This window comes from Streptomyces sp. NPDC056486, assembly GCF_042795295.1.
GTDB lineage: Bacteria > Actinomycetota > Actinomycetes > Streptomycetales > Streptomycetaceae > Streptomyces.
Map to the genome: position 1 here is coordinate 57,672 of NZ_JBHTSF010000005.1, position 57,671 is coordinate 115,342.

The following is a 57,671-nucleotide window of genomic DNA, read 5'->3' on the forward strand; positions in this document are numbered from 1 at the left end:
ACCGAGGCGAAACGCTCGTCCGCGGCCAGCGCGCCGAGGATCTCGGTGAACGGCAGATACGGCAGTCCCACGTCGCCCAGGTCGACACAGTGTCCGGTGAACACGGCCATCCCGGCCGCTGCGGCTCGTCCGGCGACCTCATCCAGCGCCCGAGTCTTGCCGACCCCGGCGTCACCGGCGATCAGCACCGCGCGGGCCTCACCGGCGCGGGCACGCTCCAGCACCGCGGCGAGGCGGTCGAGTTCGTCTTCCCGGCCGATGAGTTGGCTGGTGAACTGGGTGTGGGACACGTTCCACATCCTGGCACATGAGTTCGGGACGCCCTCGACGACGGATTAGGCTGCGCCCGGACTTGGTGATCACGGGTGCGCCGCTGGAGGCGGCAGGCGCCGACGACGGAAGAAGGAGGCGGCGTCGGATGGCCGGAGACGATCCGCGCTGGGATGTTCTGCGCTGGAGCGAATACCGCAGCATGCCGTGGAAGAACGGCGGCGGTACGACCCGCGAGGTCGCGTCGGGCGCCGTACAGGCGTCCCTGCCCACGACACCCTCGAAAGAACCCGCGGACGGCTTCGACTGGCGGGTGAGTGTCGCGGACGTGGACGCGGGAGGCTCCTTCTCCCCCTTTCCCGGGATCGACCGCGTGATCACTCCGGTCGAGGGCGAAGGCATGGTGCTGACCGTGAACGGAACCCCGCAGCCGGTCGGGCCGCTCAGCCCCTTCGCCTTCTCCGGCGACGCGGCGACGGACTGCAGGCTTGAAGCGGGCCCGGTGCGCAACATGAACGTGATGACCCGCAGGGGCCGGGCGACGGCGCACGTGCGGATCATCAGCGTCGGCGCCACCCGGGAGGCGGAGATGGCGTCGGAGATCGCGTGCGCCGCGGGCGAGACCCTGCTCGTCATGGCCGCCACCGAGGGGATCACGGTCGGCGGACCGGACGGACGGGAGACCGTACTCGGCCGTCTGGACTGCGTACGTCACGAAGGCCCGGGGGCGCTGACTCTACGGGGCGACGGCACCGTGGCCGGGATCAGGATCGCCGCGGCGTTCTGAGCAGCGTTCTGACGGCGGGAGCGTTCCGGTAGGCCCCGCAAGCCGCTCGGGCGGCCCGCAGGGCTTGTTATTACCGATGGCCGCAACGCCACGCTTCCGTTGGATGGGTGTACCGCGGTTGTGCCTCCCCCGGGGACGGCGGATTCTGTAGGGGACGAACGGGGCTGATGTGGCGCCATGACTGCATGGAACGCGGAGCAAAGTACTGACTTTCGTGGCCCCCTCGACGTCACCAGGGCGGCCACGGCGGTCGTCGACGCCCAGGACACGGTCATCGGGTGGAGCCCCGCGGCGCAGCGGCTCCTCGGCTACCAGCCGCAGGAGATCGTCGGTCGGCCCGTGACCACGTTCCTGTCACCCGGCCCGACGCACTCTGTTCTCCCTCTTTCCCTTCCTCCCCGGTTCCAGGGGAACGAGATCCGCGTCGCCCGGCACCGGGACGGGAGTGAGCTGCTCGTCGCCACCGCGGCCTGTCCCCTGCCCGGCGCCGGTACGGCGACGCGTGTCCTTGTCGCGACGGAGCTGCAGGATCTCCGGCTGTGGGAATCCCGGCTTGCCCTGTTGCACGGGCTGGCCACCCAGTCCCCCCTCGGCCTGGCCATTTACGACACCGAACTGCGTCTGACCTGGTGCAACGCGGCGTACGAACGGGAGATCGGACGGCCTTTCGCCGAGTTCCGTGGCTATCGGGCAGATCAGCTGTACTCCGAGGGAAAGTTCGTGACCAAGGGGCATCCGCCCACGCTCGACGCGGTCATGCACCACGTACTGGATACCGGAGAGCCATTCCTGGACCTGCATTTCCAGGGACGGCCGCCCAGCGACCCGGAAACGGACCACATCTGGTCCTGCGCCTACTACCGGCTCCAGGACGCCGACGGACACGTGTTCGGAGTGTGCGAGGACGCATTCGACATCTCCGACCGCTACAAGGCCCAGCGGCGCCTTGCCCTGCTCGTCGAAGCAGGCCGCGGAATCGGAAACACCCTCGATGTGATGGTCACGGCCAAGAAGATCACCGAGGTGGCAGTACCGGAGTTCGCCGCCACAGTGACGGTCGACCTTGCGGGGGCGGTACTGGAAGGCGGGGTGCCTGCCACCAGCGGCTCGGCGGCGATGTCTCTGGTACGGGTCGCCCGCTGCTCGGCCGAGGGAGACGACGAGCAGGAGGGACACGAGGAGGACTACGAGGAGAACGACGAGGGAACGCCGGGGCAGCGGCCTTCTCCCCCGCCTCTCGGGAACCACCCACCGGTGGAGTACCCGTCCGGTTCGCCGCAGGATCGAAGCCTCTCATCGGGCGGGCTCGTGCTCGACGACAAGGCCCTGGTCGTGCCGCTGCGGGCCGGGAACAGCACCCTGGGAATCGTCACCTTCATTCGCGGCACCGGTTCGGCCGCCTTCGACAGCGGCGAGGTGGCACTGGCCGACGAGTTGGTCGCCCGTACGGCTGTGTCCATCGACAACGCCCGCCGCTTCACCCGTGAGCGCACCGCGTCGCTGGCCCTCCAGCGCCAGCTCCTCCCGCAACACGTGCCGGAGCAGTCCGCGGTCGACCTGGCCCACCGCTACCTGCCCACGGACGACGTGACAGGGGTCGGCGGCGACTGGTTCGACGTCATCCCCCTTTCCGGGACCCGGGTCGGACTCGTCGTCGGGGACGTGGTCGGCCACGGCCTGCAGGCAGCCGCCACCATGGGGCGGCTGCGTACGACGGTGCGCGCGTTCGCCCAGATGGACATGGATCCCGTCGAACTGCTTTCGCGGGTCGACGATCTGGTGGCGCAGTCGGCGGAGGAGCAACGGGGCGAGCTCGGACCGCCCGACGGCGCCTATGCCGATGTGACCACCGGTGCGACCCTTCTCTACGCGGTCTACGACCCGGTCTCGCGGCGCTGTGTCATGGCCAGGGCCGGGCACCTGCCGCCCGCCGTCGTCGATCCGGACGGCGCTCTCTCCTTCCCCGACCTGCCGGCAGGACCGCCCCTGGGTCTGGGCGGTCTGCCGTTCGAGTCGATGGAGATCGAGCTGCCGGTGGGCAGTCTGCTCGCCCTCTTCACCGACGGCCTGGTCGAGGCCCGCGACCGCGACATCGACCACGGCCTCGACACCCTGGGACGTGTACTCAGCGACCGGCACGCCTCGCTCGAAGAGCTGTGCGACCGGGCCGTGGCGGAACTCCTGCCGGGCGGCTCGACCGCCGACGACACCGCCCTGCTGCTCGTCCGTACCCGCGAACTCGACCCGTCGCAGGTCACCGAATGGGAGCTGCCCGCAGAACCGGTCGCAGCGGGCCGTGCCCGCGACCTGGCCACCCAGCAGCTGCACCAATGGGGCCTCGACGAGCTGGCGTTCGCGACCGAGCTCGTCGTCAGCGAGCTGGTGACCAACGCGGTCAGGTACGCCGAAGGACCGATCCAGGTACGCCTGATCCGTGACCGCACGCTCCTGTGCGAGGTGGCGGACACGGGCCACACCTCACCGCACCTGCGCCACAGCGGCGAGGACGACGAGGGCGGGCGCGGCCTGTTCATCGTCGCGCAGCTCGTCCAGCGGTGGGGAACGCGCTACACCCGCTCCGGCAAGACCATCTGGACCGAGCAGGCCTTTCCCGCGACGGGTTGAGACGGCCGGCTCGTACCCTGGCCGGACGGCCCGGGCCGTCTGAGGGGCTTCCCCAGTCGGATGGGAAGCTGGCCCTCGCGTTCCTGAGGAAAGGCCGGCCCGAACAACCATGAACAGCAGTACTCTCAGCGCCCTGGAGCGTGTCGCCGGTCACCGTCAGCGCTTCGATGCTGCCTTCGAGAAATACTTCGCCGAACTGGCCACTGACCTGGGCAGCGCGCAGCTGGGACGTTTCGCGCCCCGCTGTCTTGAACTCCTCGCCGAGTTGTCGCTGCGCGGTGGGAAACGCATACGGATCGCCCTGATCCACGAGGCGGCAGGACTCGTCGGCGGGGGCGGGGCGGCTGGGCTCGCAGAAGCCGCGCTGAGTCTTGAGCTGCTCCACAGCCACGCGCTCATCCTCGACGACATCATGGACGACTCGCCGCTGCGCCGCGGTGGCCCCTCGACGTACTACGCCTGTCGCCAGGACCTCCCGGACAACCCGCAGGCCGCGCTGGGACTGGCCATGATGACAGGTGATCTCGCCGGTTTCCTGGCCCTGCGCGTCCTGGTGCGGGCCGACCTGCCCGCCGACCGCAGACAGGCCATGCTCGACGTCCAGCTCGGCGTGACGACCGACACCGTCATCGGCCAGGTCCTCGACCTGGAGCGCGACGTGAACCCCACAGCCGATGACGTGACGCTGGAGACGGTGTGCGAGTACAAGACCTCGCGCTACACCATCCTGGCCCCCATGCGTCTGGGTCTGCTGGCCGCGGGGCAGGACCTGGCCCCGCACGAGGAGAGCCTGCGCCGCTACGCCCGGCTCGCGGGCCTCAGCGGCCAGATACGCGATGACTACCTCGACCTCTTCGGCGACCCCGCCCGCACCGGCAAACCCCGGGGCGCCGATCTGCGGGCCGGGCGTCACACCTACCTGACCCGCGACCTCCTCGCCGCCACCGGCGAAGACGAACACGCCACGGTCAAAGCCGCCCTGGGCAACCCCCACTGCACACCGCAGACCATCGACCGCATCCGCGACATCGCCCACCGCCACCACGTCCACACCCGCCTGCAGGCGACCATCGACCACTACGCCCACGCGGCCACGGCCGAAGCCACCTCCTGGCACCGCCACTGGAACGAAGAAGCCGTCACTCTCTTCGAGCAACTCCCGCTCTGGAACACCCGCCGAACCCGTTGACCCCCGTCCCGGTCCGCGGAGCGACGCAGCGGCGGCCATCAGGGCGTCTACGAGATGCGGGAGACCGTTAACGCGATCTTCCATCAGGGACGGACCGGCTGCCAGTGGGCCTATCTCCCGCACGATCTTCCCCAGAAGAGTGCGACGTACTACTACTTCGCCGCCTGGCGGGACGACGGGGCCGACCAGATCATCCATGAACTTTTGCGCTGCCAGGTCCGTGAGCGGGCCTGCCGATTGGAGGACCCGACGTTGGTGGTGCTGGACACCCAGAGTGTCCACGTGGCAGCCAGGGTCCCCGCCGCCACGACCGGCCGGGATCCGGCGGTCGTCGTCCTCGCCGCGAACACGCACGACAACACCGCGGGCATGATCCTGCTTGACCATGTCGCCGAGCACGCCGACGACACCGTTCGCAAGGCGCTGGTTGACCAGGGCTTCAAGAACCAGGTGGTCCTGCACGGCGCCAACCTCGGCATCGACGTCGAGATTGTCGAACGCAACCCTCAGGACAAGGGGTTCGTGCCGCAGCCGAAGCGGTGGAGGGTCGAGCAGACCTACGGGATCTTGATACTGCACCGGCGTCTGGTCCGCGACTACGAGCACCGCCCTTCGTCGTCCGCCTCCCGCGTCTATTGGTCGATGTCCCACGTCATCATCCGCCGCCTCACCGGCGCGAACGCTCCCACCTGGCGCGAACCGCAGGCGGTGACCGCATGAACATCCAGCCCCTGCTCGACGCGCTGGACCTCCAGGAGGACGCCGCCCGGGCCCAGGCCAACGACCTCCGCACACAGATCGGCGAACTGCAGCCCCGGCTGCGGGAGGCCGAGTCGCACGAGCCAAGTTGAAACGCCTGGTCAAACTCGGCATCCTCACCGAGGTCGACGCTGGCAGCTTCGCCAGGAAGCAGTAACCGGCCGAGCCCCGATTGGCTTCGTTCACGTCAAACAGCAGCCGTACAGCCGCCTGTGCTCGTAAGAATGGCGGTCGTGCGGGTGGTGGGGATCAGGGGGCCTTGTCAGCCGGCCGATGGGGTGAGGCTGGTGCGGTCGAACGGGCCACCGTGCGCGGCGGCGTACGCGATGGCGTCGTTGACCGCATCGAGGCCGAACGACCGGACTCGTTCGGGGGCGAGATCCAGAGTGCCCGAGGCGAGGAGCCGGATGATGCCGACATTGGCTGTGCGCGGGTACATCCACTGCCCGCGCACGGTGATCGAGTTGCGCATGATCCATGGGTACGGGAGTGCGAGGTCGTCGCCACCGAGCATGCCGACGCCGCCCATGAGGACGATGCGGCCGTACTCGCGCACGGTCATGGCCGCCGCGCGCGACGCCGAGCTGGGTGCGCTCGGCGGGAGCAAGTCGATCACCATGTCGATCGGGCCGTCGGCCCCCGCGGACATCGCCGCGCGGTCGGTGGCCTCGTCTCCCGTCAGCGGGACCGGGCGCAGACGCGGACCGAACCGGTCGGCGAGGAGGTCGAGGGCGGCCTTGTTGCGGCCCGGGGCGACCACGCGGCCCGCTCCCATCGCGAGCGCGACCGCGACCGCGCTGCTGCCGAGGTTGCCGGTGGCCCCGCTGACGAGCAGCGTCTCGCCGGCTGCGAGCCCGCCTGCCAGCAGCCCGCCGTAGGAGATGGTGTGCACGGTGAGTGCGGCCCAGCGGGCCGGATCGTCCCCGGCCGCGGCGGGCAGCGGAAAGACGTTCTCCGTCGGGACCCGCATGAGCTCGGCGAACGCACCGTCGTGCCAGTACCGGGCGAGCCGCGCGCCGCCCTCGCCGCGCGAGCTCCAGCCCTGGAGCGTGATGTCGGGCGTCAGGGCGTCGTCCCGCGAGCGCACCGTCGAGTCGCACCACACCACATCACCGACGCGCAGCCGGGTGGTGTCCGGACCGACGTGGACGATCCGCCCCACGCCGCCGACACCGGGCACGACAGGCGGGACAAGGGGGTAGTTCCGCTCGCCGCTGAAGACTTCGCCCGCGTAGGGCCCCACATTGGCGGCGAGAACCTCGACCACCACCTCGCCGCCCCCGGCCTCGGGGTCGGGCACCTCCCGCACCGTGAGCGGGGCGCCGAACCGCGTCAGAACTGCTGCTCGCACGTGATGACCTCCATGTTCGTCCGTGTTCGTCCGTGCTCGTGAGATCGACACTACGAGCTGGGTGAGCATGCCGGAAGCGACGATCTGGCATCCGTGGTATGCGTAGGTCGCATGGACATCTCCAGCACGGGACTGCGGGTCCTGCGGCAGATCGCCGAGTCCGGCAGCTTCACCGCGGCAGCCGAGCGACTCGGCTACACGCAGTCGGCCGTCTCACGCCAGGCCGCCGCCCTCGAACGCAGCACCGGCACCACCCTCTTCGAACGCCGCCCGGACGGGGTACGGCTCACTCCTTCCGGTCTGACCCTGCTGCGGCACGCCCACACGGTCCTGGCCTCGCTCGCAGCAGCCGAGCGTGAGCTCGCCGGCACCGTCCCGCGGACCGAACTGGTGCGGCTCGGGGCAGTCCCGAGCGCGGGCGCGGCGATCCTGCCCGCCGCACTCGCACACCTCGCGGTGGCCGACCCGCAGACCACGGTCACCACCCGCGAGAGCACCACGCCCACCCTGATCCGGGCGCTGCGCGCCGGCTCGCTCGACCTCGCCGTGCTGACGTCCCGCCCACCCCACCGGCCCTTCGACGGCGACTCACCGCGCCTGCACGTCGAGACCGTCGCGGACACCGAACTGGTCGTGGCAGCGCCCTCGACCGGAGAGTTCGCCGGACGCACCACGGTGCACGTCGACGAGCTGGTCGACGCCGCGTGGATCGCCACCCCGTCATCGAGCTCCGAGCCGCTGCTCGGCGTCTGGCCCGGCCTGCCCGGACGGCCCCGCGTCATCCACTCCACGCGCGACTGGCTGACGAAGCTCCAGCTGGTCGCCGGCGGCTTCGGCGTGACGACGGTGCCGTCCCGGCTCTCACCGGTGCTGCCGCCCGGGGTGAGCCTGCTGCGCGTCGACGGCGCACCCCCCGAGATCCGCAGGGTGCTCGTGGCACGCCTCTCCGGCCACCCCGCCCCGGCGATCACGACCGTCACCCGAGCGATCACTTCGGCCGCCTGAACCGCCGCCAAGGCCGCGCACGATCGCGTGTACCCCTTTCCCCTCACATAACGGCCTCGGCAGCCAGCCTTCCGCCGAGGCAAGCGGACTCGTTGCCGGTGGACAACGTGGCACTGGTCGGGGTTTCGTTTTCGATCTCCCACCAAAAGCTCTCGAACCACCCTCTTAGAAGCTCTTAGAACCTTCTTACGCGCACCCCGGATGCTCTCCCCGTGACTTACGTGAAGAGCAACAGCCGTCAGACACAGGCACAGAAGGCCCGGCACGGTGACTTCGCGGGCGCGCGTCGAAGGCGCCGCGTCCGTACCTACGGCATCGCTGTGGCCGTCGTACTGACCGCCACCACGGCGTCGGCCGGCTACCTGGCCATGGCCGAGCCTCCGGCAGACGCGGGTACGCCCGACAGGCCGCCCCAGGTGCACGGAAGCTCGGTCGACTTCAGCGTGCGTGGCGGCGCCGCGCGCGTGGACACCGCATCGCTGCGCGTCACGGGGCACACCGACGACGGGTCCTCACTCCCGGTGTCCGGCGCGCCGGGACAGCGGCTCGGCAAGCCGGGCAAGGTGACCGTGGACGGCGGCAGGGCCCGCTGGTCGTACCCCGACAAGAAGCTCACCGTCACGGCGGAGAGCGATCACGGTCGGCTGCGCATGACGGTGCACTCCGATGCCGACCAGAACCTGTCCTGGCCAAGGACCGCGCCGAGCGGCGGGTCCGCCCTTCAGATCCCGCGCGGCGAGGGGCTGCGCGTCCCGGTCGACGACACCTTCTGGAACTCGGGCGAGGCCGGTCTCAAGGACTCGGAGGCCGAGCTCTCCGGCGGCCTCACCCTTCCGGCCTGGGGCTACACCCAGGGCAGGCACGGCGTCAGCTACATCGTGCCGGAGGAGGTCGGCACGTCCCTCGGCTTCGCCTCGAAGGACGGCCGGATCGGCTCCACGGCGCGGCACGAGTTCTCGCAGCGCGAGCAGACCCGCGACTACACGGTGCACTTCTCCCTCACGGGCGCCTCCCCTGTCTCCTCCGCCACCGACTACCGTGCCTACCTCGACGAACGCGGCAAGCTGCGCTCCTTGAAGCAGAAGATCCGGGAGAACCCCGAGGTCGAGCGGCTGCTCGGGGCCGCGCACGCCTATGCCTGGGGCGACGCACGTACCGCGAAGGGCGTGAACGAGCTGCACAAGCTCGGCGTCTCCCGGCTCTGGCTCGGTTACGACGCCGACGAGCAGCCGATGGACAAGCAGGCCGTGCGGGCCGCGAAACGACACGGCTACCTGGTCGGCCCGTACGACTCCTACGCCAACGGCCAGCCCCCCGAGAGTGCCGACAACCCCTCCTCGAAGTGGCCCGGCACGGTGTACCCGGACTTCTGCGTACGGAACTGGAAGGGGGAGATCAAGGAGGGCTTCGGCGGCCGGGGCTGCTACCTCAGCTCTCAGGCGTTCCAGCAGGCCGAGCGCGGCAAGCATTACCTGGATGACCGGGCGAAGAAGATCACGGCCAACGGCGCCGACAGCTATTTCCTGGATGTCGACGCGGCGGGTGAGCTGTTCACCGACAGCAGCAAGGGCCACCGCATGAACAAGAAGCAGGACCGCGCCAACCGCCTGGAGCGCATGCGGAAGCTCGCCTCCGGGGACAAGTTCGTCCTCGGCTCCGAGTCCGCCGGGGCCTGGGCCGCCCCCGTGCTCGCCTTCAACCACGGCGGGCAGACGCCGGTCGCGGACGGCTTGTGGAAGCTGGAGAAGGACAAGGAGAAGTGGGGCGGCTACGCACCACAGGGCGAACCGGCGGTCTTCTTCAAGCAGGTCAAGCTGCCGTCCGCGCTGGCGAAAGCGATGTACGACCCGCGCTACCGCGTCCCCTTGTACGAAACCGCACTGCACGGTTCCGTCATCAACACCGACCGCTGGGAGATGCCGTACAACAAGCTCCCTGACCAGAAGACCGACCGGGCGTTGATGTCCGCCCTCTACAACACCCCGCTCAACTTCACGCTCGGGAAGAAGAACCTGAAGTCCACGGGCAAGGAGATGGCGGCGCTCCAGCGCTATTTCGCGCCCCTGCACAAGGCCGTCGGCACCGAACGGATGACCGGCTTCCAGCGGCTCACCGGTGACGGGACGGTACAGCGCACGGAGTTCGGCGACGGAAAGCTGACCGTGACCACCAACTTCGGTAAGGAGAAGTACGGTTCGCTGCCGGGCGGCTGTGTGGATGCCAAGCTCGACGACGAGCCGAAGTCCCGGCGCCTCTGCCCCGCAAGGCTGTCCTGAGCGTTCCGTGGGCGGCGGCTCGGGGGCACTGGACGGTCACTTGTGGGCAACTGGGGGAAAACCCCCAGGCCAGACGGAGGAAATCCGCGTTCCGGCATGCCCTGGCGGAGACCTAACGTGAGGTGTCCGACCCCACCAGGTCTGCGACGGGGCGGCAGAACGGCAGGAGACATGATGACCGAGGCCCGAGGGCTCACCCGGCGAGGTACGCCAGGGGCGCGTGCCCTCGTGCGGGCAGTGGGGCGCGCCCCGCTCGCCCGGCGGGCCTGGGCCGAGGCCGCGTACTGCTTGATCGGGTTCCCGCTGGGCCTCGCGGGCGGGGTGCTGCTCGCGGTGGCGCTCGCCCTGGGGGCGGGGTTCACGGTGACGGTGGTCCTTGTCGTGGTCGGGGCACTCCTGCTCATCGCGGGGCTCCAGTTGGCCCGGGCGCTTGGAGCCGTCCACCGTCGCCTTGCCGAGCTGCTTCTGGGGGATCGGACACCGGCGCCGCCGCCGCTGCGTCCGAGCGGCCGGTTGGTCAGCCGCCTCGATGCCCGGCTGTGGGACGAGACCGGCTGGCGGTCGGCCGCCTATGTCCTGGCGAAACTGCCGGTTGGCTGCCTGGGGGCGTACGCCGTTCTCTGGTGGCTCTCGGGTCTTGTCAATCTCACCGCGCCCCTGCGGTGGGCGGTGTTCGGGCAGCACCCCGAGCCGGGTTCCGCCGAGGGCATGCCGGTGCTTACGCCGATCCCCTTCGGCGGCCTGGAAGCGGACACGTTTGCCGGCACGTTCCTCGCGGTCGCCATCGGTGTCGGCACCCTGCTGTGCGCGCCCTGGGTGACCCACCTCGCGACCGAGGTCGACCTCTGGCTGATCGGCGCACTCCTCGGGCCCGGCCAACTGGCCGATCGAGTGCGTGACTTGGAGGAGACCCGGGCACTCGCAGTGGATGACTCGGTGGCGCTGCTCCGGCGCGTCGAGCGCGATCTGCACGACGGGGCGCAGGTCCGTCTCGTCGCGGTGGCGATGAGCCTCGACATGATCAGACAGCGGCTCAACGAGAGCGAGAGCGAAGGCAAGGGCGAGAACAGCACCGGCGGCGGCAGCGGGGGTGGGGGTGAGCCACTGGATGTCGCCCGGCTCCGTCAACTCGTCGACGGCGCACACTACAACGCCACCGAGGCCCTCACCGAACTGCGCGATCTGGCCCGCGGCATCCATCCCCCGGTCCTGGACGACGGCCTGCCGGACGCGCTCGCCACGCTCACCGCACGCAGCAGCATCCCTGTCGACCTGGTGACGGACATACCCGAGCGCCCGACCCCGGCGATCGAGACCATCGCGTACTTCTGCGCCGCCGAACTGCTCACGAACGTCATCAAGCACAGCGGGGCCGGGCAGGCCGCCATCACGGTGGCCCAGCTGGACGACCGGCTTATCCTCCAGGTCGGCGACGACGGGCAGGGCGGTGCGGACGCCGACGCGGGCAGCGGCCTGGCGGGGCTCATTCAACGCGTACGTACGGTCGATGGGCGGATGAATGTCGAGAGTCCCGACGGCGGTCCGACGGCGGTCACCGTCGAGCTGCCGCTGCACGCGTGAGAGCATGCCGCCATGCGCGTCGTGATCGCCGAGGATGCCGCGGTACTGCGGGAGTTGCTGGGCCAGATGCTCGCGGAGCGCGGGCATGAGATCTGTGCGTCCGTGAGCGACGCGGACACCTTGCGTGCCGCGGTCGCCGAGCACCGTCCGGACGTCACGGTGACCGACATCCGGATGCCTCCGACGCACACGGACGAAGGGCTGCGCGCGGCCATCGACATCCGTCGTGACCATCCGGGCACGGGAGTGCTGCTCTTCTCGCAGTACGTGGAGACGAAGTACGCCACGCGCCTGCTCGCCGCGGGTTCGGCGGGTGTCGGCTATCTGCTCAAGGACCGCGTCGCGAACATCGCGGAGTTCACCGACGCCCTGGAGCGGGTGGCCGCGGGCGGTACCGCGCTCGACCCCGAGGTCGTCACGCAGCTGGCCGGGGCCGGTCGTCGCGCGGAGGAGCTCGCGCCCCTCACCGAGCGTGAGCGTCAGGTTCTGTCGCTGATGGCCGAAGGGCGTTCCAACGCGGCGATCGCGCAGAGCCTCGTCGTCTCCGCGGGCACCGTCGAGAAGCACGTGGCCGCCGTCTTCGACAAGCTCGGACTGCCCGCGTCGCATGACCACAACCGTCGTGTTCTGGCTGTTGTCCGGTACTTGCGGGGGTGATCGGGACCGTGTTGCCGGAACGCGCGGTTCCGAAGGACATAGGCATATGCCAGAAGCACCACCGCGTCGTGTGTTGCCAAATCCCTTACGGGCCACCCCCGGCTGTGCGAAAGTCATTACCGGTCCATCCCGCCCGTTTGGTCGCACCGCATACTCAACGGAGCACCTCATGCCGTCCCATGTCTTCGCGGACCGCCCTTCCGCCCAGCCGCCCGAGCGCGGCTCGGTCGAAGCGCTCATCGCGCAGACACGCCGACTGCGCGGTGAGGTCGACGCCGTGCGCCGTGACGCCGGGTCCGACCGCGGCGACCAGGGGCGCTGGCAGCGCGCCCTGTGTGACCTGGCGGTCCACCAGCTCAACGACCTGGACGACCACCTCGCCCAGTTGCGGGACGGACCCACGCAGCCGGACATGGCGGCGCCCACCGCTCCTGCCGTACCCGCACCGCTGGAACCGCAGCACGGCTCACTGCTCAGCCGGGTCGGCAGCGCGGAGTGGAACCTCCTGAACGACGAGGCGAGTTGGTCGGGCGAGCTGTACCACATCCTCGGGCGGGACTCGGGGGCTCCCCCGCTCTCCCTCGACGAGCTGCCTTCCCTGGTGCACGTCGACGACCAGCCGATGCTGACGGCCATGGTCACGGACTGCCTGATCGACGGTAAGCCGATCGACGGCGAGTTCCGTATCGTGCGCCCGGACAGCGGCGTACGACAGGTGCACATGATGGGCGAGCCCGTGCTCGCCGCTGACGGCAGTACCGCCTCGATGTGGGCGGTGTTGCGGGACGTCAGCGAACTGCGCCGCAGCCAGCGGGTGGTGCGCGAGACCCGTGACTCGTTGCAGCGCCAGCGGCACATCGCGCAGACGGAGCACCGGCTCGCGGTCGAACTGCAGGAGGCTGTGCTGCCGCCGTGGCGCGGCTCCCTGCGGTTCCCGCACGGCGGACCCGGGGCCCTCGATCTCGCCGCGCACTACCTCCCGTCCTCGACGAGTTCACTGATCGGCGGCGACTGGTACGACGCGATGGAGCTGCCCGACGGCCAGTTCCTCCTCAGCGTCGGCGACCTCACGGGGCACGGCGTGACCGTCACGTCGGGCATGGCGATGCTGCTCGGTGCGGTGCGCGGCATGGCGGTGGCCGGAGTGGCTCCTGGCCAACTGATGGGCTGGCTCAACCAGTTACTGGACACCAGCACGCAACCAGCCCTCGGTAGCGCCGTCTGCTGCCAGTACACCCCCGCCACCCGCACCCTCACCTGGGCGCAGGCGGGACACCCCGCCCCACTGCTGTTCCGCGACGGGACGGGGCGCGCGCTGACGCCACCGGGCGGAGTGATCCTCGGAGCGACCTCCGGAGCCACCTACGAGCAGGCCGAAGTGCAACTCGAGCCCGGCGACCTGCTGTTGCTGCACACCGATGGACTGGTTCCCCGGCGCGCCAGGGACGCGGCCACGAGCCGACTGCTCGCGCTGGCACCACGCTTCACGGGCACACGGGGTGCGCAGGACTGCGTGCGGTTGGTCGTCGAAGAGTTCGGCGTGGCCCCGCGCGAGGACGACGCCTGCCTGCTGATCGCTCGGATCAACTGAGCCTGAGCGACTAGCCGATCAAAGAGACACGGCCTAGGCCTGTACCCGGCTGCCACCTCCGGTCTTGGCCGCCGCCTTGGGCAGGGCCATCTTGATCTCCTCGCGCAGGTCCTGGATCTTCGGATAGCCCGAGTACTGAGCCGTCAGGCGGTACATCTCTCGCAGCCGGTCCCAGGTGCGGTGCGAGGAGTTCGACCCCATCGAGACCAACGCCAACCGGGCGTACCGATCGGCCTGTTCAGGATCGTCGGCGATGAAGCAGGCCGATGCCAGCGAGATGTAGTCGAAGATCTGCGAGCGGTCGCGGCCCTTGGACCGCAGGTCGATCGCCTCCCTCGCGTGACGCTGGGCGGTGTTGGCGGCGGACGCGTCGTGATCGGCGAGGGTGCGGTAGGCCAGGGCCTGCATGCCGTGCATGTCCGCCTCGTCGAACATCTGCATCCAACTGGGCGGTTCCACATCCCCCTTGTCGGAGACGAACAGGTCCTCCGCGATGCCGAGCGTGCGGCGCATCGCCTGCCCCTTGCCCATCGACGCCTGTGCCCAGGCCTCGATGGTGTAGAGCATGGCCTGCGTGCGCGGCAGCATCTCCTCGCCCGAGCCCGACTGGGCGAGCTTCATCAGGTCGAGCGCGTCGTCGGGCCGCCCCAGATGCACCATCTGGCGTGCCGCCCGGGACAGGGCCTCGCCGGCGCGTGGCCGGTCGCCTCCTTCGCGGGCCGCGTGCGTGGCGATCACGAAGTACTTCTGTGCCGTGGGCTCCAGGCCGACGTCGTGCGACATCCAGCCCGCGAGGACGGCGAGATTGGCAGCGACGCCCCACAGGCGGCGCTGGAGATGGTCGGGGTGTCGGTAGGCGAGCATGCCGCCCACTTCGTTGAGCTGTCCCACCACAGCCTTGCGCTGCAGCCCGCCACCGCGGGACGCGTCCCAGGCCCGGAACACCTCGACGGAGGTTTCCAGTTCCTCGATCTCCTGCGACCCGATGGGGGCGGCCTCATAGCGGTCGAACCCAGCGGGGTCGGCGTGCAGGGGATGGTCGGTTCGGGGAGCGTCGGCAACGAGGGCAGGATCGGTGTGCAGCCAGTCGTGCATGGCGCTGCTGAGTGCGGAGCCGGCGGCGAGCGCGGCACCCGCGCCCACCAAGCCGCGTCGGTTGAGCATGAGGTCCATTCCCGTGAATTCGGTGAGGACCGCGGCTGTCCGTTCGGGCGCCCACGGCACGCCGTCGGGGTGCTCCACACTCCCGTCGCCACGCCGTTTCCCCACGCGCCCGTGCCGGACCAGACCAAGATCCTCAATGGTCACGACACGGCCGAGACGCTCGGTGAACAGAGCCGCCAAAACTCGGGGCACGGGATCGCGGGGGATTTCTCCCATATCGATCCAACGTCGGACCCGCGAGGTATCGGTGGCCAGCTGCGGGTGGCCCATGGCCGCCGCCTGCCGGTTCACCAGTCTAGCGAGTTCCCCCTTGGACCAGCCTGCCAGGCCGAAATGGTCCGACAGTCGGGTGTTGGGTTGTCCGTTCACGTCAAGCCCCCAGGTTCTCGGCTGAGTTGACAGTAACCCTCTGTCAGTTGCTGGGCGACTATTCGCCAGGGTTCGCCAGGGTGCGCCACATGGTGTGCCATGGGACGGCGGGTGTCAGGTAGGAATGCGCCACCCCGACCCGGCCCACCGCGGGACATTCCCCAGGGTGCTCCCGGAGAAGCCGGGGCGGGAGGCGCCGCAATTCGCAGGCACACGAAGGGATCTGTATCGCCCATGTACACAGCATCGTCCTCCGTGTCCGCCCCGCCCCGGCCGCTGCACAGCCGACAGCCCGGCAGCGGCCCGTATCTGGAGCCCGCGCGCCCCGCGGCCGGGTCGCTCGGCGCCGGCCGAACGCGACGCGTTCCGGGGCCCGGCACGCAACCGCTCAGCGGGAGACTCGACTTGTCAGGCCCCCAAGGGGCGCAACTGCGCACCGCGATCGCCTCGGTGCACCGCATCTGTCCGGAGTTCAATCCGGTCCAGGTGCTCCGCCGCAGCGGACGGACGGTCCTCCTCGTGGGAACGACAGGACGCAGCACCGCGATCGCCAAATGTTTACTCGACCACTCGCCGGTGTGGACCGAGCGGATCCAGCACGAGATAGCGGCTTACCGCTCGTTCGTCCGGCACCGTCCTCCGGTCAGGGCCCCGCGGCTGATCGCCGCGGACCCCGAGGACTGCACGCTGGTGATCGAGCGCATGCAGGGACGCGTCGCCGCGCTGTCCCGCCATCCCGTCGAGCCGCCGCCCCGTGCGGACGTGCGCCTTGCGCTCAACGCGATCCGCCACCTCAACCGGTGGCGTCCGCCGCAGGAGCTGTTCGGCAGGCCCATGGACTACGGCAAGCGGATCTCCCGCTTCCATGAGCTGGGTCTGCTCACCGACCGGGACATGGGCGACCTGCAGAAGCTTCTGCACGGCATCGCGCACTCGGCAGGGCAGCACGGCACCTGGCAGTTCTGTCACGGCGACGCGCTGCTCTCGAACATCCTGCTTTCTCCCGCGGGCCCGGTGTTCGTGGACTGGGAGCACGCGGGCTGGTATCTGCCGGGCTATGACCTGGCGACGCTGTGGTCGGTGCTCGGTGACGCACCGGTGGCACGGCGCGAGATCAGCCAGCTGGCGCAGGAGCAGGGACCGGCGGCGCGTGACGCGTTCCTGGTCAATCTGATGCTGGTGCTCACGCGAGAGATCCGTACGTACGAGATGGCCGTGCAGCGAACGATGCACGATTCGGCCCCGATGGCACCGGGTCCGGCCCACCCCGGTGCCGCGCCGTCCGGCGAGGAACAGCGGCTGCTGCTGAGGCGGCTGCACGACGACTGCCAGCTGGCCCGTCGGGCCGTGCGCGCGGCGGTCGGCACTCGCTGACGGGGGATGAAGGTCCGCGGTGCGCTTATGGACAGCGGCGCACTGCGGACCTTCACTTGCCCCCGGCGACTTCCAGGTGACTATGACGTGGTGAACTGCACCGCGTCTACGTCAAAGGAATTGTCCTGCGTCGACTTGAAGACCAGATACAGCTTGTGGGTGCCTGCCAGGGCTTCGACCGGCACGTCCGGCGTGGCCTGGTAAGTGTCCCAGCCTCCGGTGTTGGGGACGGGTGTCGTGGCGAGCAGCTTGCCGTCGGGGGCGCCCGCGCGCAGTTCGATGGAGCCGACGCCGTAGGGCGAGGACAGCTTGTAGCTGACCTTGCTGACGCCTTCGACACTCATCGGGCTGTACGCGATCCAGTCGCCGTTGCTGATGTCGCCGATGCGCTTGCCGTTCTCGGCGCCCTCCTGGGAGACGATGCGGGTCCCTGACTGGTCGTCGTGGTACTCGGCCTGCTTGTGCTTGGGGTGCATGACGGAGCGGCCGTAGCCGGTGAGGGCGCTGACGCCGTCACCGCCCTTGTCGGTGTACTTCGCGTTGAGGACGTAGGTGAGGTCGGCGCCCTCGGGGTGGCCGCCCAGGTCACCGGTGTCCACGGTCCCTTCGCAGCCGGGGATGTCGGTGGTGGGGTGCTCATGGTCGTCGTGGCCGAGGGCCGGGTTGACGGTGACCTTGGAGCAGTCGATCGTGCCGTCCTCGGGGTCGGTGACCGTGACCTTGTAAGGGATCTTGTCGCCGAACTCGATCAGCTTGCCGTCGACCGGCGTCTCGATCTTCACCTTGGGCGCCGTGTTGCCCGCCGTGACGGGCACGTTGGCGTAGCCGGACTTGCCGGTGGAGTCGGTGATCTTCAGCTGGGCGTTGAAGTCTCCCTTGGTCTCGTACGTGTGGGAGGGGTTGGCCTCGGTCGAGTCGTAGGTGCCGTTGCCGTCGAAGTCCCAGGCGAAAGTGAGCGGATCGCCGTCCGGGTCCTTGCTGCCCTCGCTGGAGAAGTCGACCTTCAGCGGGGTCGGGCCGTTGGTGGCGGACGCCTTGGCCTGGGCGAGCGGGGTGCGCTGGCCCTGGGCGTAGTCGATGCGGTAGAGCCCGGAGTCGTTGTTGCCGCCGCCGAACTCGCTGCCCCACTCCAGGACGTACAGCGAGCCGTCGGGCCCGAACGTCATGTCCATCGGCTTGGCGAACTTCGCCGACTTGAGGAAGTCGTTGATCTTGAGGAGCTTCCCATCCTTGTCGAAGCGGATCTCCTTGACCGAGTCGCGGGCCCACTCGTAGAAGAAGCTCGCGCCCTCGAAGTAGGCGGGGAACTTGGTCTTGGAGGGGTTCTTGGCGTCGTAGTGGTAGACGGGCCCGCTCATCGGGGCGGAGCCGCCCGCGCCCATCTCAGGGAACTCCTTGGACTCGCCGTAGCCGTACCAGATCTCGGGCTGCGAGATCGTCGGAAGGTCCTTCAGGCCGGTGTTGTTCGGCGAGGGGTTGGTGGGCTTGGTGCAGTCGAATTTGGCGCCGACTTCCTGGGTGTCGGGGTTGTAGGGGGCGTACGCCTGGTTGTTGCCGTGGCAGAACGGCCAGCCGAAGTTGCCCGCCTTCTTGATGACGTTGTACTCGACGAGGCCTTCCGGGCCGCGGTTGGTCTCGGGCGCGCCGCGGTCGGGGCCGTAGTCGGAGGCGTGCACGTAGCCCGTCTTGGGGTCGACGGTGAAGCGGAAGGGGTTGCGGAAGCCCATCGCGTAGATCTCGGGGCGGGTCTTGGCCTTGCCCTTGGCGAAGAGGTTCCCCTTGGGGATGGTGTAGCCGCCCTTGTCCGTGGGCTTGATGCGCAGGATCTTGCCGCGCAGGTCGTTGGTGTTGCCCGCGGTGCGGGCGGCGTCCAGCATCTGCTTGCCCGGGCGCCAGTCGAGCGGGGCATAGCCCTGCCAGTTGGGGTCGAGGTTGGGCGGGGTGTCGTCGCCGACGCCGAGGTAGAGCGTGCCGTTCGGGCCGAACTCGACGGCGCCGCCGGTGTGGCCGGGCTCGGGGAAGGTGCGGTCGCGGTAGGCGGGGACGTCCAGGAGCTTCTTCTCGCTGGCGAGGTCGAGGGTGTTGTCCTTCTTGACCGTGAAGCGGGAGAGGCGGTTGACGTCGTCCTTCGCAGACGCGGGCGCGTAGTAGAGGTAGATCCAGCGGTTGGTGGCGAACTTCGGGTCGAGTTCCATACCGACGAGGCCGTCCTCGCCACCGGTGTAGACGTCGAGCTTTCCGGCCGTGGAGGTGGAGTGGCTCTTCGGGTCGAAGATCTTCACCTCGCCGCTGCGCTGGACGTAGAAGACCTTGCCGTCCTTGGCGACGTCCAGTTCCATCGGGTCGGCGGTGTTGTCGTCGAGCGCGGTCTTCTCGTAGCCGGACCAGACCGTGCCGCCGCAGTCGCCCGGCTGGTTGCCCGCAGCCCACTTGATGCCGCCGAGCACGTGTTCACGGAAGGCGGGCTCGGTGTACGACGCCTTGTCGTGGCCCATGGCGGTGGCCCAGACCTTGCCGCCCTCGGCGTTGCGGCACCAGGAGATCGGGTGGTCGGCGCCCATCTTGGAGCCGCCCGGGTCGTACGTCGTCTCGTCGGCGGTGACCAGGACGTGCACGTCACCGCGGGGATTCTTGTCGAAGTTGTACCACTCCTCCGGGCGCTCCCAGCGCTCGGGAAGACCCTTGGTGGAGGGGTGCGCGCGGTCGGCGACCTTGGCCGTGCCCTTCAGGACGCCCGGTGAGTGGGCGGGCATGTGGGCACCGGCGTTGATGAGGTCGTCCCACCAGGGGAAGGAGTCCTCGACGCCCATGTCGAGGGTGTTGTGCAGGGCGACGACGCCCTTGCCGCTCTTCACGTACTTCTTCATGGCGTCGCGCTGGGCTTCGGTGTCCCAGACCATGCCGGAGTTCTGCAGCATGATGATGACGTCGAAGTCCTTGAGCTTCTCGTCGTCGAAGACCGTCGCGTCGGCGCTCTCGACGACCTCGAAGTTGTTCGCCGCGGCCTGCTCCTTGACCATCTGGACGCCGGCCGGGATGGAGTCGTGGACGTAGCCGACGGCCTTGGTGAAGAGCAGTGCGCGGAAGGCGGGCGCCTTGTCGGCGGCGCTCGACGTTGCGGGCAGGAACCCGACGGCGAGGAGCAGCGCGGCGACGAAGGCGATCACCGTTCGCCGTAAGCCTTTCGTGTCACGCAGCTTTCTGTCACGCACATGACAGTCCATGGGGTGGCCTCTCTGCTGGGAAGGAAGGACGGACGGACGTGCGGGATTGCCGGATGTCAGAGGGTCGGACGTCAGAGGGCGGCCAGGGTGCGGCGCAGAAAGCCGAGCCCGTCGGTCGCGAGCGCGTCCTGGGTGGGCGCGAGGGGCCGCCAGACGGAGGCGGCGACGGCGATGGCGTCGTTGTGGGCCGTGAACGACTCGATGCAGAGCGTCCCTCGGTAGCCGGAATCCCCCAGGGCACGCAGGAAGCCGGGCCAGTCGAGGTGATCGGTGCCGGGGGCGCCGCGGTCGTTTGCGCACACCTGGACGTGCGCGATGCGGCCCGCCGCCGCGCGGACCGCCTCGGGCAGCGAGTGCTCCTCGATGTTCTGGTGGTACGTGTCCAGGGCGATGCCGATCGACTCCTCGGGCAGGCCCGCGAGGCCGTCCAGGGTCTGGGCGACGGTGTTGAAGAGGCTCGTCTCGTAGCGGTTGAGGGGCTCCACGGCGATGCGGACGCCGGCGCGTGCCGCGTACTCGACGACCGGGGCGATGTGCTCGCGCCACTCCTCGTACGCCGCCGCCCGCGTGGCCCGGTCCATCCGCCAGGTCCGACCGACCGCCGCGTACACGGGACCCGCGACCACGGGGGCGCCGATCGCGTGGGCCGCGTCGACGCAGCGGCGGAGGTAGTCCTGGGTGGTGCGCAGCGTGCCCTCGTCCGCGCGGACCAGGTTGCGCTCGTCGGCCATGACGGCGACCACGGCCGCGGGCGTCAGACCCGTGGCGTCGAGATGCTTGACCGCGGCGGCGGGATCCCAGTCGCCGGGCTGCTCCATGGGCAGCTCCACGGCGTCGAAGCCCCAGTCCGCCAGGCGCGGCAGCGTCTCGCCGAGCACCTCGGTGGTGACCGGCGAGTGCCAGATCCAAGGGTTCGCACCCAACTGCCAGGCGGTGTACGTCACTTCTTGCCTCCCCAGTCTCCCGGGAAGCCCGGCATCTTCTGGCAGCCGCACATCGCGTAGTGCAGCGGCGGCATGCCCTCCTGGAGGTACTCGTCGAGGTTGTCCTGCGTGACCGTGGGCTGCGGCAGCTTCCACTCCTTGGGGACCTCTTTCCCGTCCAGGATGCGCAGGGCCGCGATGACCGGCGTGCGCCACTGGAAGGTCGGATAGGTGGGCGCGATCGCGGTGAGCTTCTTGTCCTTCCACGCCTGGAGGAAGTCCTGCTGGTCCTCGCCGGTGATCGGCGGTACGTCGACGCCCGCGTCCTCGAAGGCCTCGACTGCGGCGACGGCCGTGGCCCCTGAGTCCATCCAGACGCCGTCGATGGAACCGTGCCGGGAGATCGCGTCGGAGACGATCGACTTGGTCTTGGCGGGGTCGCCGTCAGTGAACTTGGCGTCCACGACGTCGAGTTCACCCTTGTCGAAGGCCAGCTTCGCCGCGGACCAGCGGGTCTCAAGGACGTCCACGCCGGGCGAGATGCGCAGGGCGAGGATCTTGCCCTTGGGCTTGACCTTGTCGACGAGGAAGTCGGCGGCGACCGCGCCGTAGCCGTAGCCGCCGATGGGGTTGACGAAGGTGACCGCGCAGTCGCTCTCCACGCCCCGGTCGAAGACGATCACGGGGAGCTTGCCGCAGGCCTCTTTCACCGCGGGGGTGAGGGTGGCCGTGGTGTTCGGCGAGACGATGAGCGCGTCGCAGTCCTTGTTGCCCGCGAGCTCCTGGATGTCGGAGATCTGCTTGTCGTCCTTGCCCTGGGCGTCGAGGACGGTGAAGTCGCTGATCTCCTTGTGGAGCTTCACCTCGGCCTTCATGTTCTTCAGGCCGACCTGGCGCCAGGGGTTGAAGACTCCGGCGTTGGAGAAGCAGAGATGCGTGCCGCCCGAGCCCTTCTTCTTGTACTGGGCGGTGTCGGTCATCTCCGGTTCGAGCATCTGCTCCCAGGGCTTGGCGGCCGGACCTTGCGCCGTCTCCTTGCCGAGCTTCAACTGGCGCTCGTACTCAGCCTGTTGAAAAAACTTGGACGGCTTGTCCCCGCCCTTGCCGGACTCGGCGGTCTGCGAGGCCCCAGCGGGGGCGTCGGCTGGTGTGTCGCTGGTGCAGGAGGTGAGCAGGGCGCCCGCGAGGAGTGCGGCGGCAGCGGGCGCGAGCGTGCGTCCGCGCCGCTGCCCCGCGCGTCCACGGATCGGCTTGATGTGCGTCACGAGGGTCTGCCTCCTGAGGAGTGGGTACGACGGCGGCGCAGCCGGGACCAGTCGGCGGCCCCGAGCCCGACCGCGGCGATGACGATGACGCCCTGGACGGTGGACTCCAGGGCGCCCGATACGCCCTGCAGGTTGAGCAGCGTGAACAGGGCCTGCAGCGAGAAGGCGCCCGCCATCGCGGCGACCACGCTGCCCCGGCCGCCGCCGAGCACGACCCCGCCGAGGACCACGGCGGTGATCGCCTCGAACTCGTAGCCGCGGCCCGCCTGTGCGGAGACCCCGGAGAAGCCGCCGACGAGGACAGCGGCGAGCGCCGCCGCCGCGCCGGACAGGACGAAGGCGATGATGCGGGCGCGGTGTACGCGGACTCCCGCGAGGGCGGCGGCGCGTTCGCTGTCCCCGGTCGCGATCAGCGTGCGGCCGAAATCGGAACGCATGAGCAGGACGGCGACCAGGCCCGCGACGAGGCAGGCGAGGACCGCCCAGGGCAGCCAGCCCATGGCGGTTCCGCGCCCCATCTGGCGGAACCCTTCCGAGAGTTGCCCGTGCGGTGAGCCGCCCGTCCAGAAGAAGACGGCGCCCTCCAGGATCAGCATCATGCCGAGCGTGGTGATGAACGAGGGCACTCTCAGGCGTGTGGTGATCAGTCCGCTGACGAGGCCGGTGGCCGCCCCCGCGAGCAGCAGCCCCGCCGTGATGAGCGGCCAGGGTGCGTCAGGGAACGAGCCGTAGACCTCTGCCGCCGCGACGACGCCCGCGGTGACGATCGCCCCGACGGACAGGTCGAACTCGCCGCAGACGATGACCAGATACTGCCCGGCGGCGAGGATCACCAGGGGCGCGGCGCGTTTGACGAAGGCGAGGAAGCGGTCGGGTTCGTAGAAACCGGGGTCGGTGGCGGCGAGCGCGACGAGCAGCACGATGAGCAGGGCATAGACCGGGGCGCCGGTACCGAGGGAACGTACGACTCGCTTGTAGGGAGCGGCGGTTGCCGTACTGCTGCTCATGCGGACCTCCTGCTGCCGCGCCGGGCGTAGATCGCGACGGCGGCGATGATGACGACGCCGCGTACGACGTTCTTGAAGAACGGGTCGACGCTGAGCTGGTTGAAGACGGAGTCGAGCACGGCCAGCACGAGGACCCCGCCGAGCGTGCCCGCCACTCCCCCGCGCCCGCCCGCGAGGATGGTGCCGCCGAGCACGACGGCGGCGATCGACTCCAGGTCGTAGCGGGCCTCGGTACCCGCCCAGGGGGCACCCGCGCCGAGCCGTGAGGCGAGGAAGAGGGCCGCGGCGCCCACGCACAGCGAACACAGGACGTGCGCGGCGATGATCGTGCGCCGGGTGCGGACGCCGGAGAGCCTGGCCGCGTGTTCGTCGCCGCCCGTCGCGTACAGGTGGTGCCCGAAGCGGGTGCGGCGGGTGATCAGCCACATCGCGGCGGCGACGGCGGCGAGCAGGAAGAGCGAGACGGGGATCGGGCCCATCCGGTCGTAGCCCAGATGCTGGAAAGAGGCGGGGACCTTGCCCGCCGGGCCCGTGTAGTTGTCCTCGATCCAGCCGCGCAGGATGAACGCGGTACCGAGCGTCGCGATGAACGCGTTGACCTTGAGCCCGGTGACGATGAGGCCGTTGGCGAGCCCGACGGCCGCCGACAGGGCGAGGACGGCGAGCACCGCCGTGACGACACTGCCGTCCTCCATGGTGGTGGCGGCGACGAGCGTGCCGAGGCTGATCAGATACGCCACCGACAGGTCGAGGGAGCCGGTGAGGATGACGGCGGTCTGCCCCACGGCGACCAGGCCGAGGGCGACGCAGTTCTGCAGGATACCGACGACGTTCGAGAGGGTGAGGAAGTCGCCACCGCGTGCGGCGACCACGATCCAGCCGAGCGCGGTGACGGCCCCGGCCGCCAGCCAGACGCCGACGGCGGGATCGGTGAGCCTGGAGCGGCTCGGGGTGCGGGTCTTCACGGCGGGCGGTGGGGCGACGGTGGTGCCGGTGGTGCCGGTGGTGCCTGTAGTACCGCTCACGCGGCGGGCTCCTCTCCGGACGGGGCGCTGCTGTCCCCCGACGGGGCGGTCGTGGCGAGCCGCATCACGTCCTCCTCGGCCGCTCCCGCCGGCAGTTCACCGGCGATGCGGCCTTCGGACATGACGAGGATGCGGTCGCTCATGCCGATGAGTTCGGGCAGTTCGGAGGAGACGATCAGGACGGCGATGCCCTCGCGGGCCAGTTCGCGGACGAGGGTGTGGATGGCGGCCTTGGCGCCCACGTCGACGCCTCGGGTCGGTTCGTCGAAGAGCAGGACACGGGGGCGGGCGGCGAGCCACTTGGCGATGACGACCTTCTGCTGGTTGCCGCCGGAGAGGTAGCGGGCCTCCTGGTCCTCGCCGCGCGCCTGGAGGCGCACCCGCTCCAGGAGCGCGGTGAGCTCCCGGGCGGCGGGGGGTTCGCCGCGGGCCGGTACGGCGCGCGTCACGAGGAGCGCGTTGTCGCGCACGGACTGGCGCAGGGCGAGACCCTCGGCCTTGCGGTCCTCGGTCACCAGGGCGATTCCGGCGCGGATGGCCTGGCGCGGTCCGGTGGGCCGCAGGGCTTCGCCGCTCACCGTCATGGTCCCGCGGGTGAACGGGGCCGCTCCGAACAGGGCCCGCGCCAGGGACGTACGGCCTGAGCCCTCCAGGCCCGCGATGCCGGTGACCTCGCCCGCGCGCAGCGTCAGGTCGATGCCGTGGAGCCGGTCGTTGCCGCCGCCGGTGACGGTGAGGCGTACCTCGCCGACGTCGTCGGCGTTGGCGCGCGGCGGGTAGTAGGCGCTGAGTTCCCGGCCCACCATGGCGCGTACGACCTGGTCGGTGTCCGTGTCCTGAGTGTGCACGGTCGTGACGTGGCGGCCGTCCTTCAACACCGTGATCCGCTGCGAGAGTTCGAAGACCTCCCGCAGGCGGTGCGAGATGTACAGGATGCCGAGGCCACGGGCCGCGAGGCGGCGTACGAGGTCGTGCAGGAGGCCCGCCTCGTGGTCGGCGAGCGGCGCGGTCGGTTCGTCCATGACCAGGACGCGGACGTCGGACGCGAGCGCCTTGACGATCTCGACGGTCTGCTGCCGGGCGACGGACAGATCGCGGATGTATGTGCGTGGCGTGATGCCCGATACGCCGACATCGGCGAGGAGTTCGGCCGTGCGGGCCTCCATCGTGCGGCGGTCGACGAGGCCGTAGCGGGTCGGTTCACGGCCGAGGAAGACGTTCTCGGCGACCGTGCGGTGCGCGAGCAGCGCGAACTCCTGGTGGATGATGCCGATCCCGGCGGCCTGGGCCTGCGCGGGATGGCTGAAGGAATGCTCCGTTCCGTCTAGCACGATGCTGCCCTCGTCCGGGACGTGTTCACCCGCGAGGACTTTCATCAAGGTGGACTTGCCCGCGCCGTTCTCGCCGACAAGGGCATGCACCTCGCCCACGGCGAGGTCGAGCGATACGCCGTGCAGCACACGCACTCCGAGAAAGCTCTTGGAAACCCCGCGCATCGCCAACATCTCTTGCGTCGCCTTCATCGCCTGCACCCTCGGCTCCTTCGGCAGCGGTCTGCAGAGCAATGTGATGAGCGAACTTTGACCTGTCAAGGGCTCAAGCAGCTTTCACTGCAAGCAAGTTGACGGCTAGTTAGGCCGATTGTCGAACACCATCCGCCTTGTGAGCAGCGAAAGTCGTCCCTATGGTGGCTGCCATGTCTGGAGCGCCGGATCACCCGGTTTCCCTGCCGTCATCACCCGGCGAAGTGCTCGCCCTGCTCCGTACGGGGGCGGTGGAGACCCGTGCCGACATCGCCCGTGTGACGGGCCTCGCGCGGTCGACGGTTTCGCAGCGAGTGGACGCGCTGATCGCGCACGGCTTCCTCACCGAGGAGGCGGACGGCGGATCGACGGGCGGCCGGCCACCGCGCCGCCTTCGGCTGCGTACGCGCGAAAACGCCGTTGCGGGCGTCGACTTGGGCGCATCGCACTGCCGTGTCGCGCTGATGGACATCGGCGGCGAGACGCTGGCCCTGCGCGAGGATCCGATCTCCATCGCGGACGGCCCGCAGAAAGTGCTCGGCCATGTCGAGCGGACGCTGCACGGCCTGCTCGACGACGCGGGCCGCGACCCGGCCTCGCTGCAGTCCATCGGGGTCGGCGTGCCGGGGCCCGTGGAGTTCTCGACGGGCCGTCCGGTGGATCCGCCGATCATGCCGGGCTGGCACCAGTTCCCCATCCCGGAGTTCTTCGCCGAGCGGTTCGGCCCACGGGCCCTCGTCGACAACGACGTGAACGTGATGGCGCTCGCCGAGCAGCGCCGCGCCTTCCCCGATACGCGCTACCTGCTCTACATCAAGGTGGGCACGGGCATCGGCTGCGGCATCGTCGCCGACGGCCGGCTGCACCGGGGTGCGCAGGGCAGCGCGGGCGACATCGGGCACATCCGGGTCGGCGACCTCGACGAGCCCTGCCGGTGCGGAAACTCCGGTTGCCTCGAGTCGGTCGCGGGCGGCGCGGCCATCGCCCGCAAACTGTCCGGTCTCGGTCTCGACGCGACGTCGGGCAGCGATGTAGTGCGCCTCGTGAAGTCGGGCAACCGCGACGCCGTACGCATGGTGCGCGAGGCGGGCCGTGCGGTGGGCGAAGTCCTCGCGGGCCTGGTGAACTTCTTCAACCCGGACACGGTGGTGGTCGGCGGCGCGCTGGCCGCCGTCCACGACCAACTCCTCGCGGGCGTACGGGAAGCGGTGTACCGCCGCTCGCATCCGCTGGCCACCCATGTGCTCCGGATCGAGCCGAGCCGCACCGGCGAAAACGCGGCGGCGATCGGTGCGGGCATCCTCGCGGTCGAGCACGCGCTGTCTCCGCGACAGGTGGACCGGGCCCTGGCGGGGGCGGCGCGCTGAGAGGCGGCCGAGGAGCAGCCGAGCAACAGCCGAGAAGCTTCAGCCACAGCGCGCGCACCCCGGTCCACGGAGACCGGACAAGCACCGCGCAACACCGGCCATACACTCAACTCTCCTATGCGGTACGGCACTTGCGCCCATAACTTCAGGCTATGTCCCTCAATGACGCCCAGCAGATCGACCGCGCCAACGCCGCCACCGAGCGCGTTCCTGTCGTGTTCGTGCACGGTCTGTGGATGCTGCCCAGCAGCTGGGACCTGTGGACGGCCCACTTCGAGGCCGCCGGATATGTGCCGGTCGCCCTGTCCTGGCCCGGCGATCCGGACACGGTCGCCGAGGCGCGGCAGCGACCCGACGCCCTCGCGGGAAAGACCGTCGGGATGGTCGCCGATCACCTGGCAGGACTGATCGACGGTCTGGAGCGCAAACCGGCCGTCATCGGGCACTCCGTCGGAGGGCTGCTCACGCAGATCCTCGCGGGGCGCGGTCTCTCCGCCGCTTCGGTGGCGATCGACCCGGTGCCGTTCCGCGGCATCATGGCGCTGCCCCTGTCGACGCTGCGCTCCCTGCGCCCGATCATCGGCAATCCGGCCAACCGCAAGCGCGCGCTGCCGCTGACCTTCGAGCAGTTCCGCTACGCCTACGCCAACGCCGTCAGCGAGCAGGAAGCCAAGGAGCTCTACGAGAAGTTCGCGGTCCCGGCTCCGTGCGCACCGCCGTTCCAGGCGGCCATGGCCAACATCAACCCCCGGACGGAGATGAAGGTCGACTTCCGCAATCCCCGGCGCGGCCCCCTCCTGATCATCTCGGGCGAGAAGGACAACGCCGTGCCGTGGGCGCTCGCCAACGGCGCCTACAAGAAGCAGAGGGAGAATTCCGGCGTCACCGAGATCACGGAGATGGCCGACCGCGACCACGCACTGACGATCGACAGCCGCTGGCAGGAGGTCGCGGACACCGCACTGACCTTTGTCCGCCGCTTCGTCTGAACCCCAGGCCAACGTGGTGTCGTCTGCTTGTTCGTACCGCTCATTGGTCCAATCCAGTGACGCGTCGCAGGCCGTACGGCCTCCCGGCGCGAAACCCGCCGGTACGGGCGCTGACATGCGAAGACCCGTCTCCTGGGCATGATTGACGGATCGTCGGAGAGCCGGTACCACTGACGCACGCACGCCCGGCCCCGCACGCCCCATCACGCTTCATCGTCCCAGGAGGCTGCATTGCGAGGATCCGCCACCGCCCGCACCCCTGCCGCGCGCAAACGCGCCGCCAGGACCGCGGGTGCCCTTGTCTCCGCCGGTCTGCTGCTTCCGCTGCTCGGTGCCGCCCCGTCATCCTCGCCGCCGGGCGCGCCCGCCCAGGCCCCGTCGGACGGGCTGCAGGGCGCCTTCTCGGCCGCCGCCGCCGAATATCGCGTACCGCAGAGCGTGCTGCTCGGAGTGTCCTATCTCCAGTCCCGCTGGGACGCGCACGGCGGCGCTCCGAGCGTGACCGGCGGCTACGGCCCGATGCACCTCACCGACGCGCGCACCGCCATCGCCGGAGCCCCGCACCACAGCGAGGGCGACGAGGACCCGCGCGGTGACGCGTCGCGGGGCGTCCTCAAGCCGAAGGAGTTCACGGCCGAGGTGCCGAAGGACTCCCAACTGCCCGCCCGGCTCAAGACGTTGCCCCGCGCCGCCGAGCTCAGCGGCCTCCCGGCCGAGCGGCTGCGCACCGATCCGGCCGCCAACGTACGCGGCGGCGCGGCCCTGCTCGCCGCGGCGCAGAAGAAGCTCGGCAAGCCGCTGAGCGAGGACCCTGCCGACTGGTACGGCGCGATCGCCCGCTTCTCCGGCGCCGACGACCAGGCCACCGCGGCGACGTACGCCAATGACGTCTTCGCCGTCATCCACGACGGCCAGGAGCGCACCACCGACTCCGGGCAGCATGTGGCGCTCACGGCGGTCAGCGGCCTGAAGCCGGATGCCGCGCAGGTGCGCGGCATGGGGCTGCGGAAGGCTCCCAAGGGCGAGACCGAGTGCCCGTCGACCGTGTCGTGCGAGTGGATCCCGGCGCCGTACGAGGAGTTCAAGGACCCGAACGGCAACGACGACTACGGCAACCACGACCTGGGGAACCGGCCCAAGACCCAGAGCATCGACACCATCGTCATCCACGACACCGAGGGACGCTGGGAAGGCGTCCTGAACCTGGTGCAGGACCCGACGTACGTGTCCTGGCAGTACACCCTGCGCTCCACCGACGGCCACATCGCCCAGCACGTGAAGGCCAAGGACGTCGCCTGGCACGCGGGCAACTGGTACGTGAACTCCAAGTCGATCGGCCTGGAGCACGAGGGGTTCCTGACGGCGCCCGACACCTGGTACACGGAGGCGATGTACCGCTCGTCGGCGCGCCTGGTGAAGTACCTCTCCAAGAAGTACGGCATTCCGCTGGACCGCCGGCACATCATCGGCCACGACAACGTCCCGGGCACGCTGCCGTCGACGATCGCGGGCATGCACACCGACCCAGGACCGTACTGGGACTGGCAGCACTACTTCACACTGATGGGCAAGCCGTTCAAGCGGACGGCGGGCCCGAACGGCGGTCTGGTGACCGTGGCGCCCACGTACTCCAAGAACCGTCCCGAGTACACGGGCTGCGTCAAGGCGGGCGAGAAGTGCGAGCCGCACGGTTCGGCCGCGGTGCGCGTCCACACCGAGCCGCGCGACGACGCGCCGCTCATCAAGGACATCGGACTGCGTCCCGGCGGCGGCGAATCGACGACCGGCGTGAACGACACCGGCGCCCGTCTGTCCACCGGCCAGCAGTACGCGGTCGCCGATCGCAAGGGCGACTGGACCGCCGTCTGGTACCTGGGGCAGAAGGCCTGGTTCAAGAACCCGAAGAAGCAGCCGACCGCCGTCGACGCGAAGGGGCTCGTGGTGACGCCGAAGGGCGACGCCAAGGAGGCCCCGGTGTACGGGCGCGCCTACCCGGAGAAGGAGGCGTACCCGGCGGGCGTCCCCGTACAGGCGGTCACGCCGCTGCCGTACAAGCTCCTCGCCGGGCAGAAGTACGCGATCGGCGACAAGGTGCCGGGCGAGTACTTCTACGCGCCGACGTTCGACACCGCGCCGCACAAGGTGGTGCGCGGCAAGGACACGTACTACGAGGTCCAGTTCGGGCACCGCGTGGCGTATGTCCGGGCGGCTGATGTGCAGGTGGTGCGGTCGGGCTCCTAGAGCCGCCCAGTACCGTCAGGGCCGGGTTCGCGTGGGGGCGAGCCCGGCCCTGACGTATGGAGCACATACGGAGCACATACAGAGCAACGGCTCAGTCGAAGACGTACCGCTGTCCGGCCCGCGCCTTGAAGGTCTTCTCGCCGCCCTTCAACAGACTGCTGCGCACGGTGAGTTCGCGGGTGCGTGACGCGGTGAGCACGATGCGCGTGGCGCGTCCGCCCGACCACGCGATGTCGAGCCGCGCCCCGCCGCGCGCCCGCAGGCCTCGTACCGATCCCTCGGGCCAGCTCGCGGGCAGCGCGGGCAGCACCTCGATGACGTCGAACTGGCTCTGCAGGAGCATCTCGACGATGCCCGAGGTCGCCCCGAAGTTCCCGTCGATCTGGAACGGCGGGTGGGTGTCCCAGAGGTTGGGCAGGGTCGAGGACTTGAGCTGCTCGCCGAGCATCTTGTGCGCGTGGTCGCCGTCGCGGAGCCGCGCCCAGAAATTGACCTTCCAGGCCTTGGACCATCCGGTACCGCCGTCGCCGCGGGCGGTGAGGGACACCTTCGCGGCGTCGGCCCACTTGCTGCCCGGCTTGATCTGGCGCCCGGGGTGCAGGGCGTAGAGGTGGGAGACGTGCCGGTGATCGTCGCTCTTGTCGTCCAGGTCGGCCTTCCACTCCTGCAGCTGCCCCCAGGAGCCGACACGCAGACCGGGGTCGAGCTTGCCGAGGGTCTTCTCGACCTCGGCTCGGAAGGTGGCCGAGTCGCCGAGGACGCGGGCGGCCTCCAGGGTGTTGGTGAGCAGGTCGTGGACGATCTGCTGGGCCATCGAGTCGCCCGCGGTGAAGTCGCCGTGCTCGGGCGAGTAGCTGGGGGTGACGACGAGGCTGCCGTCGCGCGGGTCGGTGCGGAGGTTGTCGAGCCAGAACTCGGCGGCCTCCTTCATCGCCGGATAGGCGGTGGAGCGCAGGTACTCCGTGGAGCCGCCGAAGCGGTAGTGCTCGTAGAGCTGCGCGGTGAGCCAGGCGGCGGCCTCGGGGAACCAGAAGGAGGTCGACCAGTCGTGGACGCCGGTGAAGCCGTAGGGGTTGGTCTCGTTGTGCACCACCCAGCCCCGTGAGCCGAACATCTCTTTCGCCGTACGTCGCCCTGGCGCACGCAGTGCCTCGACGAAGCGGTCGTAGGGGGCGGTGGTCTCGGCGAGGTTGGCGGCCTCGGCGAGCCAGTAGTTCATCTGGAGGTTGATGTTGGTGTGGTAGTCGGCCGACCAGGGCGGGGTGGTGCTGTTGTTCCACACGCCCTGGAGGTTCGCGGGCAGCGAGCCCGCACGGGACGAGGCGATGAGGAGGTAGCGGCCGTACTGGAAGAAGAGCGCTTCGAGGGCGCGGTCGGCCGCGCTCGCTCCTCCCCCGTATCCCTTGAGCAGCTGGTCGGTCGGGACGTCGGCCGGTGCGCTCTGGCCTATGTCGAGGGCGACCCGGCCGAACAGGTCGCCGTGGTCGCGCAGATGGCGGGCGCGGAGCGCGCCGTGGCCACGAGCGACGGCTTCGTCCACGGTGCGGGTGACGAGCGTGTGCGGGTCATCGCCGCGGTAGTCGGGGTAGGTGTCGGCGTAGTCGGTTCCCGCGGCGAGCGCGAACCAGACGTGGTCGGCGCCGCTGACGGTGATGCTGCCGTCCGTGTTCGCCGTGCGCGTGCCGCCTTGGTGCAGGACGCGCAGCTGCGCCTCGAACTTCAGTGCGTTGTCGGCGAGTTCACCGCGTATGACGATCCGGTCGCCGTCGGCTTTCGCGGTGAAGTCGGTGCGGGGCGAGGTGTGGCGCAGGGTGCAGGTGACGCTCGCGGGGCGGTCGGCGCCGAGGCGCCCGACGAGCACGCCGTCGGGGAACGAGGCGAAGAACTCCCGCTCGTGGCGCACCTCTTGGTGGGTGTACGTGACGGTCGCGAGGCCCTTGCGGAGGTCGAGGGCGCGGCGGTAGGTGGCGTCGGGCGCGTCCGGGGCGTCCGGCATGTCGAGGTGCAGATCGCCGAAGGTCTGGTGGGCGCCGTAGCCGCGGCGGGGCTGGCCGAGCCCGGCCGCTGCCGCGTCGGGGGTGAGGCTGCCCTTCTCGTCCAGTTCCTCGCGGACCGCGTCGATGGCGTCCGGCCTGGGCTCGCGCCAGTCGCCGTGGTCGTAGCCCTCACGGGATCCGGGGCCGCCGGTCCACAGCGTCTTCTCGTTGAACTGGAGCCGCTCGGAGGCGAGGGTGCCGAAGACCATGGCGCCCAGTGCGCCATTGCCGATGGGGAGGGCCTCACGCTCCCAGTCGGCGGCAGGCGCCGCATACCAGAGCAGCGATTCATCGGATGTATCGCGCCCGTCATGCCGCCCGTCATGTCGCCTGACACGTTGCCCCTCAGACGCTGCCGCGACACCGGCGAGCGCGCCTCCGCCCGATGCAAGGGCGGCTGCGCCGCCGACGGCGGACTTCATCGTGGTTCTTCGCGAGATCCCGGGAGTCATGACGGATCACGTTAAAAGTCCGATGACTGGCCTGGCAAGGCGCATGACAAAACCCACCCCCTCAGAAGAACTTCAGCAGAAGGGGTGGGTACGTGGCCCGCGGCGGTCCCGGGTGGGTCAGCCCTGCTGGAAGAGCTCGGCGGGCAGCGGCTTCAGGAGTGCGTACAGATCGTCGGTGATCGGGCGGTCCCAGGCGGCGATGGTGACCAGGACGCCGTCGCTGCGGTCGAACTGCACGCAGGAGATGCGGGTTTCGGAGAGCTTGAGGCGGCGCACGATGAGGAGGTTGTCGCCCTGCATCACCGGCATGTCCTCGGTGGTGACGACGGTGATCTCCTCGTCGTTCTCCAGCGCGAGCAGCAGCTGGGCCACCTCGAAGGGCACCTCGTCGTCGGCGATCTCACGCGCCGGGGAACCCTCGGGCAGATTGCCGATGATCATCGCGGGGCCGCGCCCGCCGAAGAGGTCATAGCGCAGGAAGACGCCCTGGCAGCTGCCGTCGGGGGCGGGCAGCAGGCCCGCGCCGAGATTGCCGGGCCAGTCACCCGGGTCCATGGCCAGGACGTCGAAGTCCGGGCCGGCGGGAGTGGCGGCGCTGCGGCGGCGGAGGAAGGACATGCGCCAATGGTACGTGTCCCGCGGTGCTTGTCGGCGCGGGGGCGGCGCCGGTCCGCGCGGGGCGGTCGCAGGGGCGGGCCGGTGTTCAGCGCGAGGTCAGCGGGGGTGGTGGGGCGCGAGTGCGGCGGCGAGACCGGAGTGATCCGTTCCCACTTTCCGGTACACGGCGGACAGCAGCCGGACGACGGCCGCCTCGTCGGTGTGCAGATCCTCGGCGATGCGGGCGGCCGACTCGCCGCGGACGGTGAGCGCCGCCGCGGTGCGCTCGCGCGCGGTGAGCTCGTCCGTCTCGGTGCTGTGCAGCAGGCGGGGGCGCAGGCCGGCCGCCGCCAGTTCGTCGCGGGCCTGCTCGACCAGGCCGTCGGCACCGCACTGGACGGCCGCTTCGAGCCCGCGGTAGAGGGGTTCTGCGGCATCCTTGGAGCGACCGACGCGGCGCAGTTCGCCGCCGAGGCAGACCAGCGCACAGGCGAGTTCGTACGCCGCCGGTGACCGCTCCAGGTGGCTGACGGACTCCTCCAGGAGCTTGATCCGAGCGGAGCCCGACGCGACGTCGGCGGTGATCCGCAGCGCCTGCCCGATCGCGGACGCGGTGGCGAACCTGCGGGCGCGCCGGACCGCCTCGTACGCGGTGGCGAGCGCACGGTCGGGGGCGTCGTCGGCCTCGGCGAGCGCGAGGTGGAGCTGCCAGGGGCACCAGGCGGGGTTGCGCATGCCGCGCGGGTCGAGGCGGCGGCCCGCCGCGGCGAGCTCGGCCGCCGCGTCCTTGGTGAGGCCGCGGGCCAGGAGCAGTTCGCCGTGCACGGCCTGCGCGTCGGGGAAGACGACGGCCGCGGGGAACGGTGCTCCGAAGCCGTAGTCCTCGGCGGTGCGGGCGGCCTCGGCGACGCGGCCGCGGGCCAGCAGGACCTCGATGAGGATGCCGACGGCGTACCAGTGCGCGGGCGTTCCCGGCCCGACCCGCTCGGCGATCCGCAGCCCGGCGCGCACGAAGTCCTCGGCTTCGGCGAGACGTCCGCGGCGGAAACGGATGTACGCGAGAAGCGTGTACCCGAACGAGAGATGGGCGCCGCGCCAGCCCTGGCTCTCGAAGTCGGCGATCCCTGCGGCGAAGAGTTCCTCGGCCCGCCCGGGCCGGTCTGCATAGAGGAAGGTGAGCGCGACCAGGACGGGGACTTCGAAGCCCCGGCCCTCTTCCGCCCAGCCGAGCCCGCCGACCAGGGCGCGTTCGGCGTGCCGGACGGCGGTCCCGGCCGGTTCGGCGCGCAGCATCGCGTCCCAGGCGCGGAGTCCGATGATGTACCGCTCGGTGAGATCGCGGCCCGGCAGCCGCTCGGCGAGCCGGGCCAGGCGCCGTGAACGGGCGGGCGAGTCCGGCTCGTCGGCCCGGAAGGCGTCCCACATGAACTGCTCGGCCTGCATCCGGATCCGCACCCGCGGCTCGGTGGTCATGCGGATCTCGCGGGCGAGGGTGTCGGAGGCCTCGCCGAGGCGGTCGGAGTGGGCGAGGACCTGGGAGAGGCGGTAGACGATGCCGTGGCGCAGGGCGGGGTCGGTGATGGGCTCTTCGAGCGCGGCGCGCAGGTGGTTGACGGTGGTCGCCGGTTCGGTGAGGAGGGAGGCGCAGCCCAGTTCGTAGAGGACCGCCGCGCGGTCCTCCCAGAGCGGGGGTTCGCGCAGGGCGCGTGCGAGATAGCGGCGGGCGGCGTCGGGGGCGCCCGCGCGGACGGTCTCGCGGGCCGCGGCGCGCAGTTGCTGCACGACCCAGGTGTCGCCGTCGGGGTGGACTTCGAGGAGATGGCGCGCGGCGGCGGACGCCCCGAGCCCCGCGTTGACCACGGCCCAGGCGGCCTGGCCGTGCAGGGCGACGCGTACGCCACTGGGGATGGCGCGGTAGACGGCGGTGGCGATCAACGGATGCACGAACTCCAGGGTGTGGATGCCGGTCAGGACGCGGGCGCGGCGCAGCCGGTCGGTGCAGTCGGCGGCCTCCCGCTCGCCGATGCCCGCGACGGCCGCGGCCAGTGTCGGGGAGATCGAGGTGCCAAGGACGGCGCAGGCCCAGGCGAACCGGACGGTGGAGGTGCCCAGGCGCTCCAGACGGGCCACGAGGCCGCTGCCCTTGACGGCGGCGGCGAGGTCGCGCAGCAGATGCGCACCGGCCTCGTCGGGGGTGAGACCGCGGTCGCTCACCTTCGCGGTCAGTTCCACGGCCTCGAACGGGTTGCCCGCGGTGACCGCCCAGCATTCGCGGCAGAACGCGTCGTCGGCGCGGGCGCCGAGCTCGTCGCGCACGAGGCGGGCGACGGCGGTGGCGCTCAGCGGTTCGAGTCCGATGGGTCGCTGCCCGGCGCGTCCGGGCAGGCCTCTGAACTCCTCCGCCTGGGCGGGAAGTTCCTCGGGGCGGTAGGCGACGACGAGCAGCAGCGGCAGGGCCTCCGCACGGGGCGCGAAGGCGGACAGCCAGCTCAGCGACTCGGCGTCGGCCCAGTGCGCGTCATCGATCACGACCACCAACGGGGCGCGCTGCACGGCGAGATGGGTGAGCACCCAGTCGAGCCCGTCGCGCAGCCCCTGCGGGTCGGGCGGCGCGTCGTCGGGCGGGGCGCAGAGGCCGAGGGCGGGGCCGACGATGGCGTACCAACTGCCCAGTACGTCGCGCAGTTCCGCGTCGGGGACGGAGGCGAGCAGCGGCTGCACCAGCTGCCGCGCCACGTGGAAGGCCACCCGCTGCTCCTGGTCGCCGCCGCGTGCCGGTGCCACGGTGCAGCCTTTGGCGGCGGCGCGGCGCCGTGTCTCGGCGAGCAGCGAGGTCTTGCCGAGGCCCGCGCGCCCCGCGAAGGCGATGAGCGCGCCTCGGGGCCTGTCCGGGGACTCGGAGCCGTCCCGTGAAAGACCGCACAGCTCGCTCAACGCCTCGTCGACTGCCGCGAGTTCGCTCTCGCGCTCGAAGAGGGTCCGCTTGCCGTTGGTGACGTGATGCACCATGGGACACCCCCCGCCACGGTGGTGCGCCGGGCGCTTCCTACGGCGCATGCCTTGGCTTTCAGCCACTTCAGATTACGCCCGCGGGTCCCGTCGGGAGCCGATTCGGCCACACCGGTGAGGTTGGCTGATGCATCTTGATGCATGCCCTCCGGGCGAAAGGACTCTCACGCGTGGTCAGCACCGAGAACGTACTCAACTACTGGCACGGCGGCCTGAGCGAGGTCCCCGACGAGGTGTGGCACCACCCGTCACTGGAGGTCCTGCTCCTCCCCGACAACGCGCTCACCCGGCTCCCCGCGCGGATCGGCACCCTGGCCTCGCTGCACACACTGGACCTGGGCCACAACCGGCTGACCGAGCTCCCGCCCGGCCTCGGCGACCTGACGGACCTGAGCCGCTTCCTCTACGTGCACGACAACCGTCTCACCTCGCTGCCGGACTCACTGGGCAACCTGAAGCGGCTGACGTACCTCAACGTGGGCGAGAACCAGCTGACGGCGCTGCCGGACACTCTGGGTTCGCTCGAAGCCCTGGTGGAACTGCGCGCCCAGCACAATCACCTGAGCTCGCTCCCTTCATCGATCGGCGGCCTCACGGCGCTGCGCGAACTGTGGCTGCGCGGCAACCGCCTCACGTCACTCCCCGCCTCGGTCGGCGCTCTCGGCGAGCTGCGCGAACTGGAGCTGCGCGAGAACCAGTTCACGATGGTTCCGGAGGCGCTGCGCGGCCTGCCGCTGCTGCGGAGACTCGACCTGCGGGCGAACCGGCTGCGAGCACTCCCGCCGTGGGTCGGCGAACTGCCCGCGCTGGAGAAGCTGGACCTGCGCTGGAACGAGACCGTGGTGCCGGAGGGGCTGTTGCGCAGGCTGCAGGGGCGGGGGTGCGTGGTGCTGCGGTGAGGCATGAGCCCCGTGCGCGGGACCTGCCCTAGCGCGCCTATCCGCTCTACCGGATCTACCGGATCTACCGGGACTCCGGAGGCACCACGGCCACCGCGCCCCTCGCGTGCAACAGCACCGCATTGGTCACCGACCCCAGCAGCCTCCCCAAGAACCTCCGGTTCCGATGCCGTCCCACCACCACGAGCTCCGCGTCCTGCGACGCCTCGACCAGCACCGCAGCCGCGTCCCCGGGCAGGATCTGCTGCTCGACCGTCACCTTCGGACACCGCTCCTGGAAGGGCCCCAGCTGCTCCCCCGCGAGCTCCGTGTACTGCGCCGCGCTCGCCGCGTCCACTTCCACCGAGGTCGCGAAGTCGCCGGTGGCCGTGTAGACGAGTACGGGCCCGGGATAGGCGCAGACGACCCGGAGCACCGCACCCCGCCGCGCCGCTTCCGCGAAGGCGAAGCCGATGGTGTCCTCGTGCGGCGAGAGCGCGTCGAGCCCGAGCACCACACACGGCTCGGCGCCCTCGGTGAGCTCATCGCCCGGCCTCACCACCACCACGGGGCATGCCGCATCCCGCGCGCACGCAAGGCCGTTCGACCCGAGCAGCAGACTGGTGAAACCGCCCCGCCCGCGCGACCCGACGACCAGCAGCTGCGCCTCGTCGCCGAGCCGGGGAATGTCGGGACCCGGGGCGCCGTCCACGGCCTCGATCGTCAGCGGAGGCAGATCCGTCCGCCCCTCAAGGGTCCGGCGCACCCGGTCGGTGACCGGGTCGGCGTCAGGGCCGTGCTCGACGGGCGGCGGCAGGTACGGACCGTCGGCCATCGGCATCGCGTACTGCCGCACGTGCACGATCCGCAGCGGCGCCTGCCGTAGCCGCGCGGCGGTCAGTGCCCATTCCAGGGCGTGGTCGCTGCCGGCCGATCCGTCGACGGCCACCACCACGGGTCGGGCGGGCGCATCGGAACTCATGGCTTCCTCGTCTCCGGCGCATGGCCGAGGTCGACCGGCTCTGCTGTCGGCCCCGGCCTCGTTCAGGAGACGAGCCGGGGACAGAGTCCAAAGTCACCAGGTCAGCACGGATCACGTCGCGAGCGGCCGCGACAGCCGGAGACGAGGGTCCACAACGCCCCGCACGGCCTACGTCAGATCGAACTCCCCGGCACGCGCGCCGTGCACGAATGCTCCCCACTCCGCCGGAGTGAAGATCAGGGACGGGCTCTCGGGGCGGCCTGCGTTGCGCATCGCGATGAATCCCTCGACGAAGGCGATCTCCACATCACCCCGCCCCTCGCTGCCCGATTGCCAGTCCGCTGTGCTGAGGTCGAGCTCCGGCTTGTCCCAGCCCGCGAGCGGGCGCTGCTGACCTGCGAGCGGATGTTGCTGAATGGTGCCTTCGGCCACGTCCGTGCTCCTCCCGATGCGTCGTCCGGCCGACAGCCTAGCTTTCGGTTCCGGTGCCGGACAGGGCGCGGAACGAGGACGACCGCCTGTCCGGCACGACAGATCCGTCACGATGTGGGCGGTTGTGCTCCGACCAGCCACATGGAGAAGAACTGCGAGCCGCCTCCATAGGCGTGCCCGAGCGCCCTGCGGGCCCCGTCGATCTGGTGCTCGCCTGCCTGGCCGCGCACCTGAAGTGCCGCTTCGGCGAAGCGGATCATGCCCGAGGCGCCGATGGGATTGGTGGACAGAACGCCGCCCGACATGTTGACGGGCAGGTCGCCGTCCAGCTCGGTGACACCCGACTCGGTCAGCTTCCAGCCCTCGCCCTCCTCGGCGAAGCCCAGGTTCTCCAGCCACATCGGCTCGTACCAGGAGAACGGCACGTACATCTCGACGGCGTCGATGTCCCGCCGTGGGTCCGTGACGCCCGCCTGCCGGTAGACGTCGGCGGCGCAGTCCTTGCCCGCCTGCGGCGACACGAAGTCCTTGCCCGCGAAGAGCGTCGGCTCACTGCGCATCGCGCCGCCGTGCATCCAGGCGGGCGGGCGGGGCGAACGGGCGGCGCCGGTACGGTCGGTGAGGATCATCGCGCAGGCCCCGTCGGAGGACGGGCAGGTCTCGGAGTAGCGGATCGGGTCCCAGAGCATGGGCGCCGCCTGGACCTTCTCCAGGGTGATGTCCTTCTCGTGCAGATGGGCGTAGGGGTTCTTCAGGGCGTTGCGGCGGTCCTTGTACGCGACGAGCGAGCCGACCGTGTCGGGGGCGCCGGTGCGCCGCATGTACGCGCGCACGTGCGGGGCGAAGAAGCCGCCCGCGCCCGCGAGGAGCGGCTGCTGGAAGGGGATGGGCAGCGAGAGCCCCCACATCGCGTTGGATTCCGACTGCTTTTCGAAGGCGAGGGTCAGGACGGTGCCGTGGACGCGGCCCGCGACCAGGTTCGCGGCGACAAGCGCCGTGGAGCCGCCGACGGAGCCCGCCGTGTGGACGCGCAGCATGGGCTTGCCCACCGCACCGAGCGCGTCGGCGAGGTACAGCTCGGGCATCATGACGCCCTCGAAGAAGTCCGGCGCCTTGCCGATGACGACCGCGTCGATGTCGGCCCAGGTCAATTCGGCGTCGGACAGGGCTGCTTGGGCGGCCTCGCGGACGAGTCCCGCGATCGAGACGTCCCGCCGGGCGGCGACGTGCTTGGTCTGGCCGATCCCGACGACGGCCACGGGCTCCTTGCCCACCTCACTCATCACGCATCTCCTTCAAGGACGGCGACCAGGTTCTGCTGGAGGCAGGGGCCGGATGTGGCGTGTGCGAGGGCCCGGTCCGACTCGCCCCGGTGGATGCGCGCTGCGGCCTCGCCGAGCCGGATCAGACCGGCGGCCATGACGGGGTTCGCGGCGAGCGCGCCCCCGGACGGGTTCACCGAGACGTCGTCGCCCAGCTTCAGCGCCTTGCGCAGGACGACCTCCTGGGAGGTGAACGGCGCGTGCAACTCGGCGGTGTCCACGGGCCTTTCGAAGGCACCGGCCCGCTCCGCGGCCAGGCGGCTGGACGGCGAGTCGGTGAGGTCGCGCACGCCGAGGCTGTGCGCCTCGATGCGGTGGTCGATCCCACGGATCCAGGCGGGCCGCTCGCACAGCTCGCGGGCCCGCTCCCCCGCCGCGAGGATCACGGCGGCGGCCCCGTCACCGATGGGCGGGCAGTCGCCGGTACGCAGGGGACGTACGACGTAATCCCCCTGCGGAACCGAACCCCTCACCTGCGCATGGGAGTTGGCGGATGCGTCCTGACGGCTGCGCGACGCCACCCCGGCGAGCGCGGGTTCGTCGGTGTCCCCCGCGTCGATCAGGGCCTGCGCCTGGAGGGCGGCGAGGGCGACCGAGTCCGGCCACAGGGGGGCCACGTAGTACGGGTCGAGCTGGCGGGTCAGTACGTCACGCACCGACCCGGGCGACGACTTGCCGTAGGCGTACACGAGCGCGGTGTCGGCATCGCCGGTGAGGAGCTTCGTCCACGCCTCGTACAGCGCCCAGGCCCCGTCCATCTCGACGTGCGACTCGGAGATCGGCGGCCAGGCCCCGACCCCGTCGAGCGCCATGGTGAAGGAGAAGGCGCGCCCGGCGAGATAGTCCGACGAGCCGGAGCAGGTGAAGCCGATGTCGCTGGTCTTCAGGCCGGTGGAGGCGAGGACCTGGTGCAGGACCGGCATGAGCATCTCCACCTCGGAGAGCTCGTCGGTGGAGCGCAGATGGTCGGTCTGCCCGAAGGCCACGATGGCGATGTCCCGGACGGGCCGCATCACGGACGGCTTCGCGGACGGCATCTACACCAGCTCCTTGTACGTGTCGTAGTCGGCGTCCGGCTCGCCCGTGGGCCGGTAGTGATCGGGGAAGCGGGCACCCTCGGTCCACACCGGCTCGACGCGCAGGCCCATCCGCACCTGGTCGTAGGGGATGCCCGCGATACGGGCGTGCAGGGCGAGGTCGGCGCCGTCGAGGGCGATGTGCGCGTAGACGTAGGGCACTTCGATGTCGAGGTTCTTCGCCTTGATGTTGACGATGCAGTACGTGGTGACGGTGCCGCGCGGCCCGACCTCGACCCGCTCGGCGGTGGCGACGCCGCAGGTGGGGCAGGCGCCGCGGGGCGGTACGTAGACCTTGCGGCAGGAGGGGCAGCGCTCGCCGACGGTCTTCTGGTCGGAGAGTGCCTTGATGTACGCGGTCTGGGCGCGGCCCGGCGCGTAGGAGTAGTCGAGGCGCGCGGCGGCGACGATTCCGGTGACGGGGTCGCTGAACTGGCCGTCGTGCGGCCGGACTTCCCCTTCCGCTTCACCTTCGTACGATTCGAAGCAGGCGATGTCGGTGATGGCGCCGGTGCGTTCGGCGGCCCAGCGGATCCGGACGCGCATGCCGGTCCTGACGGCGTCGGGGCCCGCCGCGTCCAGGGCGTGCAGCAGGGCGGTGTCGGCGCCGTCGAGCCGCACCAGGACCCAGGCGAAGGGAGTGTCCAGGGGCTGTCCCCTGCGGGGTTCGTGGTTCCAGGCCCAGGTGGTGACGGTGCCGGTGGTAGCGACCTCGACCAGGTCGCGTATCTCTTCGGCGGTCACGGGGTCGTACTCGACGGGCGGGACGAGCGTCCTGCCGTCCTCGGTCTTCACGCCGAGCACGGTGCGTTCGCGCAGCCCGGTCAGAAACGCGCTCTGCACGGGCCCGAGGGACCGGGTGAAGGGAAACTCGAGGACCAGAGGCGCACGCAGCACTTCGGGGGAGGGAGCGGATGCCATGAGCAGAACTCCGTTTCTAGGCGACAGGAGCGGGCGGGAGCGCCCCGTAAGAGGCGCGGGGCTGTTTCGATATGCGGCTTCGCCGCGTGGGCGCGACCAGCCACGACGGCCCCGCAGCCGAGACATGACCTACGCCCGCCGAAACTCCGGGACACGCTTCTCCGCAAAGGCTCTGGAGCCCTCCTTCGCATCGGCGGTGTCGAAGATCGGCCACCCCCGCTTCAGCTCCGCCGCGAGACCGTCCGTCTCGGACATCTCCGCGGCCTCGTACACCGACGCCTTGACCGCCTCCACGGCGAGTGGCCCGCACGCGTTGATCTGCTCGGCGATGGAGAGGGCCTTCTCCAGGGCGGTGCCGTCCGGGACGACGTGGCCGACGAGTCCGATCGACGCGGCCTCGGCCGCCGAGTAGGGGCGCCCGGTGAGCAGCATCTCCAGGGCGTGCGTACGGGGGATCTGGCGCGGGAGGCGCACGGTCGAGCCGCCGATCGGGAACAGGCCGCGTTTGACCTCGAAGAGGCCGAAGGTCGCGGACTCGCCCGCGACGCGGATGTCCGTGCCCTGGAGGATCTCCGTGCCACCGGCGACGCAGTACCCCTCGACCGCGGCGATGACGGGTTTGCGCGGTCGGTGGTGGCGCAGCATCGCCTTCCAGTGCAGATCGGGATCGGCCTTCATCCGGTCCCGGTACTGCTCGCCGTCCATCCCCTTGCCCGCGAGAGCCTTGAGATCCATGCCGGCGCAGAACGCGCCGCCCGCTCCGGTGAGGACGACGGAGCGGATCGCGTCGTCCTCGTCCGCGGCCAGCCATCCGTCGTAGAGGCCCACCAGCATCGGCAGCGAGAGCGCGTTCTTCGCCTCCGGCCTGTTGAGCGTGAGTATCAGTGTGGCGCCTTCGCGCTGCACAGCGAGATGTTCCGTCCCACCCATAGCCGTGCTCCCTCTCTGACCGCCTGCTGTCGCCTTCGGACCTGGAACAGGTTGCAGTAGGCGGGGAGCCAGTTCAATAGTTTTCTGACAGACAGTCAGATTTCTTGAACGAGCACCCTTCACACTTGTGGGCGCCTCTGCTCTGATGACCGCCAGAAGAGATGACGCCGGGGTCAGGAGGAGCGGTGGAGTACAACCTTGCCGACCTGTTCGAGTCGGTCGTCGACGTGGTCCCCGACCGCGAGGCGCTCGTGTACATCGATCACCCCGGGACCGGGGCGGAGAGCAGGCTGACGTACGCCGAGCTCGACCGGGCCGCCAACCGCCTCGCGCACCATCTGATCGACAGCGGGATCGAACCCGGCGAACATCTGGGGCTCCATCTCTACAACGGCGTCGAGTACTTGCAGACGGTGCTGGCCTGCCTCAAGGCGCGCATCGTCCCGGTCAACGTCAACTACCGCTACGTGGAAGAGGAGTTGGTCTACCTCTACCGTGACGCGGACCTCGCCGCGCTCGTCTTCGACGCGGAGTTCACCGAGCGGGTCGCCGCCGCGCAGCCGCGTGCTCAGAAGCTGCGGCATCTGGTGCGGGTGGGAACCCCGCCCACCGACGCCCCCGCGCTCGACGCGGTCGCCTTCGCACAGGCGGAGGCCGCGGGCTCGCCCGATCGCGGGTTCGCGGCGCGCTCGGCCGACGACCTGTTCATCATCTACACCGGCGGCACCACAGGCATGCCCAAGGGTGTCATGTGGCGCCAGGAGGACCTGTTCTTCGCCGGGCTCTTCGGCGGCGAACCCGCGGGAGAGCCGGTGAAGCGGCCCGAGGAGCTGGCGGAGCGCGTCGCGGCGGGCGGCCCCGGCATCACGTTCTTCCCCACTCCCCCACTGATGCACGGCACGTCGACACTGACGTCGTTCATCGCCTTCAACTACGGCCAGCGGGTGGCCATTCACCGTAAGTACGTCCCTGAAGAGGTGCTCCGCACGATCGAACGGGAGAAGGTCTCCAGCGTCTCGCTGGTCGGCGACGCGATGCTCAGGCCCCTCATCGATGCCCTGCACGGACCGCTCAAGGGCACCGACCTCTCCTCACTCTTCAGTGTCTCGTCCTCCGGGGCGATCATGTCGGAGACGGTGCGTGCCCAGTTCCAGGAGCTCGCACCGGACGTCCTCCTCCTGAACAACTTCGGCTCGTCCGAGTCCGGCTCCAACGGCAAGGCGACGGAGGACTCTGGCCCGGAGAAGGGATTCCGTCTGGAGGTCAACGAACGTACGCAGGTGGTGGATCAGGTCACGCACGAGCCGGTGGCGGTGGGCGAGCCGGGCCGCCTTGCCCAGCGCGGCCATGTGCCGCTCGGCTACTACAACGACCCGGCGAAGACCGCCGAGACGTTCTTCCAGAAGGGCGACGAGCGGTGGGTGCTGCTCGGCGACATGGCCACCGTCGACGAGGACGGCATCGTCACCGTCCTCGGCCGGGGCTCGCAGTGCATCAACACCGGTGGCGAGAAGGTATATCCGGAGGAGGTGGAGCAGGCGCTGAAGTCGCATCCCGATGTGTACGACGCGCTGGTCACCGGAGTCCCCGACGAACGCTGGGGCAACCGCGTCGCCGCGGTCGTCCAACTCCGCGACGGAGCACCCTCATTGGACCTCGAAGCCATCCAGACCCACTGCCGCACCCGCCTGGCCGGCTACAAGATCCCGCGCGCCGCGGTCTTCACCACCGAGATCCAACGCTCCCCGAGCGGCAAGGCGGACTACAGGTGGGCGAAGTCGGTGGCGGCGAAGGGAATTTGACAGGGGGCAACGGGCGGGTGGGCGGGAAAAGATCTGTCGCGAAGCGACGGCCCAGAAATCAACCCGCACAGACAGACCGCAGCGCCCGCCCCAAAGCCACGGAGTGCACCACATCAAGCTGCCGCTCATGCCGAACCCGCAGACCGGCCACGGCCAACAGCCCACGGCAAGAGGGCGCGGAGCGCGCGGACGGAGAGTCGGCGATCCCCCGCACCAACTCCCCGTTCACCCGATTGATCTCCTTGCGCACCTCCGCGAGATCAGGCCGCTCCTCCGGCGTCGGCGCCTGCGCCGGATCCGCGCCCCACCGCCGGTGCAGCTCCCGCTGCACCACCTTGTTGGCCTCGATCTGATCCCGGAAGATCCGCACGGTCGCCTCAGGGTCAGCGCCCAACTCCCTGGCCTGCCGGGCTACATCGTCCAGGACCTGCTGCTCGCGGGCAGGGTCGTCGATGGGGCTGCCCGTGCCGTACTTCGCGGCGGCGACGAGGTCGGCGGTGGCCAGGCGCTGGGCGGCGAGATCGACCAACGGGTGGAGCCGGGCGTACGGCCCCTCGGAGGCGACGGAGGACGACGTGGCCGCGGCCCCCTGCGCCGGGGAAGCGGCAACGGCCGCCCCGCTCCCGGCGAGCAGAGCCACCGTCACGGCCCCAGCGGTGAGCAGACGTCCTGCGGAGGAAGTAAAGCGCACAGTGATTCCCCTGATCGGCCTGGCGGCGCACGGCGGCTACCGGCGACCGCCGCCCATCGTACGATCACGGGCCGGACAGGCCCTGCTCCTCAACTCGCGCCCGCTAGAGCGCGGTCGAGGAGAACCTCTGCCGCCGCTCGCGCGTACTGGCCGTAGTCCGCCTCGTTCAGCACCATGGCGCGACTGGCTGCCCCGTCCGCGAGGGTGACCAGTTGTTCGGCGAGTGCGAGTGCGGCGGGTTCCCGGCAGCCCAGCTCGCTCACCAATGCGGTGACCAGCTGAACCATCCGCAGCTTCTGCTCGCGGGCGTAGGAGTGGACCGCGCTCTTGGGGTCGGGGAACTCCGCTGCGGCATCGATGAACGGGCATCCGCGCACCGGAGCCGTGTCCGCCGCGGGCTGGTCGAAAAGACCGAGGATCCGCTCCCTCGGCGGGATGTCGTCGCGGGTCAGCACGCTCTCCAGGGTGGCGCCCGACGTCGCGAGGTCCTGCAGGTAGGCGATGACCAGGTCGCTCTTGGTCCGAAAGTGCGCGTAGAGCGTCCGCTTGGACACCGGCGCCTGCTCAGCGACCTGTTCCATACCGGTCGCATTGATCCCTTGAACCGCGAACAGCCGGGCGGCGGCGACCAGGATCCGCTCCCGGCCCCCACGTCCTCCCCGCGGTCGAGGTGCGGTAGCCGTCGTATCCATGAGGCAAGTATACGTACGCGTTTACTTCGGCGGGGTCGACGGGCTAGGGTCACCCTCATGTAAACGGTCCCGTTTACATGAGCCGTCACTGAGGAGCGCTCCATGAGCAGGCCGACCCCCACCGCCCCCACCGAGCTGAGCGGCTGCGCGGAGAAGCTGATACGCGGCCGTCACGCGACGCGCGCGTTCCGTCCGGACGCCGTACCTGCGGACACGATGCGCGCGATCTTCTCGTTGGCCGGCACCGCTCCGTCCAACTCCAACGCACAGCCGTGGCAGGTGGAGGTGGTGAGCGGCGCGGCGCGAGAGCGGCTGGCCAACGCCCTGGAGGCGGCCCACGCCGAGCAGCGCGTCTCGGCGGACCTGCCGTACTCCGAGGACATGTACGCGCAGGTGCACCGGGCACGCCGGGCCGCATTCGGCGCCGAGCTGTACGGGGCGCTGGGCATCGGCCCTGACGACCATGCCGCGCGCGCGGCCTACGACGCGGAGAGCCTGCGGTTCTACGGCGCTCCGCACGCGGCGTTCCTGTTCGTCCACGGTGACGGCGTGGCACGTCTGACCGCTGACGTCGGCGCCTATATGCAGACCCTGCTCCTGGCGATGACCGCGTACGGCGTGGACAGTTGCCCGCAGGGGCTGCTGAGCTTCTACGCCGACACCGTCCGGGGCGAGCTCGGCGTCACCGGAGGAAAGCTGCTCGTGGGCATCTCCTTCGGCTACGCAGACGAGACCGCGCCGGTGAACCGGGTCACGACCGAGCGCGCCGCGCTGGAGGCGACCACGATCTTCCACGACTAAGCAGTTCCACATGGTGGTGCGTTCGGGCCACACTGACTGCCATGGATGCAGGCCTGGCGGCAGTACTGGGCGCGGCGGTGGGGGCCCTCGGAACCGGCGGAGCAGCCGTCTTCACGTCGTGGTGGACCGCCACGACACAGGAGAGGCAATCCCACCGCCAGATCCGCTTCGAGCACTTGCGTGAGCGGCGCGAGCCTCGCAGCAGGGCGTACGCCGAAGTTGTCGCACAGGTTCAGAAAATGGGCAGGCAACTCGACAAGGTCGAAGAGCCGGACCGCACCCGTGACCAGAGCCTTGACGGTTTTCCACAGGAGCTCAGCAGGCTCGCCGACCTCTGCGCACGCGTGGCCGTGGAGGGCCCCGCATCGATCGCCGACCAGGCCCAGCGGATCCTGGAACAGGCGCGAGACGCTTTCAGCGCCGCATCCGGCCTGCTCGAAGTGGCAGCGGACGAGATCGACGAGCACGAAGAGGAGCTGTGGCGCAGTCGCTACGCCACGATGGACCTCAACACGGAGTTGGGCCGCTTCATGGACCTCGCCCGGCGAGCTCTGGACGACGACGGAAGCCACTGATCACCGGCCACTCAGGGTGAGGCCGCCGTAGCGCCCCAGCTCAAGCGGCCTTGCGCGATCTCTTGACGGCCGCTCCCCGGGCTGGATTACTGACCTCGACAGAAGATCCACGACCGAATGATCGGTCGCCCGTTTGGGACGGGAGAAACTGCATATGACGGCGATGCTGGACGCGGCGGAGCGCCTCGGGCGCGAGGAGCTCGAAGCGCTGCAGCTGGAGCGCCTGCAGGACACCTTGCTGCACGCGTACGAGAACGTGCCGTTCTATCGGGCGGCGTTCGACAAAGCGGGCCTGCGCCCCGAGGACTGCCGTGCGCTCAGCGACCTGGCTCGCTTCCCGTTCACGGCCAAGACCGATCTGCGGGACAACTACCCCTTCGGGATGTTCGCGGTCGAGCAGTCCGAGGTACGGCGCCTGCACGCGTCCAGCGGTACGACGGGCCGGCCCACGGTCGTCGGCTACACCGAGCAGGACCTGTCGATGTGGGCGGACGTCGTGGCCCGCTCGATCCGTGCGGCGGGGGGACGTCCCGGGCACAAGGTCCATGTGGCGTACGGCTACGGCCTGTTCACCGGTGGCCTCGGCGCGCACTACGGGGCCGAGCGTCTGGGCTGCACGGTGATTCCCGCGTCCGGCGGCATGACGGCGCGCCAGGTCCAGCTGATCCAGGACTTCCGCCCCGAGATCATCATGGTGACCCCGTCGTACATGCTGACGCTCCTCGAGGAGTTCGAGCGGCAGGGCGTCGACCCGCGCACGACGTCCCTGAAGGTCGGCATCTTCGGCGCCGAGCCGTGGACGGAGGAGATGCGCGCCGAGATCGAGGAGCGGTTCGCGATCGACGCGGTCGACATATACGGGCTCTCCGAGGTCATCGGCCCCGGTGTCGCCCAGGAGTGCGTGGAGACCAAGGACGGTCTGCACATCTGGGAGGACCACTTCTATCCGGAGGTGGTGGACCCGATCACCGGCGAGCTCCTTCCGGACGGCGAGCGCGGCGAGTTGGTCTTCACGTCTCTCACCAAGGAGGCCATGCCCGTCATCCGGTACCGCACCCGCGACCTGACCCGCCTCCTGCCCGGCACCGCACGGACCTTCCGCCGGATGGAGAAGGTCACGGGCCGCACGGACGACATGGTGATCCTGCGTGGCGTGAACCTCTTCCCCACGCAGGTGGAGGAGATCGTCCTGCGGACGCCGGGCGTCGCCCCGTACTTCCAGCTGCGCCTGACCCGCGAGGGCCGCATGGACGCGCTGACGGTCCGGGCCGAGTCCCGCGCGGACACGACTCCCGAGCGGCGCGACGCGGCGGCCCGGGAGATCGCGTCGGCGGTCAAGGACGGAATCGGCGTCTCGGTGGCGGTCGAGATCGTCGATCCGGAGACGATCGAGCGGTCGGTGGGGAAGTTCAAGCGGATCGTGGACCTTCGCGACAAGTAGCTCCTGTGAAGTAGGAGCTACGACTCGCTGAAGCGGTCCCGCAGCTCCCGCTTGAGGATCTTCCCGCTCGCGTTGCGCGGCAGCTCATCCACGAAGAGGACCCGCTTGGGTGCCTTGAAGTGGGCGAGCTTCTCGCGTGCGTGGTCGATGAGTTCGGCTTCGGTGACGTCTCCATTGCGTACGACGACGGCGGTGACCGCCTCGATCCAGCGCTCGTCCGGCAGACCGATCACGGCCGTCTCCGCGACCCGCTCGTGGGTGTAGAGCGCGTCCTCGACCTGGCGCGACGCGACGAGGACGCCACCGGAGTTGATGACGTCCTTCACCCGGTCGACGACCGTGAAGTAGCCGTCCTCGTCCCGCACGGCTAGGTCCCCGGAGTGGAACCACCCGTCGCGGAACGCCTCCTTGGTCTCCTCGGGCTTGTCCCAGTAGCCCTCGCACAACTGCGGCGAGCGGTAGACCACTTCGCCCTGCGTGCCGTCGGGCACCTCACGGCCGCTCTCGTCCACGACCCGCGCCTCGACGAACAGGACGGGGCGTCCGCAGGAGTCCATCCGCCCCTCGTGCTCGTCGGGCCCCAGGACCGTGGCGAGGGGGCCGATCTCGCTCTGCCCGAAGCAGTTGTAGAAGCCCAGCGACGGCAGCCGTTCGCGCAGCCGCTCCAGGACGGGGACGGGCATGATCGACGCGCCGTAGTAGGCCTTGCGCAGGGCGCCGAGGTCCCGGGTGGCGAAGCCTGGGTGGTTCGAGAGCCCGATCCATACGGTGGGCGGCGCGAACAGGCTGTCGGCGCGGCCCGCCTCGACAAGGTCGAAGATCCGCTCGGCGTCGGGCGCGTCGATGATCGTGTTCTCGGCGCCCACGGCCAGGTACGGCAGCAGGAAGACGTGCATCTGCGCCGAGTGGTAGAGCGGCAGCGAATGGACGGGCTTGTCCGTCTCCTTGAGGTCGAGTGCGGTGATGGCGCTGACGTACTCGTGCACGAGGGCCCGGTGCGTCATCATCGCGCCCTTGGGGAGGGCGGTGGTGCCGGAGGTGTAGAGCAGTTGGGCGAGGTCGTCCGCGCCGGGCCCCTCTCCGTCGTACGCCGTCGGTGCGGCCGTGAGCCGCGCGAGCAGGGAGTCGTCCGCGTCGCGCAGGGCGAGGACGCGGACGTCGCCCGGAAGGCGCGGGGCGAGATCCGGATCGGCGAGGACCAGGGAGCTGCCCGACTGGCCCACGATGTACGCCAGATCGTCGCCGACGAGGTTCTGGTTGACCGGCACATGGACCAGGCCTGCCCGCGAGCAGGCCAGGAAGCCGATGAGATAGGCGTCCGAGTTGTGGGCGTAGGCGCCGACGCGGTCACCGTGGCCGAGCCCCGCATCGCGCAGCACCTGGGCCCCGCGCGAAACGGCCGAGTCCAGTTCCGCGTACGTCCAAGCCCGCTCGCCGTAGCGCAGAGCCACTCGCCCCGGCACGCGCCGCGCGCTCCGCCGAAGAACCCCGTCGACCGTATTGCTGCGTACACCTGTCATGGCGTGATCCTGAGCCGCCCGCGTCACGGCGGTCAAGGCTCCGTACGGGGCACGAACTGGGCGCGTTCCGGTACTCGATCAAGTGACATACCGATTGGTACGCTCAACCGCCCCTTCTCTCACACCAGTTGGGAGGCACCCATGCGTACCCGCATCAGACGCCTGACGGCCCTAGGCATCAGCCTGTTGACCGCCGCGGCCTTTCTGCCGTCGTCCGCCGCCACGGCGGGCGCGGCGGAAGCGCGCGACGACGCCCGCCCGTCGGGCGGCGGCCTGTCCGCCACCGTCCGCTACACCCAGTACGGCATTCCGCACATCCTCGCCAAGGACTACGAGAACCTCGGCTTCGGCACCGGCTGGGCGCAGGCCGCCGACCAGGTGTGCACCCTCGCCGAGGGATACGCCACCGTGCGCGGGGAGCGCTCACGCTACTTCGGCCCTGACGGCAAGCCCGACGGCTCGCTGTCATCGGCCACCACGAACCTCTCCAGCGACCTCTACTTCGGCGGCGTCCGCGACACGCACACGGTGGAGAAGCTGCTCAAGCAGCCCGCCCCGGCGGGGCCGAGCGCCACGTCGAAGAAGCTGATGCGCGGCTTCGCGGCCGGCTACAACGCCTGGCTGAAGCAGAACCGCGTCACCGACCCGGCCTGCAAGGGCGCCAAGTGGCTGCGCCCGATCTCCTCCCTGGACGTGGCACGGCAGGGCTTCGCCGTCCAGGTCCTGGGCGGTCAGGGGCGCGGCATAGACGGCATCACCGCCGCGCAGCCGCCGAGCGCGACGGCCCCGGACCGCGCGCCTGACCCCGAGCGCACCGCGGAAGAGGCGCGCAAGCTCTTCTCGGCCGACGAGGCCGTGATGGGTTCCAACGCCGTCGCGTTCAGCGGGAAGACCACCGCGAACGGCAAGGGCCTGCTGCTCGGCAATCCGCACTACCCCTGGCAGGGCGGCCGCCGCTTCTGGCAGTCGCAGCAGACCATCCCCGGTGAGCTGAACGTCTCGGGCGGTTCGCTGCTCGGCACGAGCGTCGTCAACATCGGCTTCAACGGCGATGTGGCGTGGAGTCACACGGTGGCGAGCGGCGTGACCCTCAATCTGCATCAGCTCACGCTCGATCCGGCCGATCCGACCACCTATCTGGTGGACGGCAAGCCGGAGAAGATGACGAAGCGGACGGTCGAGGTGCCGGTCAAGGACGGTGCTCCGGTGACCCGCACGCAGTGGTGGACCCGGTACGGTCCGGTCACCACAGGCCTCGGCGCGCAGCTCCCGCTGCCCTGGTCGGCGAAGACCGCGTACGCCCTGAACGACCCCAACGCCACGAACATGCGCGGCAGCGACACCGACCTCGGCTTCGGCAAGGCCCGCTCCACCGACGGCATCCTGAAGGCGCTGCGCGACACCCAGGGCCTTCCCTGGGTCAACACCGTCGCTGCCGACCGCAAGGGCCACTCGCTCCTCAGCCAGTCGCAGGTGCTTCCCCGCATCACCGACGACCTGGCCGAGCGCTGCTCCACCGACCTGGGCAAGGTGACGTATCCGGCGTCGGGCGTGGCCGTGCTCGACGGCTCGCGCCGCGACTGCGCGCTCGGCTCGGACAAGGATGCCCTCCAGCCCGGCGTCTTCGGCCCGTCGAAGATGCCCACCCTCAAGGACGCCCCGTACGCGGAGAACTCCAACGACAGCGCCTGGCTCACCAACGCCGACCGGCCGATCACGGGCTACGAGCGGGTCTTCGGGACGATCGGCACGCAGCGCTCCATGCGGACGCGCGGCGCCGTCGAGGATGTCGCCGCGATGGCGAAGGAAGGCGGCCTGACGGTCAAGGACCTCCAGAAGCAGCAGTTCGCGAACCGGGCGCCCGCGGGTGATCTGGCCGCCGCCGACGCGGCACGCGCGTGTGCCGCGCTGCCCGGGGGCGCCGCGACCGGCAGCGACGGCAAGGGTGTCGACGTACGCAAGGCCTGTGACGTCCTCAAGGCCTGGGATCGCAGCATGAACACGGGCAGCAGGGGTGCGCTGCTCTTCGACCGGTTCTGGCGCAAGCTCGTCGCCGTGCCCAACGCCCAGCTGTGGAAGGTGCCGTTCTCCGCCGCCGACCCGGTGCGTACCCCCAACACCCTCAACACGGACGCGCCGGGCTTCGCGACCGCGCTCGCCGACGCGGTGGCCGAGCTGAGCGGTGCGGGCATCGCGCTCGACGCGCCGCTGGGCAGGAACCAGTTCGTCGTACGCGGCTCGGAGCGGCTCCCGATACACGGCGGCACGGAGTCGATCGGCGTGTGGAACAAGGTCGAGCCGGTCTGGGACGCGAAGGGCGGTGGCTACACCGAGGTCGCGCACGGTTCGAGCCACATCCAGGCGGTCGGCTGGGACAAGGGGCGTTGCCCGCAGGCGCGTACGCTCCTCACCTACTCGCAGTCGTCCAATCCGAACTCGCCGCATTTTCGCGATCAGACGCGGTTGTACTCCGATGAACGCTGGGTCACCTCGCGGTTCTGCGAGAAGGATATTGCGCGTGACCCGGGGCTGAAGGTGGTCAAGGTACGGGGGGCTGCCCTGCCGCGTTAAGTGAGATCGGGGCACCCCGCGTCTTGCTCGATGTGGGGTGCCCCGGTTTCGTTCTGTGCTCGCGACCGGTGGGGGCTGGGCGCGCAGTTCCCCGCGCCCCTACGGGGCACCTAGAGCGCGCGCTCCCGTCCCTCCCAGTACGGCTCCCGCAGCCGTCGCTTGTACAGCTTGCCGTTCGGGTCTCGTGGCATGGTCTCGATGAAGTCGACGCTCTTCGGGCGCTTGTAGCCCGCGAGTTGGCGCTCGCAGTGGTCGAGGATGTCGGCGGCGAGCGCGTCGCCCGCCGTGTGGCCCTCCGCTACCTCCACGACCGCCTTGACCTGCTCGCCCCACTCGTCGTGCGGGATGCCGAACGCGGCGGCGTCCGCGACGGCGGGGTGGGTGAGCAGCGCGGACTCGATCTCGGCGGGGTAGATGTTGACCCCGCCCGAGATGATCATGTCGATCTTGCGGTCGCGGAGGTAGAGGTAGCCGTCCTCGTCCAGGAGGCCCAGGTCGCCGACGGTGAAGAAGTCGCCGATGCGGTTCTTCCTCGTCTTGGACTCGTCCTTGTGGTACGAGAATCCGCCGGTGCTCATCTTCATGTAGACGGTGCCGAGTTCACCGGACGGCAGCTGGTTGCCGTCGTCGTCGAAGACGGCCAGTTCGCTGATGGGCCACGCCTTCCCGACGGTGCCGGGCCGCTTCAGCCAGTCCTGCGCGGTGGCGAAGGCGCCGCCGCCCTCGCTGGCCGCGTAGTACTCCTCGACGCACTCGCCCCACCACTCGATCATCGCCCGTTTGACGTGGTCGGGGCAGGGCGCGGCGCCATGGATGGCATGGCGCATCGACGTCACGTCGTACGCCGCCTTCGTCGCGTCCGGCAGCGCGAGGAGGCGGTGGAACTGGGTCGGCACCATGTGGGTGTGCGTGCACTTGTACGTGTCGATGAGGCGGAGCATCTCTTCGGGCGTCCACTTGTCCATCAGGACCAGGGGGTGGCCGATGTGCAGGGCGGCGCCCGCGAACTGGAGGACCGCGGTGTGGTAGAGCGGCGAGCAGACGAGGTGCACGTTGCCGTCGAAGGGCTTGACGCCGAAGATGCCGAGGAAGCCGCCGAGGTAGGACTCCTCGGGGAGTTTCCCGGACAGCGGGCGCCGGATGCCGCGCGGGCGTCCCGTGGTGCCCGAGGTGTAGTTCATGACCCAGCCGAGGGTGCGCGCGTCGGGCACGGACTCCGGTTGCCCTGCGAGGAGTTCGGTGTACGGGCGGAAGCCGTTGACGTCGCCCACCGAGTACCGGTGCGTGGCCGGGAGCTTCGCCTCGTCGGCGGCGTGGGTGGCCGCCTGCGCGAACCGCTCGTGCGCGACGAGCACCTTGGCACCGGAGTCGGCGACGATCCAGGCGATCTCCGGTCCGACCAGGTGGTGATTGACCGGGACCAGGTAGAAGCCCGCCTGCGAGGCCGCCAGGTACGCGGTGAGGAACTCGATGCCGTTGGGCAGCACGACGGCGAAGGCGTCACCGCGCTCGAGGCCCGCGGCGCGCAGCCCGTGGACGAGCTGGTTGGTCGCCGCGTGCAGGCGCCGCGCGGTCCACTCCTCGCCGTCGGGCGCGGTCAGTACCGTGCGGTCCGGGTCCGCTTCGGCCTGCGCCCAGAAGCCGTTGGGGGGCGTACTGCCCGGCATGCTGCTCATATGGACCTCTCCTCCGTCATCTCGTCAGTCGCGTCCGGTCCCGCGTCCGGTCGTCAGTCGCGTCCGGCAATGCGGTTCACGCGGTCGATGGCACGCTCGAAACCGCGGGTCAGCTCGTCGAAGACCACCTGGACGCTGCGTTCGCTGTTCATCCGGCCGACGATCTGCCCGACGGGCGTGCCGAGCAGCGCCTGGACCTCGTACTTCTGAATGCGCGAGACCGCCTCGGCGACCAGGAGCCCCTGCAGCGGCATGGGCAGCGTGCCGGGCCCGTCCGGGTCGTCCCAGGCGTCGGTCCATTCGGTGCGCAGCTGGCGTGCGGGTTTGCCCGTGAGGGCGCGTGAGCGGACCGTGTCGCCCGAACCCGCCGCCAGGAGCTTCTCGGTGAGCGCCCGCGAGTGGAGGTCGGCCTCCGTCGTGGTGAGCCAGAGGGAGCCGAGCCACACGCCCTGCGCGCCGAGCGCGAACGCGGCCGCGATCTGCTCGCCGCTGCCGATGCCGCCCGCCGCGAGCACCGGCAGCGGCGCGACGGCCTCGACGGCTTCCGGTGTCAGGACCATGGAGGCGATCTCGCCGGTGTGGCCGCCCGCCTCGTAGCCCTGCGCCACGACGATGTCGATACCCGCGTCCGCGTGCTTCCGCGCGTGCCGGGCGCTGCCCGCAAGGGCGGCGACCAGGACATCGTGGTCGTGGGCGCGCTGGATGACGTCGGCAGGTGGTGAGCCGAGCGCGTTGGCGAGCAGCTTGATCGGGTAGTCGAAGGCGACGTCGAGCTGATTGCGGGCAACCTGCTCCATCCATCCGGTGATACGCCAGCCGGAAGCTTCGCCTTCGGCCAGTTCGGGTACGCCGTACTTGCCGAGGGTGTCCTTGACGAACTGCCGGTGCGCTTCAGGGATCATCGCCTCGACTTCGGACTCGCTCACCCCCTCCACCTTCTTCGCGGGCATCACGACATCGAGTCCGTAGGGCCGGCTATCGACGTGCTCCTGCATCCAGTCGAGATCCCGGGCCAGCTCGTCGGGCGCCGTGTAGCGGACCGCGCCGAGCACACCGAATCCGCCCGCCCTGCTGATGGCGGCCGCCACCGCCGGGAAGGGCGTGAAGCCGAAGATGGCGTGCTCGATCCCCAGTTTCCTGCTCAGGTCTGTCTGCATGGCCGCAGGATGCCGCAGCCGTCCGGACGACGGAAGAGGTTTTCTGATGCAGTGTCAGATCTTTGCTGGGCGCCCGTGGTTGACAGGGCACTGCCCTGACATGAAAGTTTCAGCAGTCTCTTGTGATCCCGAAAGATAATTTCAGTTCAGGAGAGTTTCAGGAGGGGGCACGGTCACGGCCGAGGACAGCGGGGCGGCGGACAGAGCGGGCAGCGGTCTGAGCCGACGCCAACTGGGCGCACGGGTAGCCGCGTTGGGTGGCGCGCTCGCCCTCGTGCCGTTCCCCGCGGGCCCTGCCGCGGCGGCGACGGGCTCCGTGACCGGCGCCGGGCGTCCGACACTGCGGCCCGGCACCCCCGAGCGCGCCGGGCTGCTCGCCGGGCATCTGCGGCAACTGGTCGCCGACGCAGAGAAGTTCCTCGACCCATCCCCCAAGCACCCCTGGTACGCGGGCGCCGTCCTGCTCGCGGGCCGCGGCGGCACGGTGGCACTGCACCAGCCCATCGGCAAGGCGGTGCGCTACGCGGCGTACGACGAGAAGACCGACACCGGCGTCGAGCTGCCGGCCGACCGGCAGATCGCGATGGCCAAGGACACGGTCTTCGACCTCGCCTCCGTCTCCAAGCTGTTCACCTCGCTGCTCGCGGTGCAGCAGATCGAGCGCGGCAAGCTGGAGCTGGAAGCGAGGGTCGCCTCGTACCTCCCCGATTTCGGGGGCGCGGGCAAACAGGACGTCACCGTCCGCCAGCTCCTCACCCACACCTCGGGTTTCCGCGCCTGGATCCCGCTCTACAAAGAGCCCACGCGCGAGGGTCAGCTGCGCCTGATCTGGCAGGAGACGCTCCTCAACCCGCCGGGCACCAAGTATCTGTACTCCGACCTGAATCTGATCTCGCTCCAGCTGGTCATCGAAGAGATCACGGGCCGCACCCTGGACGCACTGCTCCACGACGAGATCACCGCTCCACTCGGGATGCACCGCACCCGCTACAACCCGCCCGCCTCCTGGCAGCCGAAGATCGCCGCCACCGAGGACGCCCGTCTGCCCTGGTCGGGCCTTGACCGCGGCATGGTGTGGGGCGAGGTGCACGACGAGAACGCCTTCGGCTTCGGCGGGGTCGCAGGGCACGCGGGTGTCTTCTCCTGCGCCTGGGACCTCGCGATCCTCGGCCGCACGCTGCTCAACGACGGGGTCTACGGCCGCGCCCGCATCCTCTCCGCCGAGTCCGTGAAGCTGATGTTCACCGACTTCAACACCGCCTTCCCCGGCGACGAGCACGGCCTGGGCTTCGAGCTCTACCAGCACTGGTACATGGGGGCGATGGCGACGCCCCGCACCGCGGGCCACACGGGATTCACCGGCACCTCCCTCGTCCTCGACCCGACGACCGACTCCTTCCTCGTCGTCCTCGGCAACTCCGTGCACCCGGTGCGCAGTTGGCGCTCCGGCTCGGCACCCCGGGTGGCGACGGCGAACCGTATGGCACGCGCCGTTCCGGTACGTCCCGCGCACGGGCGCACCGCGTGGTTCTCCGGCATGGCGAACGC

The 57,671-nt window shown here is 70.1% G+C and carries 43 protein-coding genes and 1 pseudogene (2 of these 44 cut by a window edge); 21 read left to right on the top strand and 23 right to left on the bottom strand.

Going from position 1 to position 57,671, the window contains the following annotated elements; translation table 11 throughout:
- Window positions 1-290, bottom strand: the 5' portion of a protein-coding gene (locus ACFQ7F_RS04315) for an AAA family ATPase (RefSeq protein ID WP_383265846.1). 2,662 nt of this gene lie to the left of the window's left edge; the window shows 290 of its 2,952 coding nt (coding positions 1-290); the start codon lies at window positions 288-290; the stop codon falls past the left edge of the window.
- A 128-nt stretch (window positions 291-418) separates the two neighbouring features.
- Between ACFQ7F_RS04315 and ACFQ7F_RS04320 the strand changes: the two genes are divergently transcribed.
- The 5 genes and pseudogenes from ACFQ7F_RS04320 to ACFQ7F_RS04340 all read left to right on the top strand — a co-directional run bounded on the left by ACFQ7F_RS04320 (window position 419) and on the right by ACFQ7F_RS04340 (window position 5,722).
- Window positions 419-1,057: a HutD family protein gene (locus ACFQ7F_RS04320; protein WP_383265849.1), complete on the top strand. Its 639-nt coding sequence runs from the start codon at window positions 419-421 to the stop codon at window positions 1,055-1,057.
- Window positions 1,058-1,234: 177 nt separating this feature from the next.
- Window positions 1,235-3,682, top strand: a complete 2,448-nt coding sequence (locus ACFQ7F_RS04325; protein WP_383265852.1) for a SpoIIE family protein phosphatase — start codon at window positions 1,235-1,237, stop codon at window positions 3,680-3,682.
- 109 nt (window positions 3,683-3,791) lie between these two features.
- The gene (locus ACFQ7F_RS04330; protein WP_383265854.1) at window positions 3,792-4,871 is read left to right on the top strand and encodes a polyprenyl synthetase family protein; all 1,080 of its coding nucleotides are present in this window, start codon (window positions 3,792-3,794) and stop codon (window positions 4,869-4,871) included.
- A 27-nt stretch (window positions 4,872-4,898) separates the two neighbouring features.
- Window positions 4,899-5,591 (top strand): annotated as a pseudogene (locus ACFQ7F_RS04335) (transposase); the annotation flags it as partial.
- Window positions 5,588-5,722 carry a hypothetical protein gene (locus tag ACFQ7F_RS04340; RefSeq protein WP_383265856.1) on the top strand — a complete coding sequence of 45 codons (135 nt, stop codon included), beginning with the start codon at window positions 5,588-5,590 and terminating at the stop codon, window positions 5,720-5,722. The pseudogene ACFQ7F_RS04335 and the gene ACFQ7F_RS04340, both read left to right, overlap by 4 nt.
- Window positions 5,723-5,892: 170 nt before the next feature.
- Here the strand turns inward: ACFQ7F_RS04340 and ACFQ7F_RS04345 are convergent, their stop codons facing one another.
- Window positions 5,893-6,981, bottom strand: a complete 1,089-nt coding sequence (locus ACFQ7F_RS04345) for an alcohol dehydrogenase catalytic domain-containing protein (protein ID WP_383265859.1) — start codon at window positions 6,979-6,981, stop codon at window positions 5,893-5,895.
- 111 nt (window positions 6,982-7,092) lie between these two features.
- On the opposite strand from ACFQ7F_RS04345, the gene ACFQ7F_RS04350 reads away from it, so the two are divergent.
- The 5 genes from ACFQ7F_RS04350 (at window position 7,093) to ACFQ7F_RS04370 (ending at window position 14,091) form a co-directional block, all read left to right on the top strand.
- Window positions 7,093-7,986, top strand: a complete 894-nt coding sequence (locus tag ACFQ7F_RS04350; RefSeq protein WP_383265862.1) for a LysR family transcriptional regulator — start codon at window positions 7,093-7,095, stop codon at window positions 7,984-7,986.
- A 212-nt stretch (window positions 7,987-8,198) separates the two neighbouring features.
- Window positions 8,199-10,262 carry a glycoside hydrolase gene (locus ACFQ7F_RS04355; protein ID WP_383265866.1) on the top strand — a complete coding sequence of 688 codons (2,064 nt, stop codon included), beginning with the start codon at window positions 8,199-8,201 and terminating at the stop codon, window positions 10,260-10,262.
- 174 nt (window positions 10,263-10,436) lie between these two features.
- Window positions 10,437-11,843 carry a sensor histidine kinase gene (locus ACFQ7F_RS04360; protein ID WP_383265869.1) on the top strand — a complete coding sequence of 469 codons (1,407 nt, stop codon included), beginning with the start codon at window positions 10,437-10,439 and terminating at the stop codon, window positions 11,841-11,843.
- 12 nt (window positions 11,844-11,855) lie between these two features.
- The gene (locus tag ACFQ7F_RS04365; RefSeq protein ID WP_383265871.1) at window positions 11,856-12,500 is read left to right on the top strand and encodes a response regulator; all 645 of its coding nucleotides are present in this window, start codon (window positions 11,856-11,858) and stop codon (window positions 12,498-12,500) included.
- Window positions 12,501-12,669: 169 nt separating this feature from the next.
- Complete coding sequence (locus ACFQ7F_RS04370) at window positions 12,670-14,091, top strand: PP2C family protein-serine/threonine phosphatase (RefSeq protein WP_383265874.1); 1,422 nt, start codon at window positions 12,670-12,672, stop codon at window positions 14,089-14,091.
- Window positions 14,092-14,124: 33 nt separating this feature from the next.
- Here the strand turns inward: ACFQ7F_RS04370 and ACFQ7F_RS04375 are convergent, their stop codons facing one another.
- Window positions 14,125-15,624, bottom strand: coding sequence for a hypothetical protein (locus ACFQ7F_RS04375; protein ID WP_383265877.1), 1,500 nt, complete (start codon window positions 15,622-15,624; stop codon window positions 14,125-14,127).
- Between the two features lie 234 nt (window positions 15,625-15,858).
- On the opposite strand from ACFQ7F_RS04375, the gene ACFQ7F_RS04380 reads away from it, so the two are divergent.
- On the top strand, window positions 15,859-16,998 hold the full coding sequence (locus ACFQ7F_RS04380) for an aminoglycoside phosphotransferase family protein (protein ID WP_383265879.1): 1,140 nt from the start codon (window positions 15,859-15,861) through the stop codon (window positions 16,996-16,998).
- A gap of 80 nt (window positions 16,999-17,078) precedes the next feature.
- Here the strand turns inward: ACFQ7F_RS04380 and ACFQ7F_RS04385 are convergent, their stop codons facing one another.
- The 6 genes from ACFQ7F_RS04385 to ACFQ7F_RS04410 form a co-directional block, all read right to left on the bottom strand.
- Window positions 17,079-20,222, bottom strand: a complete 3,144-nt coding sequence (locus ACFQ7F_RS04385) for a ThuA domain-containing protein (RefSeq protein ID WP_383265881.1) — start codon at window positions 20,220-20,222, stop codon at window positions 17,079-17,081.
- A gap of 71 nt (window positions 20,223-20,293) precedes the next feature.
- Window positions 20,294-21,166, bottom strand: coding sequence for a sugar phosphate isomerase/epimerase family protein (locus ACFQ7F_RS04390; RefSeq protein ID WP_383265883.1), 873 nt, complete (start codon window positions 21,164-21,166; stop codon window positions 20,294-20,296).
- A complete protein-coding gene (locus ACFQ7F_RS04395) occupies window positions 21,163-22,392 on the bottom strand; it encodes a substrate-binding domain-containing protein (protein WP_383266043.1) in 1,230 nt (409 codons plus the stop codon). The genes ACFQ7F_RS04390 and ACFQ7F_RS04395 overlap by 4 nt, the downstream gene beginning before the upstream one ends.
- A 14-nt stretch (window positions 22,393-22,406) precedes the next feature.
- Complete coding sequence (locus ACFQ7F_RS04400; protein ID WP_383265886.1) at window positions 22,407-23,417, bottom strand: ABC transporter permease; 1,011 nt, start codon at window positions 23,415-23,417, stop codon at window positions 22,407-22,409.
- Window positions 23,414-24,382 (bottom strand): ABC transporter permease, encoded by a 969-nt coding sequence (locus ACFQ7F_RS04405; protein WP_383266046.1) that lies wholly within the window; start codon window positions 24,380-24,382, stop codon window positions 23,414-23,416. The genes ACFQ7F_RS04400 and ACFQ7F_RS04405 overlap by 4 nt, the downstream gene beginning before the upstream one ends.
- Window positions 24,383-24,438: 56 nt before the next feature.
- Window positions 24,439-25,947: a sugar ABC transporter ATP-binding protein gene (locus ACFQ7F_RS04410; protein WP_383266049.1), complete on the bottom strand. Its 1,509-nt coding sequence runs from the start codon at window positions 25,945-25,947 to the stop codon at window positions 24,439-24,441.
- A 191-nt stretch (window positions 25,948-26,138) separates the two neighbouring features.
- On the opposite strand from ACFQ7F_RS04410, the gene ACFQ7F_RS04415 reads away from it, so the two are divergent.
- The 3 genes from ACFQ7F_RS04415 (at window position 26,139) to ACFQ7F_RS04425 (ending at window position 30,562) form a co-directional block, all read left to right on the top strand.
- Window positions 26,139-27,332 carry an ROK family protein gene (locus ACFQ7F_RS04415; protein WP_383265889.1) on the top strand — a complete coding sequence of 398 codons (1,194 nt, stop codon included), beginning with the start codon at window positions 26,139-26,141 and terminating at the stop codon, window positions 27,330-27,332.
- A gap of 152 nt (window positions 27,333-27,484) precedes the next feature.
- Entirely contained in the window at window positions 27,485-28,321 is an 837-nt protein-coding gene (locus ACFQ7F_RS04420; protein ID WP_383265892.1) for an alpha/beta hydrolase, read from the top strand.
- 231 nt (window positions 28,322-28,552) lie between these two features.
- Window positions 28,553-30,562 (top strand): N-acetylmuramoyl-L-alanine amidase, encoded by a 2,010-nt coding sequence (locus ACFQ7F_RS04425; RefSeq protein WP_383265894.1) that lies wholly within the window; start codon window positions 28,553-28,555, stop codon window positions 30,560-30,562.
- 91 nt (window positions 30,563-30,653) lie between these two features.
- Here the strand turns inward: ACFQ7F_RS04425 and ACFQ7F_RS04430 are convergent, their stop codons facing one another.
- The 3 genes from ACFQ7F_RS04430 to ACFQ7F_RS04440 all read right to left on the bottom strand — a co-directional run bounded on the left by ACFQ7F_RS04430 (window position 30,654) and on the right by ACFQ7F_RS04440 (window position 36,656).
- Window positions 30,654-33,020, bottom strand: a complete 2,367-nt coding sequence (locus tag ACFQ7F_RS04430) for a glycoside hydrolase N-terminal domain-containing protein (RefSeq protein ID WP_383266052.1) — start codon at window positions 33,018-33,020, stop codon at window positions 30,654-30,656.
- Window positions 33,021-33,167: 147 nt separating this feature from the next.
- Window positions 33,168-33,668, bottom strand: a complete 501-nt coding sequence (locus ACFQ7F_RS04435) for a hypothetical protein (RefSeq protein WP_383265897.1) — start codon at window positions 33,666-33,668, stop codon at window positions 33,168-33,170.
- 96 nt (window positions 33,669-33,764) lie between these two features.
- A complete protein-coding gene (locus tag ACFQ7F_RS04440) occupies window positions 33,765-36,656 on the bottom strand; it encodes an ATP-binding protein (protein ID WP_383265900.1) in 2,892 nt (963 codons plus the stop codon).
- A 170-nt stretch (window positions 36,657-36,826) separates the two neighbouring features.
- Between ACFQ7F_RS04440 and ACFQ7F_RS04445 the strand changes: the two genes are divergently transcribed.
- The gene (locus ACFQ7F_RS04445) at window positions 36,827-37,555 is read left to right on the top strand and encodes a leucine-rich repeat domain-containing protein (RefSeq protein WP_383265903.1); all 729 of its coding nucleotides are present in this window, start codon (window positions 36,827-36,829) and stop codon (window positions 37,553-37,555) included.
- 64 nt (window positions 37,556-37,619) lie between these two features.
- Here ACFQ7F_RS04445 and ACFQ7F_RS04450 read toward each other — a convergent pair whose 3' ends face one another.
- The 6 genes from ACFQ7F_RS04450 to ACFQ7F_RS04475 form a co-directional block, all read right to left on the bottom strand.
- On the bottom strand, window positions 37,620-38,516 hold the full coding sequence (locus ACFQ7F_RS04450) for a universal stress protein (RefSeq protein ID WP_383265906.1): 897 nt from the start codon (window positions 38,514-38,516) through the stop codon (window positions 37,620-37,622).
- A 168-nt stretch (window positions 38,517-38,684) separates the two neighbouring features.
- A complete protein-coding gene (locus tag ACFQ7F_RS04455) occupies window positions 38,685-38,948 on the bottom strand; it encodes a DUF397 domain-containing protein (protein WP_249591741.1) in 264 nt (87 codons plus the stop codon).
- A gap of 107 nt (window positions 38,949-39,055) precedes the next feature.
- Window positions 39,056-40,222: a thiolase domain-containing protein gene (locus ACFQ7F_RS04460; protein WP_383266055.1), complete on the bottom strand. Its 1,167-nt coding sequence runs from the start codon at window positions 40,220-40,222 to the stop codon at window positions 39,056-39,058.
- A gap of 8 nt (window positions 40,223-40,230) precedes the next feature.
- Complete coding sequence (locus ACFQ7F_RS04465; protein WP_383265910.1) at window positions 40,231-41,307, bottom strand: thiolase domain-containing protein; 1,077 nt, start codon at window positions 41,305-41,307, stop codon at window positions 40,231-40,233.
- Window positions 41,308-42,267, bottom strand: coding sequence for a Zn-ribbon domain-containing OB-fold protein (locus ACFQ7F_RS04470; protein ID WP_383265913.1), 960 nt, complete (start codon window positions 42,265-42,267; stop codon window positions 41,308-41,310).
- A 129-nt stretch (window positions 42,268-42,396) separates the two neighbouring features.
- On the bottom strand, window positions 42,397-43,197 hold the full coding sequence (locus tag ACFQ7F_RS04475; RefSeq protein ID WP_383265916.1) for a crotonase/enoyl-CoA hydratase family protein: 801 nt from the start codon (window positions 43,195-43,197) through the stop codon (window positions 42,397-42,399).
- 185 nt (window positions 43,198-43,382) lie between these two features.
- On the opposite strand from ACFQ7F_RS04475, the gene ACFQ7F_RS04480 reads away from it, so the two are divergent.
- A complete protein-coding gene (locus ACFQ7F_RS04480; protein ID WP_383265919.1) occupies window positions 43,383-44,999 on the top strand; it encodes an acyl-CoA synthetase in 1,617 nt (538 codons plus the stop codon).
- A 58-nt stretch (window positions 45,000-45,057) separates the two neighbouring features.
- Here ACFQ7F_RS04480 and ACFQ7F_RS04485 read toward each other — a convergent pair whose 3' ends face one another.
- Together ACFQ7F_RS04485 and ACFQ7F_RS04490 are read right to left on the bottom strand one after the other, a co-directional pair.
- Entirely contained in the window at window positions 45,058-45,690 is a 633-nt protein-coding gene (locus ACFQ7F_RS04485) for a chorismate mutase (protein WP_383265923.1), read from the bottom strand.
- 89 nt (window positions 45,691-45,779) lie between these two features.
- Window positions 45,780-46,382: a TetR/AcrR family transcriptional regulator gene (locus ACFQ7F_RS04490; RefSeq protein ID WP_383265926.1), complete on the bottom strand. Its 603-nt coding sequence runs from the start codon at window positions 46,380-46,382 to the stop codon at window positions 45,780-45,782.
- 102 nt (window positions 46,383-46,484) lie between these two features.
- Here ACFQ7F_RS04490 and ACFQ7F_RS04495 point away from each other — a divergent pair, with 102 nt between their 5' ends.
- From ACFQ7F_RS04495 to paaK, 3 genes are all read left to right on the top strand, one after another.
- Complete coding sequence (locus ACFQ7F_RS04495) at window positions 46,485-47,183, top strand: nitroreductase (RefSeq protein WP_383265929.1); 699 nt, start codon at window positions 46,485-46,487, stop codon at window positions 47,181-47,183.
- A gap of 41 nt (window positions 47,184-47,224) precedes the next feature.
- Complete coding sequence (locus ACFQ7F_RS04500) at window positions 47,225-47,758, top strand: hypothetical protein (RefSeq protein ID WP_383265932.1); 534 nt, start codon at window positions 47,225-47,227, stop codon at window positions 47,756-47,758.
- A 154-nt stretch (window positions 47,759-47,912) separates the two neighbouring features.
- On the top strand, window positions 47,913-49,199 hold the full coding sequence (paaK, locus tag ACFQ7F_RS04505; protein WP_383265935.1) for a phenylacetate--CoA ligase PaaK: 1,287 nt from the start codon (window positions 47,913-47,915) through the stop codon (window positions 49,197-49,199).
- A gap of 17 nt (window positions 49,200-49,216) precedes the next feature.
- Here paaK and ACFQ7F_RS04510 read toward each other — a convergent pair whose 3' ends face one another.
- Window positions 49,217-50,719: an acyl-CoA synthetase gene (locus tag ACFQ7F_RS04510; RefSeq protein WP_383265937.1), complete on the bottom strand. Its 1,503-nt coding sequence runs from the start codon at window positions 50,717-50,719 to the stop codon at window positions 49,217-49,219.
- A 141-nt stretch (window positions 50,720-50,860) separates the two neighbouring features.
- On the opposite strand from ACFQ7F_RS04510, the gene ACFQ7F_RS04515 reads away from it, so the two are divergent.
- Complete coding sequence (locus ACFQ7F_RS04515) at window positions 50,861-53,290, top strand: penicillin acylase family protein (protein WP_383265940.1); 2,430 nt, start codon at window positions 50,861-50,863, stop codon at window positions 53,288-53,290.
- Window positions 53,291-53,400: 110 nt separating this feature from the next.
- On the opposite strand, the gene ACFQ7F_RS04520 is transcribed toward ACFQ7F_RS04515, so the two are convergent.
- Both ACFQ7F_RS04520 and ACFQ7F_RS04525 read right to left on the bottom strand, forming a co-directional pair.
- The gene (locus ACFQ7F_RS04520) at window positions 53,401-54,957 is read right to left on the bottom strand and encodes an acyl-CoA synthetase (protein ID WP_383266058.1); all 1,557 of its coding nucleotides are present in this window, start codon (window positions 54,955-54,957) and stop codon (window positions 53,401-53,403) included.
- 62 nt (window positions 54,958-55,019) lie between these two features.
- Window positions 55,020-56,123 (bottom strand): NAD(P)H-dependent flavin oxidoreductase, encoded by a 1,104-nt coding sequence (locus ACFQ7F_RS04525; protein ID WP_383265943.1) that lies wholly within the window; start codon window positions 56,121-56,123, stop codon window positions 55,020-55,022.
- Between the two features lie 217 nt (window positions 56,124-56,340).
- On the opposite strand from ACFQ7F_RS04525, the gene ACFQ7F_RS04530 reads away from it, so the two are divergent.
- Window positions 56,341-57,671, top strand: partial view of a serine hydrolase gene (locus ACFQ7F_RS04530; RefSeq protein WP_383266061.1) — the 5' portion only. The gene runs 436 nt beyond the window's last position; 1,331 of the gene's 1,767 nt are visible here — the first part of the coding sequence; it begins with the start codon at window positions 56,341-56,343; its stop codon lies off the right edge, out of view.

What these genes read in the sequence shown, in the direction of transcription:
- ACFQ7F_RS04320 (WP_383265849.1), top strand. Translation starts at nt 419, where the DNA reads ATGGCCGGAGACGATCCGCGCTGGGATGTTCTGCGCTGGAGCGAATAC.
- ACFQ7F_RS04325 (WP_383265852.1), top strand. Translation starts at nt 1,235, where the DNA reads ATGACTGCATGGAACGCGGAGCAAAGTACTGACTTTCGTGGCCCCCTC.
- ACFQ7F_RS04330 (WP_383265854.1), top strand. Translation starts at nt 3,792, where the DNA reads ATGAACAGCAGTACTCTCAGCGCCCTGGAGCGTGTCGCCGGTCACCGT.
- ACFQ7F_RS04340 (WP_383265856.1), top strand. Translation starts at nt 5,588, where the DNA reads ATGAACATCCAGCCCCTGCTCGACGCGCTGGACCTCCAGGAGGACGCC.
- ACFQ7F_RS04350 (WP_383265862.1), top strand. Translation starts at nt 7,093, where the DNA reads ATGGACATCTCCAGCACGGGACTGCGGGTCCTGCGGCAGATCGCCGAG.
- ACFQ7F_RS04360 (WP_383265869.1), top strand. Translation starts at nt 10,437, where the DNA reads ATGACCGAGGCCCGAGGGCTCACCCGGCGAGGTACGCCAGGGGCGCGT.
- ACFQ7F_RS04365 (WP_383265871.1), top strand. Translation starts at nt 11,856, where the DNA reads ATGCGCGTCGTGATCGCCGAGGATGCCGCGGTACTGCGGGAGTTGCTG.
- ACFQ7F_RS04370 (WP_383265874.1), top strand. Translation starts at nt 12,670, where the DNA reads ATGCCGTCCCATGTCTTCGCGGACCGCCCTTCCGCCCAGCCGCCCGAG.
- ACFQ7F_RS04380 (WP_383265879.1), top strand. Translation starts at nt 15,859, where the DNA reads ATGTACACAGCATCGTCCTCCGTGTCCGCCCCGCCCCGGCCGCTGCAC.
- ACFQ7F_RS04385 (WP_383265881.1), bottom strand. Translation starts at nt 20,222, where the DNA reads ATGGACTGTCATGTGCGTGACAGAAAGCTGCGTGACACGAAAGGCTTA.
- ACFQ7F_RS04400 (WP_383265886.1), bottom strand. Translation starts at nt 23,417, where the DNA reads ATGAGCAGCAGTACGGCAACCGCCGCTCCCTACAAGCGAGTCGTACGT.
- ACFQ7F_RS04410 (WP_383266049.1), bottom strand. Translation starts at nt 25,947, where the DNA reads ATGTTGGCGATGCGCGGGGTTTCCAAGAGCTTTCTCGGAGTGCGTGTG.
- ACFQ7F_RS04415 (WP_383265889.1), top strand. Translation starts at nt 26,139, where the DNA reads ATGTCTGGAGCGCCGGATCACCCGGTTTCCCTGCCGTCATCACCCGGC.
- ACFQ7F_RS04420 (WP_383265892.1), top strand. Translation starts at nt 27,485, where the DNA reads ATGTCCCTCAATGACGCCCAGCAGATCGACCGCGCCAACGCCGCCACC.
- ACFQ7F_RS04430 (WP_383266052.1), bottom strand. Translation starts at nt 33,020, where the DNA reads ATGAAGTCCGCCGTCGGCGGCGCAGCCGCCCTTGCATCGGGCGGAGGC.
- ACFQ7F_RS04435 (WP_383265897.1), bottom strand. Translation starts at nt 33,668, where the DNA reads ATGTCCTTCCTCCGCCGCCGCAGCGCCGCCACTCCCGCCGGCCCGGAC.
- ACFQ7F_RS04440 (WP_383265900.1), bottom strand. Translation starts at nt 36,656, where the DNA reads ATGGTGCATCACGTCACCAACGGCAAGCGGACCCTCTTCGAGCGCGAG.
- ACFQ7F_RS04450 (WP_383265906.1), bottom strand. Translation starts at nt 38,516, where the DNA reads ATGAGTTCCGATGCGCCCGCCCGACCCGTGGTGGTGGCCGTCGACGGA.
- ACFQ7F_RS04465 (WP_383265910.1), bottom strand. Translation starts at nt 41,307, where the DNA reads ATGCCGTCCGCGAAGCCGTCCGTGATGCGGCCCGTCCGGGACATCGCC.
- ACFQ7F_RS04470 (WP_383265913.1), bottom strand. Translation starts at nt 42,267, where the DNA reads ATGGCATCCGCTCCCTCCCCCGAAGTGCTGCGTGCGCCTCTGGTCCTC.
- ACFQ7F_RS04475 (WP_383265916.1), bottom strand. Translation starts at nt 43,197, where the DNA reads ATGGGTGGGACGGAACATCTCGCTGTGCAGCGCGAAGGCGCCACACTG.
- ACFQ7F_RS04490 (WP_383265926.1), bottom strand. Translation starts at nt 46,382, where the DNA reads ATGGATACGACGGCTACCGCACCTCGACCGCGGGGAGGACGTGGGGGC.
- ACFQ7F_RS04495 (WP_383265929.1), top strand. Translation starts at nt 46,485, where the DNA reads ATGAGCAGGCCGACCCCCACCGCCCCCACCGAGCTGAGCGGCTGCGCG.
- ACFQ7F_RS04500 (WP_383265932.1), top strand. Translation starts at nt 47,225, where the DNA reads ATGGATGCAGGCCTGGCGGCAGTACTGGGCGCGGCGGTGGGGGCCCTC.
- paaK (WP_383265935.1), top strand. Translation starts at nt 47,913, where the DNA reads ATGACGGCGATGCTGGACGCGGCGGAGCGCCTCGGGCGCGAGGAGCTC.
- ACFQ7F_RS04510 (WP_383265937.1), bottom strand. Translation starts at nt 50,719, where the DNA reads ATGACAGGTGTACGCAGCAATACGGTCGACGGGGTTCTTCGGCGGAGC.
- ACFQ7F_RS04515 (WP_383265940.1), top strand. Translation starts at nt 50,861, where the DNA reads ATGCGTACCCGCATCAGACGCCTGACGGCCCTAGGCATCAGCCTGTTG.
- ACFQ7F_RS04520 (WP_383266058.1), bottom strand. Translation starts at nt 54,957, where the DNA reads ATGCCGGGCAGTACGCCCCCCAACGGCTTCTGGGCGCAGGCCGAAGCG.
- ACFQ7F_RS04525 (WP_383265943.1), bottom strand. Translation starts at nt 56,123, where the DNA reads ATGCAGACAGACCTGAGCAGGAAACTGGGGATCGAGCACGCCATCTTC.